Source organism: Pseudomonas sp. NPDC089741, from assembly GCF_044748825.1.
In the GTDB taxonomy this organism is placed as follows: Bacteria; Pseudomonadota; Gammaproteobacteria; order Pseudomonadales; family Pseudomonadaceae; genus Aquipseudomonas; species Aquipseudomonas helmanticensis.
Map to the genome: position 1 here is coordinate 1 of NZ_JBIVGT010000012.1, position 57,671 is coordinate 57,671.

A 57,671-nucleotide genomic window follows, 5' to 3' on the forward strand; every position below is an offset into this window, starting at 1 on the left:
CACCCGCCCCCCCCACCCCAAGCCACCCAAATCACGGGAATCCACGGTGCAAACCGCATTAAACCGGCGCGCCAACTCGAGCTGCCTCCAGGCGTTTTGCCCACGTATACGAAAAATTGACATTAAACTAGCACGACCAAAGACAACTTTACACCGTCTGTCTCATTGGCTTGCGCGAATATGTCGATTGGCCAGCAAGTCGAACGCGGTAAAAAAGTCCTACAACACCAAATTACCTTTCCGACACCACGCTGGCTCAGGCGTCCACCATCGCCATCGCCTCCTCGACATCCACGGCTACCAGTCGCGAACAACCCGGTTCATGCATCGTCACCCCCATCAACTGCTCGGCCATTTCCATGGCGATCTTGTTGTGGGTGATATAGATGAACTGTACGGTCTGCGACATCTCTTTGACCAAGCGTGCGTAGCGTCCAACGTTAGCGTCATCCAGTGGCGCGTCAACCTCATCGAGCATGCAGAACGGCGCCGGGTTCAACTTGAAGATGGCAAAAACCAGTGCCAGCGCGGTCAGGGCTTTTTCCCCGCCGGAGAGCAAATGGATGGTGCTGTTCTTCTTCCCTGGCGGCTGCGCCATGATCGTTACCCCTGTATCGAGTAGATCTTCGCCCGTCAGTTCCAAATACGCCCGTCCACCACCGAAAACTTTTGGAAAAAGTGCCTGTAAACCGCCATTGATCTGATCAAAGGTATCTTTGAAGCGGTTACGGGTTTCCTTGTCGATCTTGCGAATGACGTTCTCAAGGGTCTCCAGCGCTTCGACCAGGTCGGCATCCTGCGCATCCAGATAACGCTTGCGCTCGGACTGTTGCGTGTATTCGTCGATGGCCGCGAGGTTGATCGCGCCCAAGCGCTGAATCCGCGCATTGATGCGTTCGAGTTCTTCTTCGGCTTCGCGTTCACTGGCTTGCGCAGTTAATGTCGCGAGCACGCCGTTGAGATCGTAGCCGTCTTCCAGCAATTGATCCTGCAAGGCCTTGCGGCGCACGGTCAGGGCTTGCCATTCCATGCGCTGCTGTTCGAGCTGGCCGCGAATCAATTGCGATTGCTGTTCGGCCTGGGTCCGGCGTTTTTCTGCATCACGCAGTTCGCGATCAGCGTCTTCGAGAGCGATCTGTGCGGTCTTGAGTTCCTCGTCGACGGTCATGCGCTTGTCGAGCAGCTCTTCGAGTTTCAGGCGCAGCTCTTCCAGCGGCGCCTCGCCCTCTTCCAGATTCAGGCTCAACTGTTCGCGTTTTTCAGTCAGGCGCTCGGACTGCATTTCCAGACGCTCCAACGCCTGACGCGTAGAGTCATGCTGCGCACGCAGAGAGCCGAGACGCACGGCCAATTGATGTGCGTGATCCTTGTGCTGCCGCGCTTCCTGACGCACGCGATCAAGGCGTTCGCGCAGGCTGTCGCGCTGGGCCAGCAGCAACTCACGCTGCTCGGTGTCGAGCGCCATGGCATCCAGCGCTTCCTGCAAGTGCATGCGCGCTTCGCCGACTTGTTCGTGCTCAAGTTCGCGCTGTTCACCAAGCTCGACCAGCTCTTCATCGAGACGCGTGCGACGCAAGGTCAGCTGTTCGGCCTTGGCTTTACCGGCGGACAACTGCGCTTTCAATTCGCCTTGCTGACGCGCTTCGTCTTGCAGCAAACGACGCAAATGTTCGCGGCCGTTTTCCTGCTGACGCTGTTGCGCGCGCAGGGTTTGCAGACGGGCCTCCATGGCCTCGACCGTGGCTTCTTTCTCTTCGCGCTCAAGGTGCAGCGTTTCGATTTCCTGGCCACGGGCGAGCATGCCGCTTTCCGCTTCGCTGGCCCGTCGTACGCGTAAAAAATGCCGACCGATCCAGTAACCGTCGCGACTGATCAGGCTCTCGCCGGCGCTCAGCTGCCCGCGCAAGGCTAATGCCTGCTCAAGACTGTCGACCGGTTTGACCTGACCCAGCCACGGCGACAGATCGATCTGTGCCTCGACTTTATCGAGCAAGCTGCCCGCCGCCCGCACGCCATCATTGCCGGGGCTGAGCAGGCGCAGATCGCCCTGAGTGAAAGCGGATAAATCGAAACCGCTGAAATCGTCGACCAGCACCGCTTGCAGATCGGCGCCGAGCACGGTTTCCACCGCCAATTCCCAACCGGCCTCAACCTTCAAGCCTTCGGCCAGACGCGGACGCTCGGCGAGGTTGTGTTCCTTCAGCCATTCGGCGGTGCCGGTGCCCGGATCGAGCGCCGCTTGCTGCAAGGCTTCAAGGGATGCCAGGCGACCATTAAGACGCTGCAAATCGCCCTGCGCCTGTTGCTGCGCGGTCAGCGCCTGCTGCAATTCCTGACGCAGTTGTTCGAGCTTTTCGACCTGCGCTTCTTCGCTGGTCTGCAAATCTTCGAGAGTCGCTTCGGACTCGGCGAGCTGCTCGTTGAGCTGCATGATCGCCGCGTCTTCCGGGTCGGCCGAGAGCAGCGCGCGCTCTTCGCCAAGACGTTTTTGCCGATCAGCGAGACGCTCCATGCTGGTTTCCAACTGCTGGATGCGCGACTGCTGAACTTCCGCCTGACGACGCGGTTCGGCGGCGGTCAGGTTGAACGCATCCCACTGCTCCTGCCAGCCGTGCATGACCGATTCGGAATCTTCCAGCGCGGCAGCGGCCTCTTCGGCGGCGGCGCTGGTGACTTCCTGCTCGGGCACGAGCATGTCCAGCTCTTCACCGAGCGTCAGCAGCAAGGTGCGGTCGTGGCCCAGGTGCGACTCGGTTTCGAGGCGGGCGCGCTCGGCTTCCTTCAGATCGTCCTGCAACTGCCGCAGACGTTGCTGGCCGTGCTGGATGCTCTGCTCGACCCGGGCGATGTCGCCGCCGACCGAATAGAAGCGCCCTTGCACCAGATTGAAGCGCTCGGACAGGTCATGGTGACCGTCGCGCAGACGCTCAATGGCCGCGTCAGCATTACGCTGCTCGGCGACCAAGGCTTCGAAACTGATTTCCTGCGTGCCGATGATCGACTCGCGCTGACCGACCTGATCATTCAGATCCTGCCAGCGCAGCGCCGACAGCTGCGCCTTGAGTTGGCGTTCCTCGGCTTTGAATTCCTGATACTTCTTCGCCGCTTCGGCCTGGCGGTGCAGGCGTTCGAGCTGACGTTCCAGCTCGTCGCGCAGATCGGTCAGACGCGCGAGGTTTTCGTGGGTGCGACGGATGCGGTTTTCAGTCTCGCGGCGGCGCTCCTTGTATTTGGAGATGCCGGCGGCTTCTTCGATGAAGTTACGCAAGTCTTCCGGCTTGGATTCGATCAGCTTGGAGATCATCCCCTGCTCGATGATCGAATAGCTGCGCGGGCCGAGGCCGGTGCCGAGGAAGATATCGGTGATGTCGCGACGCCGGCATTTGGTGCCGTTGAGGTAATACGTGGTCTGGCTGTCGCGGGTGACTTTGCGGCGAATCGAAATCTCCGCGTACGCCGCGTATTCGCCCAGCAGCGTGCCGTCGGAGTTGTCGAAGACCAGTTCGATACTGGCCTGACTCACCGGTTTGCGGCTGGTCGAACCGTTGAAGATGACGTCGGTCATCGACTCGCCACGGAGGTTCTTCGCCGAACTTTCGCCCATCACCCAGCGTACGGCGTCGATGATGTTCGACTTGCCGCAACCGTTCGGCCCGACGACCGCCGCCATGTTACTGGGGAAGTTCACCGTGGTCGGGTCGACGAAGGATTTGAATCCCGCCAGTTTGATGCACTTGAGCCGCACGCTCAGGCAACCGTCAGCGCGGAGACCACCAGATCGCAGCTGCGCTGGGCGTAAGCCGTCAGCACGATGCGGATCTGCGGCAAATCACGGGCAAGCACGGCGGCCAGCAAGCGTTCGAACAGTTCGAGGAACTCGCTCATTGAAGCCTTGCGCTGTTCGAGGGCGAGGAAGTACGCGCGGCTCATCGCCGGTTGCAGGTTCTCGACCGTTTCTTGCAGGTAAGGATTGTTGGCGAACGGATAGGCGGCGCGCATCACGCTGAAGCTGTCGTCGACGAAGCTGCGGATGTCCTGACGCTCGAAGCTGGCGGTCAGGCGCTGCTGGATCTGCACGAATGGCGCCATGTCCGACTGCACTTGCCAGCCATTGGCGACCGAGTTGCCGAGCAGGATGTACAGCTCGCTCATCAGCGTGCACAGGCTCTGCACCTTGTGCGGCGTCAGCTCGGTGACGTGCGCGCCACGCCGCGGCAGGATCGCAATCAGGTGACGGCGCTCAAGGATCAGCAAGGCTTCACGGACCGAGCCGCGGCTGACATTCAGTGCCAGCGTGACCTTCTGTTCCTGGATGCGCTCTCCCGGCTTCATTTCGCCACGAATGATGCGTTCGGCGAGGTGGTGAGCAATTTGCTCGGCGAGGCTGTCCGGCGCCTTGAACGTCATGGTTGTCCTTCAAACTCTATCGATCTGCACAAGCGGCGCAGTGTAGCGCAAATGCAGGCTCATGGCGGAGTGCCCACGCAGCGGTTTTTGGCACGATTCCCGCAGTTTTCTTTAGAAAACCAAACAAAAAACCAGGGCGACCGATGAGGGTCAATACTGAATAGACACGTTGTTGATCGAAGAAATGGATTTTCCTGACCTTTAAGTCAGAAAACCATTGACCGAAAAGTCAGACCTGCTAAATTCGGCTCAAGTCGGTTAACAACAATAATGAGTCTGCGAGGCCTTCCGTGATCCAGTTTTTACTTAACCAGGAACTCCGTAGCGAGCACGCCCTGGACCCGAATCTGACTGTGCTCAATTACCTGCGTGAACACGTCGGTAAATCGGGCACCAAAGAAGGTTGCGCCAGCGGTGACTGCGGCGCCTGCACCGTGGTGGTCGGCGAGTTGCAGACGGATGACGATGGTCGCGAACACATTCGCTATCGCAGCCTCAATTCGTGCCTGACCTTTGTGTCGTCGCTGCACGGCAAGCAATTGATCAGTGTCGAAGACCTCAAGCACCAAGGCGAACTGCACAGCGTGCAGAAAGCCATGGTCGAGTGCCACGGTTCGCAGTGCGGTTTCTGCACCCCCGGTTTCGTCATGTCGCTGTTCGCTCTGCAAAAGAACAGCGATGCACCGGATCACGCCAAGGCCCACGAAGCGCTGGCCGGCAACCTCTGCCGCTGCACCGGCTACCGGCCGATTCTGGCGGCTGCCGAGCAATCCTGCTGCGGCAAGCAACCGGATCAGTTCGATGCCCGCGAAGCAGACACCATTACTCGTCTGAAAGCCATCGCTCCGACCGATATCGGCGAACTCAACAGCGGCGACAAGCGCTGCCTGGTGCCGCTGACCGTCGCTGATCTGGCCGATCTTTATGACGCTTACCCACAAGCACGTCTGCTCGCTGGCGGCACCGATCTGGCACTGGAAGTTACCCAGTTCCACCGCACCTTGCCGGTGATGATCTACGTCGGCAACGTCGCCGAGATGAAGCGCATCGACACCTTCGATGACCGCATCGAAATCGGCGCCGCCACCGCCCTCTCCGACTGCTACGAAGCGTTGAACGCCGAGTACCCGGACTTCGGCGAACTGCTGCACCGCTTCGCTTCCCTGCAAATCCGCAATCAGGGCACCCTCGGCGGCAACATCGGCAACGCCTCGCCGATCGGTGACTCGCCACCGCTGCTGATCGCCCTCGGCGCACAGGTTGTGCTGTGCAAAGGCGAAACCCGTCGCACCCTGAACCTCGACGATTACTTCATCGACTACAAAGTCACTGCCCGTCAGGAAAGTGAGTTCATCGAGAAGATCATCGTGCCGCGCGCCACGGCTGAACAGTTGTTCCGCGCCTACAAAGTCTCCAAGCGTCTGGACGATGACATCTCTGCCGTCTGCGCCGCGTTCAACCTGCGCGTCGAAAACGGCGTGATCACCGATGCGCGCATGGCGTTCGGCGGCATGGCCGCAATCCCGAAACGCGCCGCCCACTGTGAAGCCGTGTTGATCGGTGCGCCGTTCAACAATGCCGTGGTCGAACGTGCCTGCGCCGCACTTGCGGAAGATTTCACCCCGCTCTCGGACTTCCGCGCCAGCAAGGAATATCGCCTGCTCAGCGCGCAGAACCTGCTGCGCAAATACTTCATCGAACTGCAAACACCGCACATCGAGACTCGGGTGACCGCTTATGTCTAACCATCACGGCGTAGAAAAAACCCAAGCCGAACTGGCTGAACTGTTCGCCCAGGACCTGACCACCGGTGTCGGCCGCAGCGTCAAGCACGACAGCGCCGCCAAGCACGTGTCCGGTGAAGCGCAGTACATCGATGATCGCCTGGAATTTCCCAACCAGTTGCACCTGTATGCACGCATGTCGGACCGCGCCCACGCGAAAATCATCAGCATCGACACCTCGCCGTGCTACGCCTTCGAAGGCGTGCGCATCGCCATCACCCACGAAGACGTGCCGGGCCTGAAAGACATCGGCCCGTTGATGCCGGGCGACCCGCTGCTGGCCATCGATGACGTGCAATTCGTCGGTCAACCGGTGCTCGCCGTCGCGGCGAAAGACCTGGAAACCGCGCGCAAAGCGGCGATGGCCGCGATCATCGAATACGAAGATCTAGAACCCGTGCTCGACGTGGTCGAAGCCCTGCGCAAACGCCACTTCGTGCTCGACAGCCACACCCACCAGCGCGGCGATTCTGTCTCTGCACTGGCGACCGCTGAACATCGCATCCAGGGCACGCTGCACATCGGCGGCCAGGAACACTTCTACCTGGAGACGCAAATCTCCTCGGTGATGCCGACTGAAGACGGCGGCATGATCGTCTACTGCTCGACGCAGAACCCGACCGAAGTGCAGAAACTGGTCGCCGAAGTGCTCGACGTGTCGATGAACAAAATCGTCGTCGACATGCGCCGCATGGGCGGTGGTTTCGGCGGCAAGGAAACTCAGGCCGCCAGCCCGGCGTGCCTGTGCGCGGTAGTTGCGCACCTTACCGGGCAGCCGACCAAGATGCGCCTGCCGCGCGTCGAAGACATGCTGATGACCGGCAAGCGTCACCCGTTCTACGTCGAGTACGACGTCGGCTTCGACAGCACCGGGCGCCTGCACGGGATCAACATGGATCTGGCCGGCAACTGCGGCTGCTCGCCGGACTTGTCCGCGTCAATCGTTGACCGCGCGATGTTCCACTCGGACAACTCGTACTACTTGGGCGACGCAACCATCAACGGTCATCGCTGCAAAACCAACACTGCATCGAACACCGCTTACCGTGGTTTCGGTGGCCCGCAAGGCATGGTCGCGATCGAAGAAGTGATGGACGCGATTGCCCGTCACCTGCAACTCGATCCGCTGGCGGTGCGCAAGGCCAACTACTACGGCAAGACCGAGCGCAACGTCACCCATTACTACCAGACCGTCGAGCACAACATGCTCGAGGAAATGACCGCTGAACTGGAAGAAAGCAGCCAGTATCACGAACGCCGCGAAGCGATCCGTCGCTACAACGCCAACAGCCCGATCCTGAAAAAAGGCCTGGCGCTGACCCCGGTGAAATTCGGTATCTCCTTCACCGCGAGCTTCTTGAACCAGGCCGGCGCGTTGATCCATATTTACACTGACGGCAGCATCCACCTGAACCACGGCGGCACCGAAATGGGCCAGGGTTTGAACACCAAAGTCGCGCAGGTCGTGGCTGAGGTCTTCCAGGTTGAAATGGATCGCGTGCAGATCACCGCGACCAACACCGACAAGGTGCCAAACACCTCGCCGACTGCAGCGTCCAGCGGTGCGGACCTGAACGGTAAAGCGGCGCAGAACGCGGCGGAAATCATCAAGAAACGTCTGGTCGAATTCGCTGCTCGCCACTTCAAAGTCACTGAAGAAGATGTTGAATTCCACAACGGCCACGTGCGTGTTCGTGACCACATCCTGACCTTTGAAGCGCTGATCCAGCAGGCGTATTTCAACCAGGTGTCGCTGTCGAGCACCGGCTTCTACAAAACCCCGAAAATCTACTACGACCGCAGCCAGGCGCGTGGCCGTCCGTTCTACTACTTCGCCTTCGGCGCGGCGTGCTGCGAAGTGATCGTCGACACCCTGACCGGCGAATACAAGATGCTGCGTACCGACATTCTTCACGACGTCGGCGCCTCGCTGAACCCGTCCATCGACATCGGTCAGGTCGAGGGTGGTTTTATCCAGGGCATGGGCTGGCTGACCATGGAAGAGCTGGTCTGGAACAACAAAGGCAAGCTGATGACCAACGGCCCGGCCAGCTACAAGATCCCGGCCGTGGCGGACATGCCGCTGGATCTGCGGGTGAAACTGGTGGAAAACCGCAAGAACCCGGAAGACACGGTGTTCCATTCCAAGGCTGTCGGTGAGCCGCCGTTCATGCTCGGGATTGCGTCGTGGTGTGCGATCAAGGATGCGGTGGCGAGCCTCGGTGACTACAAGCATCAGCCGCAGATCGATGCGCCGGCGACACCGGAGCGGGTGTTGTGGGGTTGCGAGCAGATGCGGCAGTTGAAAGCGGTGAAGGCTGTCGAAGCTGAAACCGAGGTTGTTTGATGATCGTTCCCACCCTCTGCGTGGGAATGCAGCCCGCGACGCTCTGCGTCGCATCCTGAACAGCGGACGCGGAGCGTCCAGTGATGCATTCCCACGCAGAGCGTGGGAACGATCTGAGAGGTGTGTATGTACAACTGGATCGACGCCCTCGCCGACCTGCAGAACCAGGGCGAACCCTGCGTTCTGGTGACGATCATCGAAGAACTCGGCTCGACGCCACGCAACGCCGGCTCGAAAATGGTCATCAGCGCCAACCAGAGTTTCGACACTATCGGTGGCGGGCATCTGGAATACAAAGCCATGCAGATCGCCCGCGAAATGCTCGCCAGCGGTAAGCAGGACACCCATCTGGAGCGCTTCAGCCTCGGCGCCAGCCTTGGCCAGTGCTGCGGCGGCGCCACCGTGTTGCTGTTCGAACCGATGGGCCAGGTGCAGGCGCAAATCGCCGTGTTCGGTGCCGGCCACGTTGGCCGCGCTTTGGTGCCATTGCTCGCCAGCCTGCCCTGCCGGGTGCGCTGGATCGATTCGCGCGATGCCGAATTCCCCGAACACATCCCCCACGGCGTGCGTAAAATCGTTTCCGAAGAGCCTGTGGATGAAATCGATGAGCTGCCCGCTGGCAGTTATTGCATCGTCATGACCCACAACCATCAGCTCGACCTTGAACTCACTGCTGCGATCCTCAAGCGCAACGACTTCGCCTACTTCGGCCTGATCGGTTCGAAGACCAAACGTGCGAAGTTCGAACACCGCCTGCGTGATCGCGGTTTCGACAGCGGCGTCGTGCAACGCATGCGCTGCCCGATGGGCATCGGCGAAGTCAAAGGCAAACTGCCTGTGGAAATCGCCATCTCCATCGCTGGCGAAATCATCGCCACCTATAACGCCAACTTCGGCCAGCAGACTGCCAGCGCCGAACCGATTGCCAAACTGCTGCCGGTTTCGCGGCGCAATCAGGCCGCCAAACTCAAAGCCTCAAACTGATTAGAGAACCCTCATGCCTCTGACTCGTAAAGCCTACCGCGCCGCCATCCTGCACAGCATCGCCGACCCCGCCGAAGTCGGGATCGAAGCCTCCTACGAATATTTCGAGGATGGCCTGCTGGTGGTCGATGGCGGCAAGATCAGCGCCCTTGGCCACGCCAGTGATTTGCTGCCGACACTGCCGGCGGATATCGAAATCGAGCACTACAAGGACGCGCTGATCACCCCGGGCTTCATCGACACCCATATTCACTTGCCGCAAACCGGCATGGTCGGTGCCTACGGTGAGCAACTGCTCGACTGGTTGAACACCTACACCTTCCCTTGCGAAAGCCAGTTCGGCGACAAGGCCCACGCTGACGACGTTGCGGACATATTCATCAAGGAACTGCTGCGCAACGGCACCACCACCGCGCTGGTGTTCGGCAGCGTGCACCCGCAGTCGGTGAACTCGTTTTTCGAAAAGGCCGAGAAGCTCGATCTGCGGATGATCGCCGGCAAGGTGATGATGGACCGCAACGCGCCTGATTACCTGACTGACACCGCCGAATCGAGCTACGCCGAGAGCAAAGCGCTGATCGAGCGCTGGCACGGCAAGGGTCGTCTGCACTATGCGGTGACTCCGCGCTTCGCACCGACCAGCACCCCGGAACAACTGACCCTTGCCGGGCAACTGCTCACCGAATACCCGGATCTGTACATGCAGACCCACATCAGCGAGAACCTCAAGGAAATCGAGTGGGTCAAGGAGTTGTTCCCGGAGCGCAAGGGCTACCTCGACGTTTACGACCACTACAAGCTGCTCGGCGAGCGCTCGGTGTTCGCCCACGGCGTGCACCTGTGCGACGACGAATGCGCGCGTCTGGCGGAAACCGGCTCGGCGATCTCGTTCTGCCCGACCTCGAACTTCTTCCTCGGTAGCGGCCTGTTCAACTTGCCGATGGCCGAGAAGCACAAACTCAATGTCGGCCTCGGCACTGACGTTGGTGGCGGCACCAGTTTCTCGCTGCTGCAGACGCTCAACGAAGCGTACAAAGTGATGCAACTGCAAGGTGCGCGACTGAGTCCGTTCAAGTCGCTGTACCTGGCGACCCTCGGTGGCGCACGAGCGCTGCGTCTGGAAGACAAGATCGGCAACCTGCAACCCGGTTCCGACGCCGACTTCCTGGTGCTCGATTACAACGCTACGCCGCTGCTGAGCTACCGCTTGAAGCAGACCAATAACATTGCCGAAACGTTGTTTGTGTTGATGACGCTGGGGGATGACCGCACGGTGCAGCAAACGTATGCGGCGGGTGCGTTGGTGCATCAGCGCTGAGTTTTCCCCACCCCATGATCATTCCCACGCTCTGCGTGGGAATGCAGCCCGTGACGCTCCGCGTCGCTGGACGCGGAGCGTCCCTAGAGGCGTTCCCACGCAAAGCGTGGGAACGATCAAAGGCATAAAAAATCCCCCGGAGGTATTCACCTCCCCGAGGGATTTTTATTGCCTGTCAGGACGCCATCGCGAGCAGGCTCACTCCTACGGTTGATCTTTGTTGCTCACACATTATGTGGTCACTGAAGATCCACTGTAGGAGTGAGCCTGCTCGCGAAGGGGTCGACTCGGTATCACTTAGAGTTTGGCCGCAGAACGCCCTGGCTTCTTGGTCTGCAACAAATGCGAGAACACCGCATGCAAATCATCCGACGCGCCTTCCTCGTCGAGGTTGAGCTTGCTGTCGATGTGATCCATGTGGTGCATCATCAAATCCACTGCCAGCTCGCCGTTGCGCGCTTCGATCGCGTCGATCAATTGCGTGTGTTCGTCATACGAGCAGTGCGAACGGTTGCCGCTTTCATACTGGGCAATAATCAGCGAGGTCTGCGAGACCAGGCTGCGCTGGAAGCTCACCAGCGGCGCGTTTTTCGCCGCTTCAGCGAGTTTCAGGTGAAATTCACCCGACAGGCGAATGCCGGCGCCGCGATCACCACGGGAGAAGCTGTCGCGTTCGTCGTTGACCATCTGGCGCAGTTCGGCGATCTGTTCGGCGGTGGCGTGCAGCACGGCCAATTCAGTGATCGCACGTTCGACCAGACGGCGCGCCATGAACACCTGACGCGCTTCTTCAACGCTCGGGCTGGCAACGACGGCGCCACGGTTCGGCCGCAACAGCACGACGCCTTCATGGGCCAGACGCGACAGCGCGCGGCGAATGATGGTGCGGCTGACCCCGAAGATTTCCCCCAGCGCTTCTTCGCTCAATTTTGTGCCGGGCGCCAGACGCTGTTCGAGGATGGCCTCGAAGATATGCGCGTAGACAATATCGTCCTGGGTTCCGCTGCGGCCGGCTTTGCCTGCTCGCGGTTGTTTCTTGAGGGGTTGCAACTGTTCGTTCATGGGCACTCGAGTCGGGAGAACTGCGGCGAATAGACCGTGACTGTAATACGGCACAGTAGGTCGCTGGCAAGTATCGCGTAAAAAACACCGCGATTGTACACAATGGATGGTGGCAACACGACTGTATGGCTGTTTGTGACCTCGGCTGTATTGCAACGATCCGTTACGATTGAGTTTAGGCTTGATCGCAGAATCCGCCGCCCACCTCATGTAGGAGCTGCCGCAGGCTGCGATCTTTTGATCCTGTTTTTTAAAAGCAACATCAAAAGATCGCAGCCTGCGGCAGCTCCTACAGGGGAATATCATCTGTAGAAGGAACACCGCTGTCATGAACGACGCCACGCACACTCAACTGCGCCCGCTGGCCGACACGTCGCCGTCGGCCATCGTCGCCGGGTTCATCGCGATGATGACCGGTTACACCAGCTCGCTGGTGCTGATGTTCCAGGCCGGGCAAGCGGCGGGCCTGACCAGCGGGCAGATTTCCTCGTGGATCTGGGCGATTTCGATTGGCATGGCGGTGTGTTCGATCGGCCTGTCGCTGCGCTATCGCACGCCAATCACCATCGCCTGGTCGACACCCGGCGCAGCACTGCTGATCACCAGTCTGGGCGGTGTCAGTTATGGCGAGGCCATCGGCGCCTACATCACTTGCGCCGTGCTGGTGACGATTTGCGGCCTGACCGGCAGCTTCGAGCGGCTGGTGAAAAAGATCCCGGCGTCACTGGCGGCGGCATTGCTGGCGGGGATTCTGTTCAAGATCGGCAGCGAAATCTTCGTCGCCGCGCAGCACCGTACCGGGCTGGTGCTGGGCATGTTCTTCACCTATTTAGTGGTCAAGCGCCTGTCGCCGCGTTATGCCGTGCTGGCAGCGCTGCTGATCGGCACCGCGCTGTCGGGCTTCATGGGGTTGCTGGACTTCAGCGGTTTTCATCTGGAAGTGGCGACACCCGTTTGGACAACACCGCACTTCTCGCTGGCGGCGACCATCAGCATCGGCATTCCGCTGTTTGTCGTGGCCATGACCTCACAGAACATGCCCGGCATCGCCGTTTTGCGCGCCGATGGCTACACCGTACCGGCCTCGCCCTTGATCACCACCACCGGCATCGCCTCGCTGTTGCTGGCGCCGTTCGGCTCCCACGGCATCAACCTCGCGGCGATCAGCGCAGCGATCTGCACCGGGCCGCACGCCCATGAAGATCGCAACAAGCGCTACACCGCTGCAGTCTGGTGCGGGATTTTCTACGGAATTGCCGGGGTGTTTGGCGCGACATTGGCGGCGTTGTTCGCGGCATTGCCGAAGGAACTGGTGCTGTCGATTGCGGCGTTGGCGCTGTTTGGCTCGATCATCAATGGTTTGAGCATTGCCATGAGCGAGGTGAAGGAGCGTGAGGCGGCGCTGATTACCTTTATGGTCACGGCGTCGGGGCTGACGCTGTTTTCCATCGGGTCGGCGTTCTGGGGGATTGTGGCGGGGGTGTTGACGCTGGTGATTTTGAATTGGCGTAAGGCTTAAGGTCAAAAGCCCCTCACCCTAACCCTCTCCCCGGGGGAGAGGGGACTGACCGAGGTGCTTGGAAGAAATACGCCGACGTGGGATACCGAGTCGAACTCAGGTATTGAACAGCTCGCAAATCGGCTCCCTCTCCTCCGGGAGAGGGCTGGGGTGAGGGGCAGACTCACCACAAATCCCAAACCGAACACCCAAACACCCAAACACCAGACGAAAAAAAACGGCGACCCCAAGGCCGCCGTTTTTTCAGTATCACTTAGCCGCGTTGATCGGCTTTTCCGGATACCAAACGTCCAGCAACGGGCTGACTTCATACTTGGTCAGCTCGGAGCGGGTTTTCAGCCAGGCTTCAACGGCAGCACGCTGCTCTTCGTTGACCGAGCCACGCTTCTGCAGGCAAACCAGACCGAAGTCGTCGCCGCCAACATAACCCAGACCGTTGGCTTCCATGGCTTCTTTGATGAATGCTTCGAGGAAAGCGTCAATGGCTTCTTCGGACAAGTCTTCTTTGAAGTCCAGGTTCAGTTCGAAACCCAGCTCTTGAAATTCATCAACGCACAGTTTTTTGCGCAGACGCTGGGAACGGTTAGTCGCCATTGGAACAATCCTCTTAAGTAAATACGGCGGGCACTTTACCAGTTTAAGCCGTCGATTGCCCGCCTCTGTAGACACAGCGGCTGACCGCCTGTAAAAAAATCAGCGAATCGCCACCCCGAGGACGGCACAATCGGTTACACCTTGGGGCATAATGCCGACACTTTCGTGACCACTGAGGACCTTTTCATCCATGTCCTCGTCTTTTTCCCCTCGGCTGTAGGGTTTTATTTCATATGATCAAATCGTTGCGTCCACTGTTTCTCGCCGGCCTTCTTCTGCCTCTGGCCCTGCCTGTTTCTGCTGCCACCATCAATACTTCCCTGACCCCCAACGTCGAAAAGGCCCTCAAGGCGAGCAAGTTGCAGCCCACCGCCCTGTCGCTGGTAATGGTGCCGCTCGACGGTCCGGGCACGCCGACCGTGTTCAACGCCGACGTGTCGGTCAACCCGGCATCGACGATGAAACTGGTCACCACCTACGCGGCGCTGGAAATGCTCGGCCCCAACCATCAGTGGAAGACCGAGTTCTACACCGACGGTGATCTCAACGGCGGCATCCTCAACGGCAACCTCTACCTCAAGGGTGGCGGCGATCCGAAGCTGAACATGGAAAAACTCTGGCTGCTGATGCGCGACCTGCGCGCCAACGGCGTCACTCAGGTCACCGGTGACCTGATCCTCGACCGCAATTTCTTCGTGCAACCGGTGTTGCCGGAATTCAACGATGACGGCAACGACGAGAACAAGCCGTTTCTGGTCAAACCCGACTCCCTGCTGGTCAACCTCAAGGCCCTGCGCTTTGTTGCCCGCAACGACAATGGCCGGGTGCTGATCTCGGTTGAACCGCCGATTGCCACCGTACGCATCGAGAACACCGTCAAGGCACTGAACTCCAAGCAGTGCACCGGCGGCGTGCGCTACAACCCGGTGCCGCAGGCTGATGGCAGCGTCACCGTGACCGTTGCCGGCCAGTTGGGTGAGGGCTGCAGCTCGCAGACTTACCTGTCGCTGCTTGACCACGCGACCTACACCGCCGGCGCCGTGCGCGCGATCTGGAAAGAACTGGGTGGCAGCATCCAGGGCAAGGATCGTCTGGCTGCGACCCCGGGCAACGCCAAACTGCTCGCGCGCGCCTACTCGCCGGACCTGGCGGAAATCATCCGCGACATCAACAAATACAGCAACAACACCATGGCCCAGCAGCTGTTCCTGAGCCTTGGGCAGAAATTCCGCAACGACGCCGACGGTGACGACGCCAAGGCCGGGCAACGCGTGGTTCGGCAGTGGCTGGCGAAGAAAGGCATCACCGCGCCGCACCTGGTAATGGAGAACGGCTCCGGTTTGTCCCGCGCTGAACGCGTCAGCGCCCGTGAGATGGCGGCCATGCTGCAAGCCGCTTGGCACAGCCCGTATGCCGCCGAATACATCAGTTCGCTGCCGATCGCCGGCACCGACGGGACCATGCGTAAACGCCTGAAGACGACTGCCATGCGCGGTGAGGCGCACGTCAAGACCGGCACCCTCAACACTGTGCGGGCGATTGCCGGCTTCAGCCGTGATGTGAATGGCAATACCTGGGCGGTGGTAGCGATTCTGAACGACAAGGCACCGTTTGGGGCATCGTCGGTGCTCGATCAGGTGCTGCTGGACCTCTATAAGCAGCCGAAACTGGCGCAGACCGCTTCGGTCCTTTAACAGCAAAAGATCGCAGCCTTCGGCAGCTCCTACACATAACCCTGTAGGAGCTGCCGAAGGCTGCGATCCTTTGATCTTCTGTGGGAGCGAACAGGCTCGCTCCCACATTGATTTAGTGGCAGGGTCTAACTCATCTGTTCGACGCGATCACGGCCGCGCTGCTTTGCCATATACACGCCCGAATCCGCGCGCAACAGCAACGCATCCGCACCCTCCCCCGGTCGCCAGCTGGCGATGCCGAAACTCGCCGTGATCACGCCGACCACATCCACCGGCGCACTGCGCAAGCCTTGCCACAACTCAACCGCCAGCGTGTGCGCATGCTCACCGTCGATGTCCGGGCAGAGTACCATGAACTCCTCGCCGCCCAACCGGCAGAACACATCGGTACGCCGCAGGCGATGACCGATGCGCTCGCACACCGCTTGCAGCACCCGATCACCGACGGCATGTCCGTACTGGTCGTTGATGCGTTTGAAGTGGTCAATGTCGAGCATGATCACCGACAGCTCGCCACCGCCGCGCTCAACCCGGGCCATTTCGGTGGTCAGGCGTTCCTGGAAATAACGCCGGTTGTGAATCCCGGTCAACGAGTCGGTCACCGACAGTGCGCGCAGTTCTTCTTCCACGCGTTTCAGGTCGGAAATGTCCGAAATATAACCGTGCCACAACACGCCGCCACCCGGCAGTTCTTCCGGCGTCGCCTCGCCACGCACCCAGCGCAGGCCGCGCGCGGGCAATTGCACACGGTATTCCTCGCGCCATGGGCTGAGGTTGTCTGCCGACGCGCGAATCGACGAGCGTACGCGCGTGGTGTCCTGCGGATGGATGCGGGTGAAGATCGCCTCGGCGTTGAACAGCAACACGTCCGGCTCCAGCTCGTAGATCTCGCGGATGCCATCACTGGCGTAGATCACGCTGAAACGCCCGTCGAATTCCATCTTGAACTGGTAGATGCCGCCGGGAACGTGCGCGCTGAGTTTCTTCAGCAGCACATCGCGCGCCGCCAGCACTTCGTGCACGCGCTTGCGCTCAGTGATATCGATGCAGATCGCCAGATGCCCAACCCACAAACCTTGCTCATCCAGCACCGGCGTGGCCAGCATGTTCACCGGCAGATGGCTGCCATCGCTGCGCACCAGCGTCCATTCCCGCGCCTCGTGACCGCCGACTTCACCGCCCTCGACCAGCATCGCGTGGCAGGTCGGAATACTTTTGCCGTAACGCGCACTCAACTCGGCAGCACGCGCCGTCAACTCGCGCGGCAGGTGCAGGTTTTCCAAAGTCATGTGCCCGACCACATCGACGCTGCGGTAGCCAAGCATCTGCTCGGCGCCGGGGTTGAAAGTGTTGATCACCCCGCGCAGATCGGTGGCGATGATTGCCACCTGCGTCGCCGCATTCAGCACGCCGCGCAGTTGCCCGTGGGTGCCGCGCAGCTCTTGTTCCCGCTCGTGCAATTCCTGCGTGCGCTGTTCGACCAGGCGCAAGGCGCGCTGACGCTGGCTGACCAGCACATACAGCAGCGCGCTGAGCAGCAAGCTGAGCAAACCACCGAGAATGATCACGCTGCCGACCGACGAATGGTTGGCCTGAATGAACGCATCGCTCGGCAGGATATCGACCTGATAGTCGTGATCGGCCATGCGCAGCAACCGCGTGGCGGACAGATCGCTCGGCGCCGGTTCATTGGTCGATTCGAACAACACCTCGTGCTGATCATTGGTCGACAGATCGAGAATGCGCACCGACAGGTAATCATGGAAGGCATCCGGCAAGCCGTCGGCCAACAGCTGACGCATGCTGATCACCGCCATCACGTAGCCGAACGCGCGCTGCTGAGCTTCGCGAGTGACCGGCGCCACCAACAGCACGCCACGCGCGTACGACGGCTCGATACTGACCAGATGCATCGGTTGCGACACCGCCAGACCGCCGAGCTTGTCGGCGCGTTGCAGGGTGTCACGGCGCAACGGCTGCGCCAGCAAGTCATATCCCAGCGGCGAGCCGAGGCGGCTTTGGGTCTGGCTGTACAACACCGGCACATATTCATCACGCAGCGCCGCCAGTTGCAGTTCACCCTGGGCATTCAGTTCGCGGATGGTGAAGGTGCTCAGGCCTTCATCGCGTACGCGCCGCTCAAACGCCGCGCGCTCGGCAGCACTGACCCGTAGCGCAAACGAATAGGCCTGGGTACGCAGTAATAAAGGTTGGGTATAGCCGTCGAATTCGGCGCGGGACACCGATTCGGAGTTGGCGAAGAAGCGGCGCAGGCCGTCGAGTCGCTGCTCTTGATCCTGAAAACGTTCTTCGATGCGGCTGTAACGCTCGTTGGCCAGCAGCTGAAAACGCTGCCGCAATTGTTGCTGAAACTGATTGAGCGTGCCCCAGGCGAGCAGCCCCGTGAGAATCCCGCCGGCGAGCAATACCAGCAGCGCGACCAGCCAGGCCGAGACTTCTTCGCTGATAAAACCCAGGATCTTTGGGCGCACGGGGTGCAACGACATAAGGGCAGCTCACTACGCCAGTGTTCCGGGGAAGCCCCATTGGCCATGAGTGAGTTATAGCTATTAGCCATTAATTTGGCTAGCACTGATCGGATCCAAGAGCCTTTAAGAATCAAGGCTCTGTGGATCCAATAGTGTCAAGCGTCAACGAGCCGTGATTTTCCAGGCGCGATGGATCTTGGTGTTGCGGGCGAAATCCGGATCGATGGTCTGTGCGCTGATTTCCTCGACCGCGTAACGCTCGGTGAGGTTCTCCTCCAACTGGAACTTGCGGAAGTTGTTGGAGAAATACAACACGCCACCCGGCGCCAGACGCGCCATGGCCAGGTCGATCAGCTGCACCTGGTCACGCTGCACGTCGAAGATGCCTTCCATGCGCTTGGAGTTGGAGAAGGTCGGCGGATCGATGAAGATCAGGTCGTACTCGTCGCGGCTGCTTTCCAGCCACGCCATCACATCGCCCTGCTCCAGACGGTTCTTGTCCGAGAAGCCGTTCAGCGACAGGTTGCGGCGCGCCCAGTCGAGGTAGGTTTTCGACAGGTCGACGCTGGTGGTGCTGCGCGCGCCGCCCTTGGCCGCGTGCACGCTGGCGGTCGCGGTGTAGCAATACAGATTGAGGAAGCGCTTGCCGGCCGCCTCTTTCTGGATACGCATGCGCATTGGCCGGTGATCGAGGAACAGGCCGGTATCAAGGTAGTCGGTGAGGTTGACCAGCAACTTCACGCCGCCCTCGCTGACTTCATTGAACTTGCCCTGCGCAGCCTGACGCTCGTACTGCTTGGTGCCGCTCTGGCGCTCGCGGCGCTTGACCACGACGCGGCTCTTGTCGACGTTGAGTGCCTGCGGAATCGCTGCCAGTGCATCGAACATGCGAGCCGAAGCTTTTTCCGGGTCGATCGACTTCGGCGCGGCGTATTCCTGGACGTGCACCCAATCGTGGTACAGATCGATTGCCATCGCGTACTCAGGCATGTCGGCATCGTAAACGCGGTAGCAATCGATGCCTTCGCGCTTGACCCACTTGCCCATCGCCTTGAGGTTCTTTTGCAGACGGTTGGCAAACATCTGCCCGCCTTCGCTCAAGCGCGGTTGCTCGATCACCGGCGCCGGGGCTGGCGTCGGTTTGATCGGGTTACCGTTCTTGTTGAACTTGCGCTCTTGCGGCTCGTCCGGGGTCATGTCGTAGGCTGCTTGCTCGCGCTCGGCCTGACGCTGTTCCGGGGTACGGCGCTCACCAGTGACGAACTGATCCGGCAGCACTTTGATCAACAGCAGTTTGCACGGCAGCGCGCCGTTCCAGAACGAATACTGTTTGTGGCTGCGAATCCCCATGCGCTTGCCCAGGTCCGGCGCGCCGGTGAACACCGCCGCTTCCCAGTTCAGGCAGGCCTGACGCAGACGCTCGCCAAGGTTCTGGTAGAGATACAGCAGGCTGGCTTCGTCACCGAGACGCTCGCCGTACGGCGGGTTGCAGATCACCAGACCTTTCTGGTTCTGATCCGGACGCGGCTCGAAGGTCGCAACTTCGCCCTGGTAGATCTTGATCCACTCGCTCAGGCCGGCGCGCTCAACGTTGTTGCGGCCCGGCTGAATCAGGCGTGGGTCAGCTTCGTAGCCACGAATCCACAGCGGTGGCTTGGCCAGACCGGCAGCGGCGCGTTCAGCGGCTTCTTCGTGAAGTTTTTTCCACAGCGCCGGGACGTGACCGAGCCACGCAGTGAAGCCCCACTGCTCACGGCGCAGGTTCGGCGCCATATCGGCGGCGATCATTGCCGCTTCGACGAGGAACGTACCCACACCGCACATCGGGTCAGCCAGCGCGCCGCCTTCGGCAGCGATGCGCGGCCAGCCGGAACGGATCAGGATCGCCGCCGCGAGGTTTTCCTTCAGCGGTGCCGCGCCCTGCTGCAAGCGATAGCCGCGCTGGTGCAGGCTGTGTCCGGAAAGGTCGAGGGAGAGGATCGCTTCGCCGCGATCCAGGCGCAGGTGGATGCGCAGGTCAGGGTTGAGCTTGTCGATCGACGGACGGTCGCCCTGCGGGGTGCGCAATTTGTCGACGATGGCATCTTTGACTTTCAAAGCGCCGAAGTGAGTGTTGTCGATGCCCGAGCCGTGGCCGCTGAATTCAACGGCGAGGGTGCCGTCGTTGAGCATGTGATCCTGCCATTCGATGTCGAGGACACCGTGGTAGAGGTCTTCAGCGTCTTTCATCGGGAAACGCTTGAGCACCAGCAGCACACGGTTGGCCAGACGCGACCAGAGGCACAGGCGATAAGCGGTTTCCATGGTCGCCATGCCACGCACGGCGGAAGTGTGCTCGCGCGCTTCTTCAAGGCCAAGCCCGACGGCTTCCTCGATAAGCAGGCCTTCAAGGCCTTTAGGGCAAGTGAGGAAGAGTTCGAAACGGTCGGACATGGTATTTCCAGAGCCTTTGGCTAGTGAATCGGCAACGCATTGCCGATCCGGTTTTCAATCAGGCGCTTTTCTAAAAGAGCGCCCGCGTGGCACGAAGGTGTGCCGTTCCATCCCCGCTGCTCGGGTTAAAAGAGCTTAGATGCCGGGACAGATAAAAAAGTTGATGAAACAAAAAGTCTTAAAGCGACCCTTCGTCGCTTAGTACCCCAGCGCAAACGTGGGTCATTCTCACTAAAGAATTAAGCCCATCATCCAGCGCGGGGCCGATCATACCGGGGTTTGCTCAATAAACGTTCAATAAATACGCGGTTACTTATCGCTATAGCACCCTTTTCGTTACGTGCTTATGACAAAACGGTCATTCCATCGGTGTGACTCATTGGTTAGAACTGATCACAGGTTGACGTCGCAACGGCGTCAACACCTTGGCTCGCCACGCCGGCAGCGAGCCGCACCATGGCAGGTTGTTTTCTGCCCGACCTCGGTTGAGGTCAACGCGACACAAACAGTCAACAAGTGAGGGAAACACCCTATGAGAAGACTTAAGCGTGATCCGTTGGAAAGAGCATTTTTGCGCGGATATCAATATGGCGTTGGTGGCAAATCCCGTGAGCTTTGCCCATTTACTCTACCGTCGGTACGTCAAGCCTGGATTAACGGCTGGCGAGAAGGACGCGGCGACAACTGGGACGGTATGACCGGCACTGCGGGAATCCACAGACTCAACGAACTTCACGCCGTCGGCTGACACAGGGCATTAATTCCGACACGACAATCTGAATTTGTAACGACTTACCATGCACGTCCTTCCCGGACGGCGGGCTGCGGCCCAGGGGCTCCTTCGCGGAGCCCTTTTTTATGCCCGAAAACTGATGCACATCTCATGTAGGAGCTGCCGCAGGCTGCGATCTTTTGATCCTGTTTTTTAAAATCAAAATCAAGATCAAAAGATCGCAGCCTTCGGCAGCTCCTACATTGATCAGGTCAGCCTGGGTTATTTGCGTAGGGTGGCGATGGCGTCTACCGACTCGCGGATCAGTGCAGGGCCTTTATAGATGAAGCCGGAGTAGATCTGCACCAGGCTCGCACCCGCGAGAATTTTCTCCGCTGCATGCTTGCCTTCAGTGATGCCGCCAGCGGCAATGATCGGCAAACGCCCAGCCAACTCACCCGCCAGCACCTTCACGGTATTCGTACTCTTCTCACGCACCGGCGCGCCGGACAAACCGCCCGCCTCGTCGCCATGCTCCATGCCTTCAACGCCGACACGGCTCAGGGTGGTGTTGGTCGCGATCACCGCGTCCATGCCGGTTTCGATCAGCGCTTGCGCGACCTGCGCGGTTTCTTCATCAGTCATGTCCGGCGCGATCTTGATTGCCAGCGGTACATGCTTGCCATGACGCAAGGCCAGTTCGGCGCGGCGCGTGGCCAGATCAGCCAACAATTGCTTGAGCGAATCGCCAAACTGCAGGCTGCGCAGGCCCGGGGTGTTGGGCGAACTGACGTTGACCGTCACGTAGCTGGCGTGGGCATAAACCTTGTCCAGGCAGATCAGGTAATCGTCGACCGCGCGTTCAACCGGTGTGTCGAAGTTCTTGCCGATGTTGATGCCCAGCACGCCTTTGTACTTAGCCGCAACCACGCGCGCCAGCAGGTTATCGACACCGAGGTTGTTGAAACCCATGCGGTTGATGATCGCCTCGGCTTCCGGCAGGCGGAAAATCCGTGGTTTCGGGTTACCCGGCTGCGGACGCGGGGTCACGGTGCCGATTTCGACAAAACCGAAACCCAACTGTGCGAAGCCGTCGATGGCCGCGCCGTTTTTGTCCAGACCGGCCGCCAGCCCCACCGGGTTCGGAAAGTCGATACCCATGACGGTCACCGGCACGTTCGCCGGCGCCTTGCACAGCAAGCCATTGAGGCCCAAACGCCCACCCGCGCCGATCAGATCCAGCGACAGATCGTGGGAAGTTTCCGGGGAAAGTTTGAACAACAGCTGACGGGCCAGGGTGTACATGGGCGGCGATGACTCGGGCGGCGAAAAGAGGCGGCGATTATAGCCGGGCATGGGCCTGCGGCGCGAGGCGCACGCGTAAATCGCTGACGCTGGCATATGCCTTGCACTTTCTTCGTTATCAGCTCGCAGGCCAATGGCGGCAAACGGGCAAGGACAATGGCGTCGTCCCTGGGTTTTGCCTGCGCAAAGTCCAGGACGGCGTTTTTTTTGAGGTGGCGTTGGATGAATGAACCATCAGTGGGGCCGCTGGCCTGGGTCAACGGCAGCGATGCGCCGGAAAAAAGCGCGATCAACCTTGGTTTCATGGCCCTGAGCGATTGCGCTTCGGTCGTCGTCGCTGCCACTCAGGGCTTTGCTCAGCCCTATGGGCTGACCCTGAACCTCAAGCGCCAGGCTTCCTGGGCGAATCTGCGCGACAAGCTGGTCAGCGGTGAACTCGATGCCGCCCACAGCCTTTACGGCCTGATATACGCGGTGCATCTGGGCATCGGCGGCGTTGCCCCGACCGACATGGCGGTACTGATGGGCCTGAATCAGAACGGCCAGAGCCTGAATCTTTCACACGACCTGCAAAACCTCGGCGTGACCAGTCCTGAAGCGCTGGACCGGCACGTGCACCAAAGCCGCGCAAAACTCACCTTCGCGCAGACCTTCCCAACCGGCACCCACGCGATGTGGCTGTATTACTGGCTGGCGAGCCAAGGCATTCATCCGTTGCAGGATGTCGACAGCGTGGTTGTGCCGCCGCCGCAAATGGTCGCGCACTTGCAGGCCGGGCGCATCGACGGTTTCTGCGTCGGCGAACCGTGGGCTGCCAGCGCGGTGCAGCAGGATCTCGGCTTCACCCTCGCCACCAGCCAGACCATCTGGCCCGATCACCCGGAAAAAGTCCTCGGCTGCACCCGCGAATTCGTCGAGCAATACCCCAACACTGCGCGGGCGTTGGTGATGGCGATCCTTGAAGCCAGCCGCTTCATCGAAGCAAGCCCGGAAAACCGTCGCAGCAGCGCGCAATTGCTCAGCGCACAGGAATACCTCGACGCGCCCGTGGCCTGCATCGAACCGCGCTTTCTCGGTGACTACGCCGATGGCCTCGGCAATCGCTGGCAAGATCCGCACGCGCTGCGCTTTCACGGCAAAGGCGAAGTCAATCTGCCGTATCTGTCCGATGGCATGTGGTTCATGACCCAATTCCGGCGCTGGGGTTTGCTGCGCGAAGATCCGGATTACCTCGCCGTCGCCCGCCAGGTTCAGCAACTCGATCTCTACCGCGAGGCAGCCACGGCGGTCGGCGTTGCAGCGTGGGGAGCCGAGATGCGCAGCAGCCAGTTGCTCGACGGCAAACTCTGGGACGGTAGCGACCCGGCCGGTTACGCGCGCAGTTTCAAGCTGCACGCGTTGAACGACGACACCGCCCTTCTCGCCCATCGCTGACAGGAGACCGCGAACATGTTGCGCATTCTGCTGATCAACGACACGGCAAAAAAAGTCGGCCGCCTGAAAGCGGCGCTGACCGAGGCCGGTTTTGAGGTCATCGACGAATCCGGCCTGACCATCGACCTGCCCGCGCGCGTCGAAACGGTGCGCCCGGACGTGATCCTGATCGATACCGAGTCACCGAGCCGCGATGTCATGGAGCAAGTGGTGCTGGTCAGCCGCGACCAGCCTCGACCGATCGTGATGTTCACCGACGAACATGACCCGGGGGTGATGCGTCAGGCAATCAAGTCTGGGGTCAGTGCCTACATCGTCGAGGGCATTCACGCGCAGCGTTTGCAGCCGATTCTTGATGTCGCGATGGCGCGCTTCGAGAGCGATCAGGCGTTGCGCGCGCAGTTGCAGGCCCGTGATCAGCAGTTGGCCGAGCGCAAGCGCATCGAACTGGCCAAAGGGTTGCTGATGAAGATGAAGGACTGCAATGAGGAAGAGGCTTACACCCTGATGCGGCGCCAGGCGATGAGCCGGCAGCAGAAATTGATTCAGGTGGCGGAGCAGATTATTGCCATGAGTGAGTTGCTTGGCTGAGGTGTTCTAACCACTGAACGCCCCTCACCCTAGCCCTCTCCCAGAGGGAGAGGGGACTGATTGGGGGATGCTCGGGAAATAGGCCGGCCTGTAGCTTTCTGCTGTGAATCCGTAATCGACTCGGTTTCCCAAGTCGATGTCTGGCGCCAGACACCTCGGTCAGTCCCCTCGCGAAGTACGCCGGCCTGTAGCTTTCTGCTGTGAATCCGTAATCGACTCGGTTTCTCAGGTCGATGTTTGGCGCCAGACACCTCGGTCAGTCCCCTCTCCCTCCGGGAGAGGGCTAGGGTGAGGGGCTTTTGATTTTCCGGCTGTTGGCACAAATCTCGCTAAGCATCCCCTCAGGTAACCAACGGCGGTTGCCCCACCCACGACAAAGACGTCGCTCACCCCGTTCGCCCCTCCGGCGAATCAGGTAGCGGCGTTTTTGCGTTTTGGCCCCACAGACCGGGGCCGGTGGTGCGGCCGTGGCGGCGCCCCACCTGCTGTTGCATGACTCCTTTCGAGACTCTTTTCAGCTGAGGTGCGCGATGAATTCAAGCTTCTGGAAATCCGGCCACACCCCGACCCTGTTCGCGGCCTTCCTCTATTTCGACCTGAGCTTCATGGTCTGGTATCTGCTCGGCCCGTTGGCGGTGCAGATTGCCGCTGATTTGCACCTGACCACGCAACAACGCGGCCTCGTCGTCGCCACGCCGATCCTCGCCGGTGCGGTACTGCGCTTCATCATGGGCATGCTCGCCGATCGGCTGTCGCCGAAAACCGCCGGGCTGATCGGTCAGGTCATTGTGATTTGCGCGCTGTTCGGCGCCTGGAAAATCGGCATTCATAGCTACGAGCAGGCGTTGATACTCGGCCTGTTCCTCGGCATGGCTGGCGCGTCGTTCGCCGTGGCCCTGCCGCTGGCCTCGCAATGGTATCCGCCGCAGCATCAGGGCAAAGCCATGGGCATCGCTGGTGCGGGCAACTCCGGCACCGTATTCGCCGCGCTGCTGGCGCCTGTGCTGGCCGCCTCGTTCGGCTGGAGCAACGTCTTCGGCTTCGCTTTGATTCCGCTGGTCCTGACGTTGGTGCTGTTCGCCTGGCTGGCGAAAAACGCGCCGGAGCGGCCAAAAGCCAAAGCCATGACCGACTACTTGAAAGCCTTGGGCGACCGTGACAGTTGGTGGTTCATGTTTTTCTACAGCGTCACGTTCGGCGGCTTCATCGGTCTGGCCAGCGCCCTGCCCGGCTACTTCAACGATCAATACGGTTTGAGCCCGGTGACCGCCGGTTACTACACCGCGGCCTGCGTGTTCGGTGGCAGTTTGATGCGTCCGTTGGGCGGCGCGCTGGCTGACCGTTTTGGTGGCATCCGCACCCTGTTGGCGATGTACACCGTGGCCGCGATCTGCATCGCCGCCGTCGGTTTCAACCTGCCAAGTTCCTACGCCGCGTTGGCACTTTTCGTCTGCACCATGCTCGGTTTAGGGGCAGGCAACGGTGCGGTTTTCCAACTGGTGCCGCAGCGTTTTCGTCTGGAAATCGGCGTGATGACCGGACTGATCGGCATGGCCGGCGGCATTGGCGGTTTCGCGTTAGCAGCCGGCATGGGCGCAATCAAACAGAGCACCGGCAGTTATCAACTGGCGCTGTGGTTGTTCGCCAGCCTCGGCGTGTTGGCATGGTTTGGCCTGCACGGCGTCAAGCGTCGCTGGAGAACCACCTGGGGTTCGGCAGCGGTGACGGCGGCGCGGGTCTGAGCCGTCGATGGCCCTGCAACTGAGTTTCGCCGAAGCCAGCGCCACCGGTCCGCGTGCAGAGAATCAGGATGCTTTGCGTTCGGTAACACCGGCGCCGGCGCTGGCGGCGAGCAAAGGTTATCTGTTCGCCATTGCCGACGGCGTCAGCCAGTGCGCCGATGGTGGCCTCGCCGCACGTTCGACCTTGCAGGCCCTGGCGCTCGACTATTACGCCACGTCGGAAACCTGGAGCGTGGCGCAGGCACTCGATCGCCTGCTGCTCGCGCAAAATCGTTGGTTACAGGCCAATGGCGGTGGGCAACCGTTGCTCACCACTGTCAGTGCTTTGGTCATGCGTGGTCGGCGCTTTACCTTGGCGCACGTAGGAGATTGCCGGGTGTATCGCTGGCACGCCGACGGCTTGCAGCGAGTCACCGAGGACCACGTCTGGGAGCAGCCGGGCATGCAGCACGTGCTCAAGCGTGCGCTCGGGCTGGATCAGCATCTGGTGCTGGATTTTCTCGACGGTGAATTGCGCGAGGGCGAGCGTTTCGTAATGCTCAGCGACGGAATCTGGTCGACGCTCGGAGATACCGCGATTGCGGCGATTCTGCGTGATCAGCCGGATCTCGACAGCGCCGCACATACCTTGGTCAACGCCGCGCATCTGGCCGGCAGTCAGGACAACGCCAGTGCTTTGCTGGTGCGCGTCGATGCGGTCGGCGAGGCGGCCATTGGCGACGCGCTGATTCATCTGAAGCAATGGCCCTTGCCGCCACCACTGAAACCTGGGCAGTCGTTCGAAGGCTGGCAGGTGCAAGGCATCGTCGCGCAGAGCCAGCAATCATTGCTGTATCGAGTGCTGGATGGACAAGGTCAGACCTGGCTTCTGAAAACCCTGCCCACGCGCTCCGTCGATGATTCCTACGCCGGGCAAGCATTGCTGTCCGAGGAATGGTTTCTGAAACGGGTGGCCGGGCGGCATTTTCCTGAAGTCCACCCGTGCACTCAGCGTCAGCATTTGTACTACGTGATGCGCGAATATTCCGGGACGACGCTGGCACAGCTTGGGCCTCTATCTTTGGCGCAATGGCAGGACATCGCCGAACGGCTGCTGCGTGCGGTCGGGTTGCTGCATCGACGGCAGATCCTGCATCGCGACATCAAACCGGAAAACCTGCATCTAGGTGACGACGGCGAACTGCGTTTGCTGGATTTTGGCCTGGCGTATTGTCCTGGGTTGTCCGAAGACGCGCCGTCGACGTTGCCGGGAACGCCGAGTTATATCGCGCCGGAAGCGTTTCGCGGTGATGCGCCGAGTGCGCAGCAAGATTTGTATGCGGTAGGCGTCACGCTGTATTCCTTGCTGACGGGGCATTATCCCTATGGCGAAATCGAAGCGTTTCAGCGACCGCGCTTTGGCCTGCCGGTGAGTGCCAGCTGTTATCGACCTGACTTGCCGGAATGGCTGGCGCAGAGCCTGGAACGCGGGGTGGCGGCTGATCCGCAGCAGCGATTTGAAACGGCTGAAGAATGGTTGTTGGTGCTGGAACAGGGTGAGCGGCGCAGTTTGAGTGTGCGGCCTCTGCCGTTATTGGAGCGTGAGCCATTGAAGGTCTGGCGGACGATGGCGTTGCTGGCCTTGCTCGGGAATCTGGTGCTGCTGGTTTTGTTGTTTCATCACTGAACCGCGTCGCGGCCATCGCGAGCAGGCTCACTCCTACATTTTGAAATGCATTCCCCTGTAGGAGTGAGCCTGCTCGCGATGACGCCCACCCAGTCACCAAAAATCCATCTATCTGAATGCCCCACGAACGAGCAACCCGCTTCGAATCAGTGCAAAAAATCCACGCTCAAAATCCATCTCTCCCAATAAACGCGCCGCCGTCCCCACTTGGCACAACCACTGCATTACCCCATTCAACATACACATAAAGCCCAACCTTCAACGACGAAGGCTGCGCTTCCCGAGAGAACGGGACCAGGACAAAGGCGTCCTCGCTAGGCAACTAGCGGGACGCCTTTTTTTGTTTGTGCAAAATTTCTCGAGCAAGGCCTGATTGCCCACAAGAGGCCAGCCGCAGCTCCCCGGAGAACCTGATGAAAAAACTCAAACTGGTGATGATCGGCAATGGCATGGCCGGGGTCCGCACCCTCGAAGAGCTGCTCAAACTGAGCAACGAGCTGTACGACATCACGGTTTTCGGCGCCGAGCCGCACACCAATTACAACCGCATCCTGCTCTCGCCGGTATTGGCCGGCGAGCAGACTTTCGAAGAGATCGTGCTCAACGACCTCGACTGGTATCTGCAAAACAACATCAAGTTGCTGCTCAACCGCAAAGTGGTGGAGATCGACCGGGTCAAACGCCGGGTGATCGCCGAGGACGGCACCGAGGCCGAATACGATCGCCTGCTGATCGCCACCGGTTCGACGCCGTTTATTCTGCCAATCCCCGGCAACACCCTGCACGGCGTGATCGGTTACCGCGACATCGCCGACACCCAGGCGATGATCGACACCGCCAAAACCCACAAGCACGCGGTGGTCATCGGCGGCGGCCTGCTCGGTCTCGAAGCCGCCAACGGTCTGATGCTGCGCGGCATGCACGTCACCGTGGTGCACATCGGCGAATGGCTGCTGGAGCGGCAACTGGACAAAACCAGTGGCCAGTTGCTGCAAAGCGCCCTCGAATCCCGTGGCCTGCATTTCCGTTTGTGCGAACAAACCCAAGCCCTGCACGACGCCGGCAATGGCCGGGTCGGCTCGGTGCAATTCAAGAACGGCGACATCATCCCCGCCGATCTGGTGGTGATGGCAGCCGGCATTCGTCCCAACACCGAACTGGCGGAAAAGGCCGGCATCCCGTGCAATCGCGGGATTCTGGTCAATGACACCCTGCAAACCTACGATCCGCGCGTCTACGCCATCGGCGAGTGCGCCAGCCATCGCGGCATTGCCTACGGTCTGGTCGCGCCACTGTTCGAACAGGCCAAGGTCTGCGCCAACCATCTCGCACAACTGGGTTTCGCCCGTTATCAGGGTTCGGTGACGTCGACCAAACTCAAAGTCACTGGCATTGACCTGTTTTCCGCCGGCGACTTCATGGGCGGCGAAGGCACCGAGACCATCACCCTCTCCGATCCGATTGGCGGCGTGTACAAAAAACTGGTGATCAAGGATGACGTGCTGGTCGGCGCCTGTCTGTACGGCGATACGGCAGATGGCGGTTGGTATTTCCGACAAATTCGTGAGAATCACGCCATCGGCGAGATCCGTGATCACCTGATGTTTGGAGAAAACGCACTCGGGGATGTAGGACATCAGGGCCAGGACAAAGCCATGGTCATGGCCGACACTGCCGAAGTCTGCGGCTGCAACGGCGTGTGCAAAGGCACCATCGTCAAAGCGATTCAGGAACACGGCCTGTTCAGCGTCGATGAGGTGAAGAAACACACCAAGGCTGCCAGCTCCTGTGGCTCGTGCGCCGGGCTGGTCGAGCAGATCCTGATCAACACCGTCGGTGGTGCGGCCGACGTCAAACCGAAAAGCGAAAAAGCCATCTGCGGTTGCAGCGATCTCAACCACGGGCAGATCCGTCAGGCCATCCGCGAACAACATCTGCTGACCATCGCCGGCACCATGAGCTACCTCAACTGGCGCACCCCGAACGGTTGCGCAACGTGCCGTCCGGCGCTCAACTATTACCTGATTTCCACCTGGCCCGGCGAAGCCAAGGACGACCCGCAATCGCGCCTGATCAACGAACGCGCTCACGCCAATATCCAGAAGGACGGCACTTATTCGGTGGTACCAAGGATGTGGGGCGGCGTGACCAACCCCTCGGAACTGCGGCGGATTGCCGATGTGGCCGACAAGTACAACGTGCCCATGGTCAAGGTCACCGGCGGCCAGCGTATCGATTTGCTCGGCATCAAGAAGCAGGATTTGCCCGGCGTCTGGAAAGACCTCGACATGCCGTCCGGCCATGCCTACGGCAAATCCATCCGCACCGTTAAAACCTGCGTCGGCAGTGAGTTCTGCCGTTTCGGCACGCAGAACTCGACGCAACTGGGCATCGAGCTCGAGCACGATCTGTTCAACATGTGGTCGCCGCACAAAGTGAAGCTTGCTGTCTCCGGATGCCCACGCAACTGCTCGGAAGCGGGCATCAAGGACGTAGGAATAATCGGCGTCGACTCCGGTTGGGAGATGTACATCGGTGGCAACGGCGGGATCAAAACCGAAGTTGCCGAATTCTTCGTCAAGCTGAAAACCGCCGAGGAAGTGCGCGAATACAACGGCGCCTTCCTGCAGCTGTATCGCGAAGAAGCCTTCTACCTCGAACGCACCGTGCACTACCTGCAACGGGTCGGCATGGAGCACATCAAGAAAGCCGTGCTGGAAGACCCGGAGCGCCGCAAGGCCCTGAACGAGCGCCTGCAATTCTCCCTGTCATTCGAACAGGATCCGTGGAAAGAACGCCTGGCCCAGCCGCAACTGAAGAAAGAATTTGACGTGATCCCGGTGAAAAACCTGGAGGTGCCGGCATGAACTGGCTCGATATCTGTGCTCTCGAAGAGATCAACGCCCTCGGCTCGCGGATCATTGCCGGGCCAAAAGGTGACATCGCGATTTTTCGTACAAGTGACGATGAGGTTTTCGCCCTCGACGACCGCTGCCCGCACAAGGGCGGGCCGTTATCGCAAGGCCTGATCTACGGTAAACGCGTCGCTTGCCCGCTCCACAACTGGCAGATCGACCTGCAATCCGGTGAAGCCCAGGCGCCGGACATCGGTTGCGCGCATCACCATCCGGCGCGGGTCGAAAACGGTCGGGTGCAGTTGGCCCTGCGGGAAGCCATCTGATGAACCGCCAGACGACCGCCTCGACCTGCTGTTATTGCGGGGTCGGCTGCGGCGTGCTGATCGAGCATGACGGCGAACGTATTTTCGGCGTCAGCGGCGATCCGGCGCATCCGGCCAACTTCGGCAAACTCTGCAGCAAAGGCTCGACGCTGCACCTGACCGGCGACCTCGCGGCCCGCGCGCTATACCCGGAATTACGTTTGGGAAAAAACCTGGCGCGCAGTCGCACGGATTGGGACACCGCGCTGGAACATGCTGCCAACGTGTTCGCCGAGACCATCGCCGAACACGGCCCGGACAGCGTAGCGTTCTATATCTCCGGGCAACTGCTGACCGAGGACTACTACGCCTTCAACAAACTGGCGCGGGCGCTGGTCGGCACCAACAACATCGACAGCAATTCACGCTTGTGCATGTCGTCGGCGGTGGTCGGCTACAAGCGCAGCCTTGGCGCCGATGCGCCGCCGTGCAGCTATGAAGATCTGGAGCTCAGCGATTGCGTGATGATCGTCGGCAGCAACATGGCCTACGCCCATCCGGTACTTTTCCGTCGACTGGAAGAGGCAAAATCGCGCCGCCCACAGATGAAAGTCATCGTCATTGATCCACGCCGCACCGACACCTGTGACCTCGCCGATCTGCATCTGGCGATTCTTCCCGGCACCGATGTCGCTTTGTTCCATGGGATTTTGCACCTGCTGTTGTGGGAAGACTGGATCGACCGTGAATTCATCAAGGCGCACACCGAAGGCCTCGCCGAACTGAAGAGTCTGGTACGCGATTACACCCCGCAGATGGTGTCGCAACTGTGCGGGATCAGCGTCGAGCAATTGCAGCAATGTGCCGAATGGGTCGGCACGTCACCGAGTTTCCTGTCGCTGTGGTGCATGGGCTTGAACCAGTCCACCGCCGGCAGCGCGAAAAACAGCGCATTGATCAATCTGCACCTCGCCACCGGGCAAATCGGTCGGCCCGGTGCAGGACCTTTCTCTTTGACCGGTCAGCCGAATGCCATGGGTGGCCGCGAAACCGGCAGCCTGTCGAATCTGTTACCGGGCCATCGCGACGCGGCCAACCCTGAGCACCGCGCGGAAGTGGCGGCTTATTGGGGTGTCGATCGGTTGCCGGAAAACACCGGACTGAGTGCCATCGAACTGTTCGAACAGGTGCGCAACGGCAAGATCAAGGCGTTGTGGATCGCCTGCACCAACCCTGCGCAATCGATGCCCGATCAACACTCGGTGCGGGCAGCGCTTGAGGCCTGCCCGTTTGTGGTCCTGCAAGAAGCCTTTCGCACCACCGAAACCGCGGCGTTCGCCGATCTGCTGCTACCCGCCGCCAGTTGGGGCGAGAAAGAAGGTTCGGTGACCAATTCCGAGCGGCGAATTTCCCACGTGCGCAAAGCCATTCTCCCACCTGGCGAAGCGCGTCCGGATTGGGCGATCACGGTGGATTTCGCACAACGGCTGGAGAAACGTCTGCGTCCCGCTGAATCGAGCCTGTTCAAATTCGATCAGCCGTGGCAGTTGTTCGATGAATTCATAGAGCTGACACGCGGGCGCGATCTGGATATGTCCGGGATCAGCCACGCCTTGCTCGACCAGATCGGGCCGCAACAGTGGCCCTTCCCCACCGGCGCCCGGCAGGGAACCGTGCGCCTCTATGAAGACGGCGTTTTTCCTACGGCCAACGGACGCGCGCAGTTCATTGCCGAGCCGTATCGCGCGGCCAAAGAGCAGCGTGACGCGCGCTTCCCGTTGACGCTGATCACCGGCCGCCTGCGCGATCAATGGCACGGTATGAGCCGCACCGGCACCGCTGCGCAGTTGTTCGGGCATGTCAGCGAAGCGGTGCTGAGCCTGCACCCGGACGAATTGCGTCGGCAGCGTTTGCAGCCGGGCGATCTGGTCAATCTGAAAAGTCGTCGCGGCGCGGTGATCGTCGCGGTCGGCAGCGATGACGGTGTAAGGCCGGGCCAGGCCTTTTTACCGATGCACTGGGGCGACCGGTTTCTCAAGGGCGGCGTCAACAGCCTGACCCTGTCGGCCTTCGATCCGTTGTCGAAGCAGCCGGAACTCAAACACAGCGGCGTGCGCCTGGAACCGGTGAATTTGCCTTGGCAGCTTTTCGCACTGATCGAGGGTGATGTTCAACGGCATTTCGAGACGCTACGACCGCTCTGTGAGGCGTTTTCCTACGTAAGTCTCAGCCTTGTCGGACGTGAACGATCGGCATTGCTGATACGTGCTGCCAGCAGCGAGGCGCCGAATCCGCAATTGCTCGGTGCTATCGACCAGTGCCTGTCACTGATCGACGGGCCGGTATTGGCCTATGACGATCCGCGTCGGGCGATCGGTAAACGGGTGCGCATCGAAAACGGCCGGATTACGGCGATTCGACTGGCCGGCGAAACCCTCGCGCAACATTGGTTGCAAAGCCTGTGGCTGGAGGGCCGTGCCGACGAGCAGTTGCGGCGTTGGCTGCTGGCGCCCATGAGTGCGCCACCGGGGAGCGTCGGCGGGCAGGTCGCCGTGGATAAAACCCTGTGCAATTGCAGGAACGTCAGCTTCAACGCGGTCTGTGCCGGCATTCGCCAAGGCCTGGATTTGCAGGGTTTGAAAAACAATTTGGGCTGCGGCACGCAATGCGGCTCGTGCGTCCCGGAAATAAAGCGCTTGCTGGCTGCCGAGTTGCAGCCGGTCGCCGTCATCTGATGAGGAACACTGCATGAATGCAAAAGTCTGGCTGGTGGGCGCAGGCCCCGGCGACCCGGAACTGTTGACCCTCAAGGCCGTGCGCGCATTGCGCGAGGCGGCGGTGGTGCTGATCGATGACCTGGTCAACGACGCGGTGCTTGCGCACTGCCCTGGCGCGCGAATCATTGCCGTGGGTAAACGCGGTGGCTGCCGCTCGACACCGCAGGCGTTTATCCATCGGTTGATGCTGCGTTATGCCCGCCAGGGAAAGTGCGTGGTACGCCTCAAGGGTGGTGATCCGTGCATTTTCGGCCGTGGCGGTGAAGAAGCGCAGTGGATGCGTGAACGCGGGGTTGAAGTGGAATTGGTCAATGGCATTACCGCCGGACTGGCCGGGGCGACGCAGTGCGATATTCCGCTGACGCTGCGCGGTGTGGCGCGCGGCGTGACGCTGGTGACGGCGCACACCCAGGACGACAGCCAGTTGAACTGGCAGGCGTTGGCGCAGGGCGGCACGACGCTGGTGATTTACATGGGCGTGGCCAAGCTGGGCGAGATTCGCGATCAGCTGTTGGCGGGCGGGATGGCGGCGGATACGCCGGTGGCGATGATCGAGAATGCTTCGTTGCCGGAGCAGCGGGAATGCCGCAGTGATCTGCGGGGCATGGGAGAGGATGCGTGTGCGTTTGGACTGAAAAGCCCGGCGATTCTGGTGATTGGTGCGGTGGCGGCTGTTGCTGAAGAGCAAAAGATCGCAGCCTGCAGCAGCTCCTACAGCACGTGTGCAGATTTCATGCAGGAGCTGCCGCAGGCTGCGATCTTTTAAAGCTTCAAAGCCAAATCGCAGGCAAAGAAAAGCCCGGCCTAAGCCGGGCTTTCCTCAGAGCGGCAGCTAATTACTTAGCTTGAGCTTCAACCTGCGCTTCTACGCGACGGTTTACAGCGCGGCCAGCTTCAGTTTTGTTGTCAGCAACTGGGCGGGATTCGCCGTAGCCAACAGACTGAACGCGGGACGATTCAACACCGTACTGGTTGGTCAGAACTTGCTTAACGGCGTTTGCACGACGCTCGGACAGTTTCTGGTTGTAAGCGTCAGGACCGACGGAGTCAGTGTGACCTTCAACAGTAGTGGTGGTGGATGGGTACTGCTTCATGAAGTCAGCCAGGTTCTTGATGTCGCCGTAGCTGTTGGTTTTAACAACAGACTTGTCGAAATCGAACTTAACGTCCAGCTCAACACGAACAACTTCAGCAACTGCTGGGCAGCCATCAGCGTCAACAGTTACGTTGGCTGGGGTGTCCGGGCACTTGTCAACGTTGTCGCAAACGCCGTCGTTGTCGCTGTCGGAGCAGACTTCAGCTGGTGCTGGAACTGGAGCAGCAGCAGGCTTGGAGCCGCCACCGAAGTTCACACCGATACCAACGCTAGGAGCCCACTCGGTGTCGCCCTGGTCGATATTGTATTGAGCTTCAACGCCAGCACGGGCGTAGAAGTTCTCGGTGAAGTACAGCTTGGCACCAGCGCCAACGTTGGCGAAGGTGGAGCGGTTACGACCGGACTCGTTCTGACCGATGCTCTGATCGGAGAAACCAGCCGAAACGTATGGACGGACCATGTCGCCTGGGTTGTTGAAGTGGTACAGAGCGTCCAGAGCGGTGTTGGCGCCCTTGATGTTACGGCCGTTGTCGGCACGTACGTTGTGCACTTCGTCGTAGCCCAGACGCAGTTCAACGTCGTCGGTCAGGAAGTAACCAACCGAACCACCGAAGAGGTTGCCGTTGTTCTTGAAGTTACGAGCGCTGTCGAATTGTTCTTTCTTTGCGAAGCCTTCGATTTCAACTGCGCCTTGGCCTTGTGCCAGAGCGCCGAACGAAGTGGCGGCAATCAGAGAACCAATGGCCAAGCCAAAGGTGTTTTTCAGTTTCATACGTTAAATCCCCATCTGGTGATTGTGAAGCAGTCCCGCAAACCGGGGGACAACTCGGCGGCAAGTCTATCAGAACTTGCCTACACGTAAGAGATATTTGCGCTGAACTAAGTTTCAGCAATGCCTGCAAATTTCTCACGCAATTTATCTAGAGCACGTTTGTATCGCATTTTTGTCGCACTCAAACCCATGTGCATGATGTCTGCGATCTCCTGAAATTCCAGCTCTGCGACAAATCGTAGCACCAGAATTTCGCGGTCGATCGGGTTCACATACACCAGCCAGCGATCGAGTCCGCCCTTCTCCTCGGCTTTAGGCGTCTTTTCTTCAGACGCTTCCTCGAGGGGGTCAAGACTCAATGCGTCCATCAAGCGACGCTTTCGCCGTTCCTTCCGATACTGCGTAATACATTCGTTGTACGTGATGCTATATAGCCATGTCTTGAACTTCGATTTCCCCTCGAAGTTCTTCAGGCCATACAGCACCTTCAACATGACTTCCTGACAGACATCGTCCGCGTCGCGATCGTTCCCAAGATATCTCGCACAGACGTTAAATAATGTTCGCTGGTAACGCCGCATCAGTTCTTCATAAGCGCGCGTTACGTGAAAAAGCTCGGTATGCGAGCGCGCGACCAACTCCTCATCAGAGAGCTCGCGGGGGTCGTAGCGCGTAGATAGCGTTTGGGCTTTATTCAAAACAAGTCGTGCCGACAGTCAGGTCAATGTCCACCGCAACCAGCATCAGCTGGCATTTTGCGGCGGCATACATTAGCAGGGTTTGCCGGATTAGCGGCTACTCACATGCTGTTCCAGCAGGATCCGATTGGAGAGTGAGACTAGCTCACCTTCATCGGTCAGCAATGTGGTTTTAACCGTGCCGATCTCTTCGATCTGGCCTTCGACCTCGCCAACACGCACTTGTTGCCCAACCTGATCCACCTCACGCACATAGATTCCCGCAAGAATCTGACCGGCAATTTCCCGGCTTCCCAAACCCATGGCCAGCGCAACCGCCAGACCAACGGTAATCAATACAATGACAATCACATGGTTCAGCAGGTCGGTCTTGACCTCAAGCTGACTGATCGCGACCGAGATGCTGATGATGATTACCAGCCCCTGAGCAATTCGCCCAAGCCCTGAAGCGTAGTCGAGCCCTACGCCTTCTGCCGCCCCGCGCACCAGCCCGTTGGCCAGTTGCGCGAGCAAAACACCTACCAGCAACACCAGGGCCGCACCGAATACTTTCGGCAAATACAGCGCCAACATATCCAGCGTAGCTGAAACTCGCTCAAGTCCAAGGGATTCTGCTGCAGAAACCAGGAAAATCAGCAGAACGAACCAATAGACGATTTTGCCGATGAGCGTCGAGATCGGCACTTGCAGCCCCGCGCGCGACATCAACTTGGTCAAACCGGTGCCGCCCATCAGGCGATCGAGACCCAGTTTGGCGAGCAATTTGGACAGCAAGGTATCGAGCAGCTTGGCCACAACGAAACCCAACAGCAGCACGACCAGTGCGCCGAACAGGTTCGGAATGAAGTTGGCTACTTTGGTCCACAACGCAGTCATTGCAGTGACGAGGCTCTGAGTCCAGAGGTCGAGTTCCATATTCAATCAGCCTTATCAGCAGTGCGAGCGGTAGGTTTACGAAGACGGGAAACCGGCGAGACATGCGCCGATCCATTATTCAGGGCAATCATCAGCGCGGGCAGCCAGCGGCCCAGCAGGCTGAACAGATCACCGGCGCCGACCTGGCGGTTGGCGGTTTTGAGTACGCGGCCCAGACAGGCATCGTCGTCGCGGCTGGACGGCGAAGCGTTGAGCATGTCACGCAAAGACTGTTCAAACGGATCGTGCATACGCACCTCTCGTGATGTCTGTGAAAGACGCGGGCAGATTTGCTCGGGTCACATGCGCCATCTTCAGACCCAGCGCAAACGACGAAATAACCACCACTGACCGAAGGCCAGGGCGAGCACCGTCAAACAGGCGATCAGGAAACCATAAGGGCTGCTGGAGAAGGGAATTCCGCCAACATTTATACCCAGCAGACCGGTGATGAAACTCATCGGCAAAAAGATGCAGGTGATGATCCCGAAGCGATACATCGTGCGGTTCATGCGCTCGCTCAAGCGCCGGTCTTCCGCCTCCAGCACAAGCCCCACGCGCTCTCGGGTCAATTCGAGCTCTTCGAGGTAGCGCGTCAGGCTGTTGTTCAATTCGTTCCAGTAGTCGGCATCGTCATCGACGAACCACGGCATTTTTATCCGCGTCAGTTGGCCGAAAATATCCCGCTGCGGTGCCAGGAAACGCTTCAGTCCGGCAGCCCTGCGCCGGATGTGCAAAATGGCCCCATGCTCGGGGGTGTACCGTTCGTCGGCATCCATCTTTTCTTCTTCCTCATCGGCGATTTCCGAGAGGCAAGTGACCAGATCCTGCACCTTGTTGGTGAGGAACTGGGCCAGATAAAGAATCAGTTCCGACGCGGTTTTCGGGCCTTTGTCGTCGGCCAGTTCCGACAACAGTTCATCGGTGGCGCGCAATGGCCGTAACCGCAGGGAAATCACCCGTTGCGCGGAGGCGAAAATCCGCACCGAGACCATGTCTTCCGGCTCGGCACCCGGATTGAGGTTGACCCCTCGCAGAAACAACAGCAGCTCGGAGTCCGGCAGCGGCAACAAACGCGGTCGGGTGTTCTCTTCCAACAGCAGATCGCAGGTGAATTCGTTGAGACCGCTGGATTTGCGCAGCCAGGTCTGGGTCTGCGGATGGCTGCGATCCCAATGCAGCCACAGGCTTTCGTGAGCCTGCAACTGCAAATCGTCGAGCTCAGTCCGGGCTATCGAACGCGCACCGCCTTTACCGTCCAGCACCAGGGCATGCACCAGCCCCCATTGCGCGTTTTCTTCCTCGAACATCCGCATCCCTTTGTCGAAATCTTATTCAGGCATTTTCAGCGGACTCGGCGAGATGATCACGCCGTTGTTGTCCGCATAAATGTATTGGCCCGGGTGGAACGTCACGCCGGCAAACGTTACCGGGACGTTAAGGTCGCCGATGCCGCGCTTGTCGGTTTTCATCGGGTGGCTGGCCAATGCCTGCACGCCCAGATCGGTCTGCGCGATAACGTCGACGTCACGGATGCAGCCGTAGATCACCAGCCCTTCCCAGCCGTTTTTGGCGGCCTTCTCGGCGAGCATGTCACCCAGCAATGCACGGCGCAGTGAACCGCCGCCGTCGACCACCAGCACCTTGCCATTGCCCTTGAGATCGACTTGTTCCTTGACCAGCGAGTTATCTTCGAAACATTTGATGGTCACGATTTCGCCGCCGAAGGAATCACGGCCGCCGAAATTGCTGAACATCGGTTCCAGCACCTGCACCAGCTCCGGATAGGCGTCGCACAGGTCAGGCGTGAGGTAATGGTTCATCGAAAAACTCCTGTAACAAGGAAGACGATCAGGGATGACGCACTCTTTTGAGACGAGTTCCGGTGGTCGCTGTTTACCTTAGTTCATGCAATGGTCGCTGAACCAACCTGAACAAACGCTGAAACGTAATCGCTAAACAGCCACCCAATATGACCAGAACCAAACAATCCGTCATATCTTAGCCGCAAGCCGACTCGAACGAAATGGCCTTTTCCGAGCCTTCAGCTCAGACCGCCGCGGCCAGATCGGGCTTCTCGCCGAGCAATGGCGACGTTTGATCGCTCAGCCAGCGCGCCACCAACGGCCAGACTTCAGCTTGCGCCGCTTTGCTCACCAACATCTCGACATGGCCGAAATTATCGTGGAAGCCCTGCTCGCGCCCCAGATTGATGAATTGCTTATGCTCGGAACCAACCTGCTCGAACAGTTTGCGACACGCCCACGTCGGATCCTGATGATCGCCCGCCGCACTCACCGCCAGCACCGGCACCTGAACGTCGGCCAGCCCTGCCCACCAATCCTTGTCCTTATCGCCAAAACGCCCGAACAAGCCGTACCAGCGCATGCTTTCGATGGCCAGCCCGATCGGCTCGTCTTCCGGGCCGCGCTTGAGACGCGAACCGGACAATTGCGCAAAGCGCTTGAGAATAAAGCGCCCGCTCCACTCCAGCGGCGGGATTTTCAGCGGCCAGTAAGTGCGGCTGACCTGCGTGCCAAAAAACGCCGCCGAGGCTACGGCGGGCTCGCCAAGGTATTCGCCACCCAGCGCCGCCGCCAGCGTGATGCCACCCAGCGAATGACCGATCCAGTGTGGCACTTGCCCGCTCTGCTCACGCACGAACGCGGCAATTGCCGGCAGATCGTAGCGCGCGTAGTCCGCGACACGGTTGCGCCGATATTCCTCGTTGCGTTGCGACAAGCCGTGGCCACGCATCTCCGGAATCCACACGTCGAAGCCCAGCCGCGTCAGGTACGCGCCCAATCCCAGGCCTTTGGGAGAAAACCAGAAGCGTCGATTGGAAAAACTGCCATGCAACAGAATCACCGGCACACCGCGTGGCGCCGAGTCATCGGCCATGCCCAGACGGGTGACGGCGATCTCCACGGACCAGTCCGGGCTGTTGCCGGGTTTCAAACGATAGACGTCTTCGCTCAGATCACCGCGCCGTTCGGCGCTGATCAGGGCGACAGGAAATAGGTTGCTGCTGCTTTGCATAATGCTCTTGCACAAAAAAGGGCGGCATCTACAGGAGCCCGCCCTACTTGAATCTCAAAGCCCTGCCCTTTGTAGGAGTGAGCCTGCTCGCGATTTCGGTGTATCAGCCAACATTTATGGCGATGGTGTGCCGTCTTCGCGAGCAAGCCCGCTCCCACAGGGGGAGTGGGCCGCTTACATACTCATTAAGCCTGCGCTTGGCCTTCGGCAAGGAAGAACCAGGTTTCCAGCACGGAGTCCGGGTTCAGCGACACGCTTTCGATGCCCTGCTCCATCAGCCATTTGGCCAGATCCGGGTGATCCGAAGGACCCTGACCGCAGATACCGATGTACTTGCCAGCCTTGTTGCACGCGGCAATCGCGTTGGCCAACAGCTTCTTGACCGCCGGATTACGCTCGTCGAACAGGTGCGCGATGATACCGGAGTCGCGGTCCAGGCCCAGGGTCAGCTGAGTCAGGTCGTTGGAACCGATCGAGAAACCGTCGAAGAATTCGAGGAATTCTTCAGCAAGGATCGCGTTGGACGGCAGTTCGCACATCATGATGATGCGCAGACCGTTTTCGCCGCGCTTCAAGCCGTTTTCGGCGAGCAGATCGATGACCTGGCTGGCTTCGCCCAAGGTGCGCACGAACGGCACCATGATTTCGACGTTGGTCAGGCCCATCTCGTTGCGTACACGCTTCAGCGCGCGGCATTCGAGTTCGAAGCAGTCACGGAACGATTCGCTGATGTAACGCGAAGCGCCACGGAAGCCCAGCATCGGGTTTTCTTCTTCCGGCTCGTAGAGCTTGCCGCCGATCAGGTTGGCGTATTCGTTGGACTTGAAGTCCGACAGACGCACGATGACTTTTTTCGGCGTGAACGCTGCAGCGAGGGTACTGATGCCTTCCACCAGTTTGTCGACATAGAAACCGACCGGATCGTCGTAACCGGCGATGCGCTTGTCGACGCTGTCCTTGATTTCCTGTGGCAGACCGTCGTAGTTCAACAGCGCTTTCGGGTGCACCCCGATCATGCGGTTGATGATGAATTCCAGACGGGCCAGGCCGACACCGGCGTTCGGCAGCTGCGCGAAGTCGAAGGCGCGATCCGGGTTGCCGACGTTCATCATGATCTTGAACGGCAGCTCCGGCATGGCATCCACGGAGTTTTTCTTGATGTCGAAGCCCAGTTCGCCTTCGAAGATGTAACCGGTGTCGCCTTCGGCGCACGAAACGGTCACGCCCTGGCCATCCTTCAGCAGTTGGGTGGCGTTGCCACAACCAACCACTGCCGGAATGCCCAGTTCACGGGCGATGATCGCCGCGTGGCAAGTACGGCCGCCACGGTTGGTGACGATGGCACTGGCGCGCTTCATCACCGGTTCCCAGTCCGGGTCGGTCATGTCGGAAACCAGTACGTCGCCCGGCTGGACTTTGTCCATCTCGGAGACGTCCTTGATGATCCGCACTTTGCCGGCGCCGATGCGCTGGCCAATCGCGCGACCTTCAACCAGCACGGTGCCGGTTTCCTTCAACAGGTAACGTTCCATGACGTTGGCCTGGGTGCGGCTCTTCACGGTTTCCGGACGGGCCTGCACGATGTACAGCTTGCCGTCGTCACCGTCCTTGGCCCACTCGATGTCCATCGGGCACTGATAGTGCTTCTCGATGATCATCGCTTGCTTGGCCAGCTCGCTGACTTCAGCGTCGGACAGGCAGAAACGTGCACGCTCAGCCTTGTCGACATCGACAGTCTTGACCGAACGACCGGCCTTGGCCTCGTCGCCGTAGATCATCTTGATCGCTTTGCTGCCCAGGTTGCGACGCAGGATCGCCGGACGACCGGCTTCCAGCGTGCCCTTGTGGACATAGAATTCGTCCGGGTTCACCGCGCCTTGTACGACGGTTTCACCCAGGCCGTAGGCGCCGGTGATGAACACGACGTCACGGAAACCGGATTCGGTGTCGAGGGTGAACATCACGCCGGCAGTACCGGTTTCCGAACGCACCATGCGCTGCACGCCAGCCGACAGGGCGACCAGTTTGTGGTCGAAGCCCTGGTGCACGCGGTAGGAAATCGCACGGTCGTTGAACAGCGACGCGAACACCTCTTTGGCGGCGCGGATAACGTTTTCCACACCACGGATGTTCAGGAAGGTTTCCTGCTGACCGGCGAACGAAGCGTCCGGCAAGTCTTCGGCGGTGGCGGAAGAACGCACGGCCACGGCCACATCAGGGTTGCCGGCCGACAGCGCGGCGAACGCGGTGCGGATCTCGGCATTGAGTTTTTCAGGGAATTCGGCGTCCATGATCCATTGACGGATCTGCGCGCCGGTCTTGGCCAGGGCGTTGACGTCGTCGACGTCGAGCGCGTCGAGGGCCGCGTGGATCTGGTCGTTGAGGCCACTCAGTTCGAGGAAATCACGATAAGCCTGAGCCGTCGTGGCGAAGCCGCCGGGGACCGAAACACCGGCGCCTGCCAGGTTACTGATCATCTCGCCCAGGGATGCGTTCTTGCCCCCCACATGCTCAACATCGTGTTTGCCGAGCTTATCGAGGGAAACTACGTACTCTACCAAGGTGATCTCTCCACTAACTGTGTTGGAAAAGCTCAGAAACCGGCTGCTCGGGGGAGCGTTGGCCGGTTGTATGGCCTGGACCTGGAAAATAAGTGAGAATGCGGGCCAGTCGCGGCCGACAAATCGCGCCTATCATATCCAAGATTGATGACTAGCTTAAGGCCCAAGGTGCAAATGAAACGATCTGCTTTCTTCATCTCCGATGGCACCGGCATCACTGCCGAAACCCTGGGTCAAAGCCTTCTGGCGCAGTTCGAAAACATTACCGTCAGCAAATTCACGCGACCGTACATCGACAGCGTTGAAAAAGCGCGGGCCATGGTACAACAAATCAACAAAGCCGCTGAAACCGACGGCTTTCGTCCGATCATCTTCGACACCATCGTCAATCAGGACATCCGTGAGATTCTCGCAACGTCCAATGGTTTCATGATCGACATTTTCTCGACCTTCCTCGCCCCGCTGGAGCAGGAACTGACCGAGCATTCTTCCTACACCGTCGGCAAATCCCATTCCATCGGGCACAACTCCAATTACATGGAGCGCATCGAGGCGGTGAACTTCGCCCTCGACAACGATGACGGCGCGCGCACGCACTATTACGACAAAGCCGACCTGATACTAGTGGGCGTGTCGCGTTGCGGTAAGACACCGACGTGCCTGTACATGGCCATGCAGTTCGGCATCCGCGCGGCCAACTATCCGCTGACCGAAGACGACATGGAGCGCCTGACCCTGCCAGCCGCCCTGCGCGCGCATCAGCACAAGCTGTTCGGCCTGACCATCGACCCGGATCGCCTCACCGCAATCCGCAACGAGCGCAAGCCCAACAGCCGCTATTCGAGTTATGCGCAGTGCGAATTTGAAGTGCGCGAAGTGGAGAACCTGTTCCGCCGCGAGAACATTCCGCACATCAATTCGACGCATTTTTCGGTGGAAGAGATTTCGGCGAAGATTTTGGTGGAGAAAGGCGTCGAACGACGCTTCAAATAACCCCGCAAACCTCCTGTAGGAGCTACCGCAGGCTGCGTTTTTTTGATCTTGTCTTTTAAAAACAGAATCAAAAGATCGCAGCCTGCGGCAGCTCCTACAGGGGATTGTGTTGTGTCAGGGCATTTGCCAGAGCTTCAAACCCCGCCAGCAACAAACGGTCATCCCCCACCGCATTGCACACACTCACCCGAATGAATTGCGGCACCGCGCCATGCCCGACCGCAAATGATTCGGCAGTCGCCACCAGATAATTGTTCTCCTTCAACTCGGCCGCAATCTGCGACGCCCGCCACAACTCAGGCACTTCTATCCAGAAATGCGGGCTGTAGGTGTGAGTCTTGTAATTCAGGCCCTTGAGCACCGGCGCGACCAACGTCTTGCGCCGGCCGATCTCGCTAATCTGTTCATCCAGCAAATGCTCGGCCATGCCGTTTTCGATCCACAGGCTCGCCACTTCCATCGATAACGGATTGGCCATCCAGCAGGTGCTGCGAATGGCTGAACTGATCCGCCCGATCAACGCTTGCGGTGCATGCAGATAACCCACGCGCAATCCGGCGGAAACCGCCTTGCTCAGGCTGCCGATCAACACCGCGCGCTCCGGCGCGAAGTAACTCAGTGGCAGCGGACGCTGGCGGTCGAGTACGGCGTGGGCTTCGTCTTCCACAATCAGCAGATTGTGCTGGCGGCAGACGTCGGCAATCGCCTCGCGCCGTAGGACCGACATCATCGCCGCTGTGGGATTCTGGATGGTCGGCGTGCAATACAGCGCCGATACCCGATGCTGACGGCAAATATCTTCCAGCGCTGAGGGCAACAGTCCTTCGTCGTCCATTGCAGCACCGATAAGTTTTATCCCGAGCTGGCGTGCGACGCTGATCAATCCCGGGTAGGACAAATGCTCGGTGACAACGCTGTCGCCGGCCTTGAGCAGCCCCATCAGCGCGCAGAGCAAACCATGCTGACCGCCGTTGACGCACAGCACCTGATCGGCGTGCGGCACGAAGTCGCCATGGCTGAGCCAGACCGCCCCCGCCACCCGATGCCGCGCCATGCCGCCCTCGGCGGTGTACCCGGTCAATTGGCGCAACACGCCCGGCTCATTGGCGAGATCCTGCAGGCTCTGGCTCAGGAAGGTGGTTTCCTGCCCCGGAATCGGCTGATTCCGACTCATGTCGAAGCAGGTTGGCGGCTCATCGCTGACGTTGCGAAAGCCTTTGTCCTGCGCCCGCTCCATCCCACGCTGGGACACATAAGTGCCATCGCCGACGCGAGCGACGACCAGGCCGACACGTTCCAGCTCACCGTATGCACGACTGATGGTGCCAATGGTCACGCCCAGGCTGTCGGCCAACAGCCGGTGCGGCGGCAACTTGCAGCCAACCTCGATCACGCCTTCATCAATCGCCTGCGCGACGCCGTCGGCGAGGCGCTTGTACTTCACACCGACGCCGTTGACGAGACCGTCACGGAGGATTGACACCATGGCAATACTTACTTTGACAGTCATTGTCACCCCGAATAGCGTGCTGAAAACAGGTTTAATCAGCAATAAACCTTTTCATTGATCAGGTCAATTCCACCGTTCGGAGCTTGCCGCCATGTCGACCGCCATCAGCACCCCCATCAACATCAGCAAACCCTGGCTCGCCGGATTGCTCACCAGCGTGCTGTTCCTGATCGTCTGCCTGAGTTGGGGCACGACGTGGCTGGGGATCAAGATTGCTGTTGAAAGCGTGCCGCCACTGACCGCCGCCGGCCTGCGTTTTCTGATCGCGTTTCCGCTGTTCCTCAGCTTCGCCCTTTTGCGCAAGGAACCGCTGCTGTTTCCGCGCCAAAGCCGCTGGTTTTTTGTCTTCGTCACGCTGAGCTACTTCAGTCTGCCGTATTACCTGCTCAACTACGGCGAGATGCACGTGTCGTCCGGCCTGACGGCGCTGCTGTTCAGTTGCATGCCGGTGTTCATCCTGCTGTTTTCCGCGCTGTTTCTGCGCGAAAAAATCTACCCGTCGCAAATGCTCGGCATCGCCATCGGTTTCGGCAGTCTGTTCATGATCATTCGCAGCCAGGGCCTGCATCTGGATCAGGCGGAATGGCTGGGCGTACTGGCGATTCTGTGTGCGGCGGTGATGCATGCGCTGTGCTACGTGGTGACGAAAAAACACGGCAGCGCGATCAGCGTGATCACCTACAACACGCTGCCGATCGGCATTGCCGGGGCGATGTTATTTATTGGCGGCTTGAGTGTTGAAGCGCCGGTGTTTAGCGACGTGACCACACGTTCGTGGGGTGCCCTGCTCTACCTGGGACTGGTGGCGTCGGTGGGCGGATTCATCGTTTATTTTTTGCTGCTGAAACGCCTGAGCCCGATCATTCTGTCGTTCGTGTTTATCATCTTCCCGGTGTTCGCCGTGATCATCGGCGCCTGGTATGAAGGGCAGACATTGTCGCGGGAATTGATGATCTATTCGGCGATCCTGTTGAGCGGGTTTGCCATCACCAAATTGCCCATCGAAAAATGGCGGACACGGTCCGTGTAGGAGCTGCCGAAGGCTGCGATCTTTTGATCTGGATTGTAAAAAACAAGATCAAAAGATCGCAGCCTGCGGCAGCTCCTACATGGGCGTGGTTGTAACTTCAGAGGGCGAACAGGTCGACGAAGCGGTTGACCGGGGTGGACTCGAGTCGGGTTTGATCCTTGCACAGTGTGAAAATTTCGCCACTGCGCTGCCCGGTAAAACGCGTCGTGAGATTGGCTTTGAACTTGTCCTCCAGCAATGGAATGCCCTCGGCACGGCGACGGCGGTGACCAATCGGGTATTCCACCACAACGTTTTCAGTGCTGCTGCCATCCTTGAAAAACACCTGCACGGCGTTGGCAATCGAGCGCTTGTCGGGCTCGAGATATTCGCGAGTGAAACGCGGTTCTTCGACGATGACCATTTTTTCGCGCAGCACATCGATGATCGGATGCGCACGGTGGAAATCGTCTTCGTATTGCTCAGCGACCAGATTGCCGAACGCCAATGGCACTGCGGTCATGTACTGGATGCAATGATCGCGGTCGGCGGCGTTGGCCAGCGGCCCGACTTTGGAAATGATGCGGATCGCCGATTCGTGGGTGGTGATGACGATCCGGTCAATTTCGTGCAGGCGATTGCGCACTTGTGGGTGCAACGTCACCGCTGCTTCGCAGGCGGTTTGCGCATGGAACTCTGCGGGGAAGCTGATCTTGAACAGGACGTTTTCCATCACGTAACTGCCGAACGCGCGCGCGAAAGTGAACGCGCGTTTGTCCTGCGGTTTCAGCGCCAGATCGTTGTTGGTGTGGCTGAACAGCACGTCATAAAAGCCCCACTGTTTTGCCGTCAGCACCCCGGGAATGCCCATCTCGCCGCGCATGGCGATGTCGGCCAGGCGCACGCCACGACTCGACGCATCCCCGGCCGCCCAGGATTTGCGCGAACCGGCGTTCGGTGCATGACGATAAGTGCGCAACGCCTGCCCGTCAGCAAACGCATGGGACAACGCCGACAGCAGTTGCTCGCGATTGGCGCCCATCAGTTTCGCGGTGACCGCCGTTGAGGCGACTTTCACCAGGATGACGTGATCGAGTCCTACACGGTTGAAGGAGTTTTCCAGGGCGATTACCCCTTGAATCTCGTGCGCCATGATCATCGCTTCGAGCACATCGCGAACCGTCAGCGGTGCTTCAGCGTTGGCCACGCGTTTCTGCGACAGATGATCGGCCACCGCGAGAATTCCGCCGAGGTTGTCGGAGGGATGGCCCCATTCGGCGGCGAGCCAAGTGTCGTTGTAGTCGAGCCAGCGGACGATGCAGCCGATGTCCCACGCGGCTTTGACCGGGTCGAGGCGATAGGACGTGCCGGGAACGCGTGCGCCAAACGGCACGATGGTGCCCTCGACGATTGGCCCAAGATGCTTGGTGCATTCGGGGAAACGCAGCGCCAGCAGGCCGCAACCCAGCGTGTCCATCAGGCAGTTGCGGGCGGTGTCGAGGGCTTCGGCAGAGGTGACTTTGAAGGTGAGGACGTAATCGGCGATGTCCTGCAGGACAGGGTCGTAGTCGGGGCGGTTGTTCAGGTCGACGTTGGCGCTCATTGCGGTTCTCCTGTGCGGGAATGATGAGTGGTGCGGTCTTCCTCAGGGCTTGGCTGGGTTGGTCTGGTTGATTGCAGGTCTGGGGTGCCTGCTTGTTTTGGGTTTCTTCAGTGGGTGGCCCCTCACCCTAGCCCTCTCCCGAGGGAGAGGAAACTGATTGGGGGATGTTGTAGAGGTTCGCCGACGTGATCGATCTGCGCTGAATCCGTAATCGATCTGGTCAATGAACAACTTCAAACACCTCGATGCCCTCTTGAATCCATAATCGACTCGATCTTTCAGGTCGCTATACAACCTCAGACACCTCGGTCGGCCCCTGAATCCATAATCGCCTCAATCTTTCAGGTCGATGTACAACCCCAGACACCTCGGTCGGCCCCCTCTCCCTTTGGGAGAGGGCTGGGCGGGCGGCGTTCCGATGAGGGTAAAACTTTCGAATCAGAAGGAATCTCCGGGGACGCGGACGTAGCCTTCCATGAGGACGCGCGCGCTGCGGCTCATGATCGCTTTTTTGACGACCCATTCGCCGTTTTCCAGACTGGCTTCAGCACCGACGCGCAACGTTCCGGACGGATGCCCGAAGCGCACGGCATTGCGTTCAACGCCACCCGCCGCGAGGTTCACCAACGTGCCGGAAATGGCTGCGGCGGTGCCGATCGCCACAGCCGCCGTGCCCATCATTGCGTGGTGCAACTTGCCCATCGACAACGCACGCACCAGCAAATCCACATCCCCGGCAGCAATCGCTTTGCCACTGGACGCCAGGTAATCCGCAGGCTTGGCAACGAACGCAACTTTCGGCGTGTGCTGCCGTTTCGCCGCTTCATCCAGATTGGCAATCAGGCCCATGCGCAGCGCGCCGTAAGCACGAATCGTCTCGAACATCTGCAGCGCTTGCGGATCGCTGTTGATCGCGCCTTGCAGTTCGGTGCCGGTGTAACCGATGTCTGCGGCGTTGACGAAAATCGTCGGGATGCCGGCGTTGATCATCGTCACCTTGAACGTGCCGACACCCGGCACTTCCAGCTCATCGATCAGGTTGCCGGTGGGGAACATCGAGCCACCGCCGCCCTCTTCGTCCGCCGCCGGGTCCATGAATTCGACTTGCACTTCAGCGGCCGGAAAAGTCACGCCGTCGAGTTCGAAATCACCGGTTTCCTGCACCTCGCCATTGGTGATCGGCACATGGGCGATGATGGTTTTGCCGATGTTGGCCTGCCACACGCGCACCACCGCAACACCGTTGTGCGGAATGCGGTTGGCGTCGACCAAGCCATTGCTGATGGCGAACGAACCGACCGCTGCCGAGAGGTTGCCGCAGTTGCCGCTCCAATCCACGAATGGCTTGTCGATAGAGACCTGGCCGAACAGGTAATCGACGTCGTGATCAGCCTTGAGGCTTTTCGACAGGATCACGGTTTTGCTGGTGCTCGAAGTCGCGCCGCCCATGCCGTCGATCTGCTTGTCGTACGGGTCAGGGCTGCCGATCACGCGCAGCAAAAAAGCGTCGCGAACCGGGCCGGGAATCTGCGCCGCTTCGGGCAAATCCTTGAGGCTGAAAAACACGCCTTTGCTGGTGCCGCCGCGCATGTAGGTGGCGGGGATTTTGATCTGCGGTGCGAAAGTAGCTGCGTGAGCCATGGTGCTCCTTAACCACAGGCGTGAGACCGAAATCTCACGCCTGCATCAGTAGATTTAAACGGCAACCGCCGACTCTTCGAGGAAGTCCTGGGCGAAGCGTTGCAACACGCCGCCGGCCTCGTAGATCGACACTTCTTCGGCGGTATCCAGACGGCAGGTCACCGGCACATCAACGCGCTCACCGTTCTGGCGATGGATCACCAGCGTCAGATCCGCACGCGGTTTGCGCTCGCCGATCACGTCGTAGGTTTCGCTGCCGTCGATGGCAAGCGTGTGCCGGTCGGTGCCCGGCTTGAACTCCAGCGGCAACACGCCCATGCCCACCAGGTTGGTGCGGTGAATGCGTTCGAAACCTTCGGCGGCAATCGCTTCGACACCGGCCAGACGCACACCTTTCGCCGCCCAGTCGCGGGACGAGCCCTGACCGTAATCGGCGCCGGCGATGATGATCAGCGGCTGCTTGCGTTCCATGTAGGTTTCGATGGCTTCCCACATGCGCATCACTTTGCCTTCCGGCTCGACGCGCGCCAGCGAACCCTGTTTGACCTTGCCGTTTTCCACGACCATTTCATTGAACAGTTTTGGGTTGGCGAAGGTTGCGCGTTGTGCGGTCAAGTGGTCGCCACGGTGGGTGGCGTAAGAGTTGAAGTCCTCTTCCGGCAGGCCCATTTTCGCCAGGTATTCGCCGGCGGCGCTGTCGAGCATGATTGCGTTCGATGGCGACAGGTGATCGGTGGTGATGTTGTCCGGAAGCACCGCCAGCGGGCGCATGCCCTTCAACGGACGGGCGCCAGCCAGTGCGCCTTCCCAGTACGGCGGACGGCGGATGTAGGTGCTCATTTCGCGCCACTCGTACAGCGGCGTGACTTTCGGGCCGGTGTCTTCGTGGACGGCGAACATCGGAATATAGACCTGACGGAACTGCTCAGGCTTGACCGACGATTTCACCACGGCGTCGATTTCTTCGTCGCTCGGCCAAATGTCCTTCAGGCGGATTTCCTTGCCGTCGACCACGCCCAACACGTCTTTCTCGATATCGAAACGGATGGTCCCGGCGATGGCGTACGCGACCACCAGTGGCGGCGAAGCGAGGAACGCTTGCTTGGCGTACGGGTGGATGCGGCCGTCGAAGTTGCGGTTACCGGAAAGCACGGCGGTGGCGTACAGATCGCGGTCAATGATCTCTTGCTGGATCACTGGATCGAGCGCGCCGGACATGCCGTTGCAGGTGGTGCAGGCAAAGGCGACGACGCCGAAACCGAGCTGTTCCAGCTCAGTGGTCAGCCCCGCTTCGTCGAGGTACAGCGCGACGGTTTTCGAACCCGGCGCCAGCGAGGATTTCACCCACGGCTTGCGGGTCAGGCCAAGCCTGTTAGCGTTGCGCGCGAGCAGGCCAGCGGCGATCACGTTGCGCGGGTTGCTGGTGTTGGTGCAACTGGTGATGGCGGCGATGATCACGGCGCCGTCAGGCATTTGCCCGGGGATTTCTTCCCACTGACCGGAGATGCCTTTGGCCGCCAGATCCGAGGTCGCGACGCGGGCGTGCGGGTTGCTCGGGCCGGCCATGTTGCGCACCACCGAGGACAGATCGAAGCTCAAACCACGCTCGTATTGCGCGCCTTTCAGGCTGTCCGCCCACAGGCCAGTCAACTTGGCGTATTGCTCGACCAACTGCACTTGCTGGTCTTCACGACCGGTGAGTTTCAAGTAATCGATGGTCTGCTGGTCGATATAGAACATCGCCGCCGTGGCGCCGTATTCCGGGGCCATGTTGGAGATGGTTGCGCGGTCGCCGAGGGTCAGCGCAGCAGCGCCTTCGCCGAAGAACTCCAGCCACGCGCCGACGACTTTCTGTTTGCGCAGGTATTCGGTGAGCGCCAGCACCATGTCGGTGGCAGTGATGCCCGGTTGCAGCTTGCCGGTCAGTTCGACGCCGACGCTTTCTGGCAGGCGCATCCACGAGGCGCGGCCGAGCATCACGCTCTCGGCTTCGAGGCCGCCGACACCAATGGCGATCACGCCCAAGGCGTCGACGTGCGGCGTGTGGCTATCGGTACCGACGCAGGTGTCGGGGAACGCGACGCCCTCACGAACCTGAATCACCGGAGACATTTTCTCCAGGTTGATCTGGTGCATGATGCCGTTGCCTGGCGGGATCACATCAACGTTCTTGAAGGCCTTCTTCGTCCAGTTGATGAAGTGAAAACGGTCTTCGTTGCGACGGTCTTCGATGGCGCGGTTTTTCTCGAACGCCTGTTTGTCGAAACCGCCCGCTTCCACCGCTAGCGAATGGTCGACGATCAATTGCGTCGGCACCACCGGGTTGACTTGCGCCGGGTCGCCACCTTGCAACGCGATCGCGTCGCGCAGGCCAGCGAGGTCGACCAGCGCGGTCTGGCCGAGGATGTCGTGGCAGACCACGCGCGCAGGGAACCACGGGAAATCGAGGTCGCGTTTGCGCTCGATCAGTTGCTTGAGGGAATCGGTGAGCGTTGCCGGGTCGCAGCGACGCACAAGGTTTTCCGCCAGCACGCGGGAGGTGTACGGCAGGGTGTCGTAACTGCCGGGCTGAATCGCTTCGACAGCTGCGCGAGCGTCGAAATAATCCAGAGGACTGCCGGGCAGGGTTTTGCGGAATTCTGTGTTCATCGGGTCAGGACTCGGGTCACGGTAGTTGCAAAGGGTGATGCCGTCTCGCCGCCCCCCTGTAGGAGCTGCCGAAGGCTGCGATCTTTTGATCTTTTTTTCAGGATCAAGATCAAGGGATCGCAGCCTTCGGCAGCTCCTACAGGGATTGCGCTCAGGCGTTGGCACTCACCATTCAGCGACGTTCGATTGGCACGAACTTGCGCTGTTCGACGCCGATGTACTCGGCGCTTGGGCGGATGATGCGGTTGTTGGCGCGCTGTTCGAACACGTGCGCAGCCCAGCCGGTCAAGCGCGAGCAAACGAAGATCGGCGTGAACAGCTTGGTCGGGATACCCATGAAGTGGTACGCCGAGGCATGGTAGAAATCGGCGTTCGGGAAGAGTTTTTTCTGTTCCCACATGGTCTTGTCGATGGCTTCCGAGACCGGAAACAGCACCTTGTCACCGACTTCGTCAGCAAGCTGTTTCGCCCAGCCCTTGATCACTTCGTTGCGCGGATCGCTGTCCTTATAGATCGCGTGGCCGAAGCCCATGATCTTGTCCTTGCGCTCAAGCATGCCGAGGGTGCCTTTAATCGCCTCTTCCGGCGACGAGAAGCGTTCGATCATTTCCATCGCCGCTTCGTTGGCGCCGCCATGCAACGGGCCGCGCAGCGAACCGATGGCGGCGGTTACGCAGGAATACAGATCGGACAGGGTCGAGGCGCAAACGCGTGCGGTGAAGGTCGAGGCGTTGAATTCGTGTTCGGCGTAAAGGATCAGCGAGACGTTCATCACTTTCACGTGCAGTTCGCTCGGCTTCTTGTCGTGCAGCAAGTGCAGGAAGTGGCCGCCGATGGTTGGCTCGTCACTGACGCAATTGATGCGTTTGCCGTCGTGGCTGAAGCGATACCAGTAGCACATGATCGCCGGGAACGCGGCGAGCAGACGGTCAGTCTTGTCGCGCTGTTCGGAAAAATCTTTCTCCGGTTCTATGTTGCCAAGGAACGAGCAACCGGTGCGCATCACGTCCATCGGGTGGGCGTCGGCGGGGATGCGTTCGAGCACTTCTTTCAGCGCTGGCGGCAGGTCGCGCAGCTTGCTCAGCTTGCCTTGGTATTCATCGAGTTGCGCTTTGGTCGGCAGCTCGCCGTAGAGCAGCAGGTACGCGACTTCTTCAAATTGTGCATCGGCTGCCAGTTCGCGCACGTCGTAGCCGCGATAGGTCAGCCCGGCACCGGCCTGGCCTACGGTGGACAGTGCGGTTTGCCCGGCAACCTGGCCACGGAGCCCGGCGCCACTGAGTACTTTTGCTTCGGCCATTGTGTTCTCCAATCTTTTTGAATTTGTATGGGGAAAACTTGTGGGAGCGAGCCTGCTCGCGAAGGTGGCTGGAACACCTCGGTGCGTCAGGGACACCGCGTTATCGTTGGCGTCCTTCGCGAGCAGGCTCGCTCCCACAGGGGTCTTGTTCAGCCTTTCTTTTGTGCAAACAACGCATCGAGCTTCTGCTCGAACGTGTGGTAATCGATGCGATCGTAAAGCTCCATGCGAGTCTGCATGGTGTCGATGACATTCTGCTGCGTGCCGTCGCGGCGGATCGCGGTGTAAACGTTTTCGGCAGCCTTGTTCATCGCGCGGAACGCCGACAGTGGATACAGCACCAGCGACACGTCGGCGCCGGCCAGTTGTTCGGTGGTGTACAGCGGCGTCGAGCCGAACTCGGTGATGTTGGCCAGAATCGGCGCTTTCACACGGCTGGCGAACAGCTTGTACATCTCCAGTTCGGTGATAGCTTCCGGGAAGATCATGTCGGCGCCGGCCTCGATGCACGCGGCAGCGCGATCGAGTGCCGATTCCAGACCTTCCACCGCCAGCGCATCGGTGCGCGCCATGATCACGAAGCTGTCATCGGTCCGCGCATCGACCGCAGCCTTGATGCGGTCGACCATTTCCTGCTGGCTGACGATTTCTTTATTAGGACGGTGGCCGCAGCGCTTGGCGCCGACCTGATCCTCGATGTGAATCGCCGCCGCGCCGAACTTGATCATCGACTTGACCGTGCGCGCCACGTTGAACGCCGACGAACCGAAACCGGTGTCGACGTCGACCAGCAACGGCAGATCGCAAACGTCAGTGATACGGCGTACGTCGGTGAGCACGTCATCCAGACCGGTGATGCCCAGATCCGGCACGCCGAGCGAGCCTGCGGCCACCCCGCCACCGGACAGGTAGATCGCCTTGAAACCGGCGCGCTTGGCCAACAGCGCGTGGTTGGCGTTGATCGCGCCAACCACTTGCAATGGATGCTCGCTGGCGACCGCATCGCGGAAACGCTGGCCTGGAGTGCTGTGCTTGGAACTCATGACTCACCTCGTTCAGTGGCTGTCTTATTGTGGGCGCCGTCCTGGTAATGACGAGCGATGTTGCGTTTCGAGGCGCCGATGTGGCGGCGCATCAACAATTCCGCGAGCTCGCCGTCACGGTCGGCGATGGCATCGAGAATCCGGTGGTGTTCGGCGAAGGCCTGGCGGGGGCGATTCGGCGTGGTGGAAAACTGGATGCGGTACATGCGCACCAGTTGATACAGCTCGCCGCAGAGCATCTGGGTCAGCGTGCGGTTGCCGCTGCCCTGGATGATCCGGTAATGAAAGTCGAAATCGCCTTCCTGCTGGTAGTAGCCGACGCCGGCCTGAAACGCGGCATCGCGTTCGTGGGTTTCCAGCACGCGGCGCAGTTCGTCGATTTCTTCGACGCTCATGCGCTCGGCCGCCAGACGGCAGGCCATGCCTTCGAGGGATTCGCGGATTTCGTAGAGTTCGATCAGCTCGGCATGATTGAGCGACACCACCCGCGCGCCGACGTGCGGAACGCGCACCAGCAGGCGCTGGCCTTCGAGTCGGTGAATCGCCTCACGCAGCGGCCCGCGACTGATGCCGTAAGTGCGCGCCAGTTCCGGCTCGGAGATCTTGCTGCCCGGGGCGATCTCGCCTTTGACGATGGCCGCCTGAATACGCCGGAAGACGTTTTCCGAGAGCGTCTCGGAATCGTCGCCGCTGATGACCGGGGGATCGAGTTGATCCAGCATGATTGTCGACACCTTTAAATCCAATGCGGCAAAAACTAGCTAATTCAACCGAATCAGTCAAAGGATAAATGGGTATTGTCGACAATCGTCTAATAACCTTAAAAGATCGCAGCCTGCGGCAGCTCCTACAGGGTTCAGTGCAGGAACTGCCGCAGGCTGCGATCTTTTGATCTTCTATAGACCACCCCCAGCGCTGGCGCCATAAAACCACCGTGCTAGAATGCCGCCCGCATTTGCTGGCCATTTGTACGGCTTGTCATAAAAAGCTGATAGGCACACGAAGGGCCTTGCGCAAGTTTTGCCAAGGACCTGAACCGACAACGGAACGCTGCGCACCAGGATTTATGAGACTCAAGCCTTTTCCCACATTCTTTGCCCTGTTTTGCCTGCCCGGCCTCGCCGCCGCGGGGGAAAAAACCGTGTACGGCCTCAACGAATACGCTTCGCTTGACGGCATCAATCTCGAAGTCGCGGCCAAACTCGACACCGGCGCGAAAACCGCCTCACTGAGTGCCCGCGACATCAAACGCTTCAAACGCAACGGTGAATCCTGGGTGCGCTTCTACCTGGCCATCGACGCTGCGCATTCGCACCCGATCGAACGGCCGCTGGCCCGCGTCAGCAAGATCAAGCGTCGCGCCGGCGATTACGACCCGGAAGAAGGCAAAAAGTACACCGCCCGTCCGGTGATCGAGCTGGATATCTGCATGGGTACCGCGCTGCGCAGCATCGAAGTGAACCTGACCGACCGAAGTGCGTTCCAATACCCGCTTTTGATTGGCTCCGAGGCGCTGAAACGCTTCGACGCGCTGGTCGATCCCAGTCTTAAATACGCTGCCGGCAAACCCGCCTGCACCATCGCCGCTCATACCGCCGAGTACTTTCCATGCGTTCTCTAACCTTCCACCTGAAAATCCTGATCACCATTCTGGTGTTGCTGGGCGTTTCGGTTACGGCTTATCAGATTTTCGTGCTCGGCATCCCGGTGACCGAAGATGCGACCGACGACTTGTGGAACATCGACGCCAAAGTCGAGTTCGTCGCCAGCACCAAGGATCCGGTGAAGATCCAGATGTTCGTGCCGCCGCTGAGCCGCGATTACGTCAGCCTCAACGAAAGCTTCATCTCGAATAACTACGGCGTCGCCGTGAACCGCGTCGACGGCAACCGCAAGGTCACTTGGTCGGCACGCCGCGCCAAGGGCAACCAGACCCTTTATTACCGTCTGGTGCTGACCAAGCGCTACACCGCAGAAAAAACCAAGATCAAAGGCCCGACCTTCCGCGACAGCATCGCCATCGAAGGCCCGGAGAAAATCGCCGCTGAAGCCCTGCTCGCGCCGATTCGCCAACATTCGGCCGACGTTGAAACCTTCATCGGCGAAGCGATCAAACGCGTCAACAACCTCAACGATGACAACGTCAAACTGCTGCTGGCTGGCGACCCGTCGACCGCGCACAAAGCCAAAATCGTCGAGCTGCTGCTGTCCATCGCCCACGTCCCGGTAGAAAAAGTCCACACCATCCGTCTCGTCGCCGACCAGCCGCAAACGCCTGAACTGTGGCTGCGCAGCTTCAACGGCAACGACTGGCTGTACTTCAACCCGGAAACCGGTGAGCAAGGCCTGCCGACCGACCGACTGCTGTGGTGGACCGGCGATGAAAACCTGATCACCGTCGACGGCGGCAAGAAAGCCAACGTGACCTTCAGCCTGAACAACAGCGAGATGAACGCGATTCGTCTGGCCAAGCTGACCGACGAGAACACCGACGCCAACTTCCTCGAATATTCGCTGTACGGCCTGCCGCTGCAGACCCAGCAGACGTTCATGATCATGGTGATGATCCCGATCGGCGTGCTGGTGATCCTGATCCTGCGCAACCTGATCGGCCTGCAGACCCTCGGCACGTTCACCCCGGTGCTGATCGCCCTCGCCTTCCGGGAAACGCAGCTGGGCTTCGGCATTCTGCTGTTTACCGTGATCACGGCGCTGGGCCTGTCATTACGGTCGTATCTGGAACACCTGAAACTGCAAATGCTGCCGCGACTCTCGGTGGTGCTGACCTTTGTCGTGGTTTTGATCGCGGCGATCAGCCTGTTCA

Annotated in this window: 41 protein-coding genes (1 of these 41 running past the window's edge); 19 read left to right on the plus strand and 22 right to left on the minus strand. The window is 59.8% G+C overall.

What is annotated here, in order from left to right; all coding sequences use genetic code 11:
• Positions 1 to 256: 256 nt before the first annotated feature.
• Together smc and ACIPZE_RS14005 are read right to left on the minus strand one after the other, a co-directional pair.
• Positions 257 to 3,745, minus strand: coding sequence for a chromosome segregation protein SMC (smc, locus tag ACIPZE_RS14000; RefSeq protein ID WP_400773332.1), 3,489 nt, complete (start codon positions 3,743 to 3,745; stop codon positions 257 to 259).
• 2 nt (positions 3,746 to 3,747) lie between these two features.
• Positions 3,748 to 4,407, minus strand: a complete 660-nt coding sequence (locus ACIPZE_RS14005; protein WP_008082296.1) for a GntR family transcriptional regulator — start codon at positions 4,405 to 4,407, stop codon at positions 3,748 to 3,750.
• Between the two features lie 290 nt (positions 4,408 to 4,697).
• On the opposite strand from ACIPZE_RS14005, the gene xdhA reads away from it, so the two are divergent.
• The 4 genes from xdhA to guaD all read left to right on the plus strand — a co-directional run bounded on the left by xdhA (position 4,698) and on the right by guaD (position 10,840).
• Positions 4,698 to 6,152: a xanthine dehydrogenase small subunit gene (xdhA, locus tag ACIPZE_RS14010; RefSeq protein WP_400773334.1), complete on the plus strand. Its 1,455-nt coding sequence runs from the start codon at positions 4,698 to 4,700 to the stop codon at positions 6,150 to 6,152.
• Positions 6,145 to 8,538: a xanthine dehydrogenase molybdopterin binding subunit gene (xdhB, locus tag ACIPZE_RS14015; protein ID WP_400773336.1), complete on the plus strand. Its 2,394-nt coding sequence runs from the start codon at positions 6,145 to 6,147 to the stop codon at positions 8,536 to 8,538. Before xdhA ends, xdhB begins: the two co-directional genes overlap by 8 nt.
• A gap of 126 nt (positions 8,539 to 8,664) precedes the next feature.
• Positions 8,665 to 9,522 carry a xanthine dehydrogenase accessory protein XdhC gene (gene xdhC / locus ACIPZE_RS14020; RefSeq protein ID WP_400773338.1) on the plus strand — a complete coding sequence of 286 codons (858 nt, stop codon included), beginning with the start codon at positions 8,665 to 8,667 and terminating at the stop codon, positions 9,520 to 9,522.
• Between the two features lie 13 nt (positions 9,523 to 9,535).
• A complete protein-coding gene (gene guaD, locus ACIPZE_RS14025) occupies positions 9,536 to 10,840 on the plus strand; it encodes a guanine deaminase (protein ID WP_400773340.1) in 1,305 nt (434 codons plus the stop codon).
• Between the two features lie 297 nt (positions 10,841 to 11,137).
• Here the strand turns inward: guaD and ACIPZE_RS14030 are convergent, their stop codons facing one another.
• The gene (locus ACIPZE_RS14030; RefSeq protein ID WP_283437115.1) at positions 11,138 to 11,902 is read right to left on the minus strand and encodes a GntR family transcriptional regulator; all 765 of its coding nucleotides are present in this window, start codon (positions 11,900 to 11,902) and stop codon (positions 11,138 to 11,140) included.
• A gap of 328 nt (positions 11,903 to 12,230) precedes the next feature.
• On the opposite strand from ACIPZE_RS14030, the gene ACIPZE_RS14035 reads away from it, so the two are divergent.
• Positions 12,231 to 13,421 (plus strand): benzoate/H(+) symporter BenE family transporter, encoded by a 1,191-nt coding sequence (locus tag ACIPZE_RS14035; protein WP_400773342.1) that lies wholly within the window; start codon positions 12,231 to 12,233, stop codon positions 13,419 to 13,421.
• Between the two features lie 249 nt (positions 13,422 to 13,670).
• Here the strand turns inward: ACIPZE_RS14035 and ACIPZE_RS14040 are convergent, their stop codons facing one another.
• Positions 13,671 to 14,015, minus strand: a complete 345-nt coding sequence (locus ACIPZE_RS14040) for a YggL family protein (RefSeq protein ID WP_007916365.1) — start codon at positions 14,013 to 14,015, stop codon at positions 13,671 to 13,673.
• Between the two features lie 233 nt (positions 14,016 to 14,248).
• Between ACIPZE_RS14040 and dacB the strand changes: the two genes are divergently transcribed.
• The gene (gene dacB, locus ACIPZE_RS14045) at positions 14,249 to 15,709 is read left to right on the plus strand and encodes a D-alanyl-D-alanine carboxypeptidase/D-alanyl-D-alanine-endopeptidase (protein ID WP_283437117.1); all 1,461 of its coding nucleotides are present in this window, start codon (positions 14,249 to 14,251) and stop codon (positions 15,707 to 15,709) included.
• A gap of 125 nt (positions 15,710 to 15,834) precedes the next feature.
• Here the strand turns inward: dacB and ACIPZE_RS14050 are convergent, their stop codons facing one another.
• Together ACIPZE_RS14050 and rlmKL are read right to left on the minus strand one after the other, a co-directional pair.
• Positions 15,835 to 18,216: a GGDEF domain-containing protein gene (locus tag ACIPZE_RS14050; RefSeq protein ID WP_283437118.1), complete on the minus strand. Its 2,382-nt coding sequence runs from the start codon at positions 18,214 to 18,216 to the stop codon at positions 15,835 to 15,837.
• A gap of 144 nt (positions 18,217 to 18,360) precedes the next feature.
• Complete coding sequence (gene rlmKL, locus ACIPZE_RS14055; protein ID WP_400773344.1) at positions 18,361 to 20,631, minus strand: bifunctional 23S rRNA (guanine(2069)-N(7))-methyltransferase RlmK/23S rRNA (guanine(2445)-N(2))-methyltransferase RlmL; 2,271 nt, start codon at positions 20,629 to 20,631, stop codon at positions 18,361 to 18,363.
• Between the two features lie 532 nt (positions 20,632 to 21,163).
• Between rlmKL and rmf the strand changes: the two genes are divergently transcribed.
• Positions 21,164 to 21,379: a ribosome modulation factor gene (gene rmf, locus ACIPZE_RS14060; RefSeq protein ID WP_003223300.1), complete on the plus strand. Its 216-nt coding sequence runs from the start codon at positions 21,164 to 21,166 to the stop codon at positions 21,377 to 21,379.
• A gap of 246 nt (positions 21,380 to 21,625) precedes the next feature.
• On the opposite strand, the gene ACIPZE_RS14065 is transcribed toward rmf, so the two are convergent.
• Positions 21,626 to 22,648, minus strand: coding sequence for a quinone-dependent dihydroorotate dehydrogenase (locus ACIPZE_RS14065; protein WP_400773346.1), 1,023 nt, complete (start codon positions 22,646 to 22,648; stop codon positions 21,626 to 21,628).
• 222 nt (positions 22,649 to 22,870) lie between these two features.
• Here ACIPZE_RS14065 and ACIPZE_RS14070 point away from each other — a divergent pair, with 222 nt between their 5' ends.
• The 8 genes from ACIPZE_RS14070 to cobA all read left to right on the plus strand — a co-directional run bounded on the left by ACIPZE_RS14070 (position 22,871) and on the right by cobA (position 34,784).
• Positions 22,871 to 24,082 carry a CmpA/NrtA family ABC transporter substrate-binding protein gene (locus tag ACIPZE_RS14070; RefSeq protein ID WP_283437120.1) on the plus strand — a complete coding sequence of 404 codons (1,212 nt, stop codon included), beginning with the start codon at positions 22,871 to 22,873 and terminating at the stop codon, positions 24,080 to 24,082.
• Between the two features lie 15 nt (positions 24,083 to 24,097).
• Positions 24,098 to 24,673, plus strand: coding sequence for an ANTAR domain-containing response regulator (locus ACIPZE_RS14075; protein ID WP_007916390.1), 576 nt, complete (start codon positions 24,098 to 24,100; stop codon positions 24,671 to 24,673).
• Between the two features lie 530 nt (positions 24,674 to 25,203).
• Positions 25,204 to 26,415 carry a nitrate/nitrite transporter gene (locus ACIPZE_RS14080; RefSeq protein WP_400773348.1) on the plus strand — a complete coding sequence of 404 codons (1,212 nt, stop codon included), beginning with the start codon at positions 25,204 to 25,206 and terminating at the stop codon, positions 26,413 to 26,415.
• Positions 26,416 to 26,422: 7 nt separating this feature from the next.
• A complete protein-coding gene (locus ACIPZE_RS14085) occupies positions 26,423 to 28,081 on the plus strand; it encodes a protein kinase (protein WP_400773349.1) in 1,659 nt (552 codons plus the stop codon).
• A gap of 413 nt (positions 28,082 to 28,494) precedes the next feature.
• Complete coding sequence (nirB, locus tag ACIPZE_RS14090) at positions 28,495 to 30,948, plus strand: nitrite reductase large subunit NirB (RefSeq protein ID WP_283437123.1); 2,454 nt, start codon at positions 28,495 to 28,497, stop codon at positions 30,946 to 30,948.
• On the plus strand, positions 30,945 to 31,262 hold the full coding sequence (nirD, locus tag ACIPZE_RS14095; RefSeq protein ID WP_129391445.1) for a nitrite reductase small subunit NirD: 318 nt from the start codon (positions 30,945 to 30,947) through the stop codon (positions 31,260 to 31,262). The genes nirB and nirD overlap by 4 nt, the downstream gene beginning before the upstream one ends.
• Complete coding sequence (locus ACIPZE_RS14100; RefSeq protein WP_283437124.1) at positions 31,262 to 33,976, plus strand: nitrate reductase; 2,715 nt, start codon at positions 31,262 to 31,264, stop codon at positions 33,974 to 33,976. The genes nirD and ACIPZE_RS14100 overlap by 1 nt, the downstream gene beginning before the upstream one ends.
• A 13-nt stretch (positions 33,977 to 33,989) precedes the next feature.
• Complete coding sequence (cobA, locus tag ACIPZE_RS14105) at positions 33,990 to 34,784, plus strand: uroporphyrinogen-III C-methyltransferase (RefSeq protein ID WP_283437125.1); 795 nt, start codon at positions 33,990 to 33,992, stop codon at positions 34,782 to 34,784.
• Positions 34,785 to 34,854: 70 nt separating this feature from the next.
• Here the strand turns inward: cobA and ACIPZE_RS14110 are convergent, their stop codons facing one another.
• From ACIPZE_RS14110 to ppsA, 8 genes are all read right to left on the minus strand, one after another.
• The gene (locus tag ACIPZE_RS14110; protein WP_400773351.1) at positions 34,855 to 35,886 is read right to left on the minus strand and encodes an OmpA family protein; all 1,032 of its coding nucleotides are present in this window, start codon (positions 35,884 to 35,886) and stop codon (positions 34,855 to 34,857) included.
• 107 nt (positions 35,887 to 35,993) lie between these two features.
• Positions 35,994 to 36,584 carry an RNA polymerase sigma factor SigX gene (gene sigX, locus ACIPZE_RS14115; protein ID WP_129391433.1) on the minus strand — a complete coding sequence of 197 codons (591 nt, stop codon included), beginning with the start codon at positions 36,582 to 36,584 and terminating at the stop codon, positions 35,994 to 35,996.
• 90 nt (positions 36,585 to 36,674) lie between these two features.
• Positions 36,675 to 37,499: a mechanosensitive ion channel domain-containing protein gene (locus ACIPZE_RS14120; RefSeq protein WP_400773353.1), complete on the minus strand. Its 825-nt coding sequence runs from the start codon at positions 37,497 to 37,499 to the stop codon at positions 36,675 to 36,677.
• A 2-nt stretch (positions 37,500 to 37,501) separates the two neighbouring features.
• The gene (locus ACIPZE_RS14125; protein ID WP_008076827.1) at positions 37,502 to 37,750 is read right to left on the minus strand and encodes a hypothetical protein; all 249 of its coding nucleotides are present in this window, start codon (positions 37,748 to 37,750) and stop codon (positions 37,502 to 37,504) included.
• 63 nt (positions 37,751 to 37,813) lie between these two features.
• Entirely contained in the window at positions 37,814 to 38,809 is a 996-nt protein-coding gene (locus ACIPZE_RS14130) for a zinc transporter ZntB (protein ID WP_400773354.1), read from the minus strand.
• A 21-nt stretch (positions 38,810 to 38,830) separates the two neighbouring features.
• Positions 38,831 to 39,322, minus strand: a complete 492-nt coding sequence (gene rraA / locus ACIPZE_RS14135; RefSeq protein WP_129391426.1) for a ribonuclease E activity regulator RraA — start codon at positions 39,320 to 39,322, stop codon at positions 38,831 to 38,833.
• 226 nt (positions 39,323 to 39,548) lie between these two features.
• Positions 39,549 to 40,538: an alpha/beta fold hydrolase gene (locus ACIPZE_RS14140; protein WP_400773356.1), complete on the minus strand. Its 990-nt coding sequence runs from the start codon at positions 40,536 to 40,538 to the stop codon at positions 39,549 to 39,551.
• Positions 40,539 to 40,723: 185 nt separating this feature from the next.
• Complete coding sequence (gene ppsA / locus ACIPZE_RS14145) at positions 40,724 to 43,099, minus strand: phosphoenolpyruvate synthase (RefSeq protein WP_129391420.1); 2,376 nt, start codon at positions 43,097 to 43,099, stop codon at positions 40,724 to 40,726.
• 174 nt (positions 43,100 to 43,273) lie between these two features.
• On the opposite strand from ppsA, the gene ACIPZE_RS14150 reads away from it, so the two are divergent.
• The gene (locus ACIPZE_RS14150) at positions 43,274 to 44,092 is read left to right on the plus strand and encodes a pyruvate, water dikinase regulatory protein (RefSeq protein WP_400773358.1); all 819 of its coding nucleotides are present in this window, start codon (positions 43,274 to 43,276) and stop codon (positions 44,090 to 44,092) included.
• Positions 44,093 to 44,186: 94 nt separating this feature from the next.
• Here the strand turns inward: ACIPZE_RS14150 and ACIPZE_RS14155 are convergent, their stop codons facing one another.
• Positions 44,187 to 45,602, minus strand: coding sequence for a PLP-dependent aminotransferase family protein (locus ACIPZE_RS14155; RefSeq protein ID WP_283437129.1), 1,416 nt, complete (start codon positions 45,600 to 45,602; stop codon positions 44,187 to 44,189).
• 91 nt (positions 45,603 to 45,693) lie between these two features.
• Between ACIPZE_RS14155 and ACIPZE_RS14160 the strand changes: the two genes are divergently transcribed.
• On the plus strand, positions 45,694 to 46,632 hold the full coding sequence (locus ACIPZE_RS14160) for a DMT family transporter (RefSeq protein ID WP_400773360.1): 939 nt from the start codon (positions 45,694 to 45,696) through the stop codon (positions 46,630 to 46,632).
• Between the two features lie 97 nt (positions 46,633 to 46,729).
• Here ACIPZE_RS14160 and prpD read toward each other — a convergent pair whose 3' ends face one another.
• The 6 genes from prpD to ACIPZE_RS14190 all read right to left on the minus strand — a co-directional run bounded on the left by prpD (position 46,730) and on the right by ACIPZE_RS14190 (position 55,566).
• The gene (gene prpD, locus ACIPZE_RS14165) at positions 46,730 to 48,214 is read right to left on the minus strand and encodes a 2-methylcitrate dehydratase (protein ID WP_283437131.1); all 1,485 of its coding nucleotides are present in this window, start codon (positions 48,212 to 48,214) and stop codon (positions 46,730 to 46,732) included.
• A 438-nt stretch (positions 48,215 to 48,652) separates the two neighbouring features.
• Positions 48,653 to 49,855 (minus strand): 2-methylaconitate cis-trans isomerase PrpF, encoded by a 1,203-nt coding sequence (gene prpF / locus ACIPZE_RS14170; protein ID WP_400773362.1) that lies wholly within the window; start codon positions 49,853 to 49,855, stop codon positions 48,653 to 48,655.
• 54 nt (positions 49,856 to 49,909) lie between these two features.
• On the minus strand, positions 49,910 to 52,504 hold the full coding sequence (gene acnD / locus ACIPZE_RS14175) for a Fe/S-dependent 2-methylisocitrate dehydratase AcnD (protein WP_400773364.1): 2,595 nt from the start codon (positions 52,502 to 52,504) through the stop codon (positions 49,910 to 49,912).
• 172 nt (positions 52,505 to 52,676) lie between these two features.
• On the minus strand, positions 52,677 to 53,804 hold the full coding sequence (gene prpC / locus ACIPZE_RS14180) for a 2-methylcitrate synthase (RefSeq protein WP_400773366.1): 1,128 nt from the start codon (positions 53,802 to 53,804) through the stop codon (positions 52,677 to 52,679).
• Positions 53,805 to 53,953: 149 nt separating this feature from the next.
• Positions 53,954 to 54,847, minus strand: a complete 894-nt coding sequence (prpB, locus tag ACIPZE_RS14185; RefSeq protein ID WP_283437135.1) for a methylisocitrate lyase — start codon at positions 54,845 to 54,847, stop codon at positions 53,954 to 53,956.
• Entirely contained in the window at positions 54,844 to 55,566 is a 723-nt protein-coding gene (locus ACIPZE_RS14190) for a GntR family transcriptional regulator (RefSeq protein ID WP_171057355.1), read from the minus strand. The genes prpB and ACIPZE_RS14190 overlap by 4 nt, the downstream gene beginning before the upstream one ends.
• 347 nt (positions 55,567 to 55,913) lie before the next feature.
• Between ACIPZE_RS14190 and ACIPZE_RS14195 the strand changes: the two genes are divergently transcribed.
• Together ACIPZE_RS14195 and ACIPZE_RS14200 are read left to right on the plus strand one after the other, a co-directional pair.
• Positions 55,914 to 56,468 carry an ATP-dependent zinc protease gene (locus ACIPZE_RS14195; RefSeq protein ID WP_400773368.1) on the plus strand — a complete coding sequence of 185 codons (555 nt, stop codon included), beginning with the start codon at positions 55,914 to 55,916 and terminating at the stop codon, positions 56,466 to 56,468.
• Positions 56,456 to 57,671, plus strand: the 5' portion of a protein-coding gene (locus tag ACIPZE_RS14200) for an inactive transglutaminase family protein (RefSeq protein WP_129391393.1). It continues 320 nt past the right edge of the window; only the first 1,216 of its 1,536 coding nucleotides appear in the window; the start codon lies at positions 56,456 to 56,458; its stop codon lies off the right edge, out of view. The genes ACIPZE_RS14195 and ACIPZE_RS14200 overlap by 13 nt, the downstream gene beginning before the upstream one ends.

Coding starts and splice junctions, on each gene's coding strand:
- nirD (WP_129391445.1), top strand. CDS start 30,945: ATGAACTGGCTCGATATCTGTGCTCTCGAAGAGATCAACGCCCTCGGC.
- ACIPZE_RS14040 (WP_007916365.1), bottom strand. CDS start 14,015: ATGGCGACTAACCGTTCCCAGCGTCTGCGCAAAAAACTGTGCGTTGAT.
- nirB (WP_283437123.1), top strand. CDS start 28,495: ATGAAAAAACTCAAACTGGTGATGATCGGCAATGGCATGGCCGGGGTC.
- ACIPZE_RS14120 (WP_400773353.1), bottom strand. CDS start 37,499: ATGGAACTCGACCTCTGGACTCAGAGCCTCGTCACTGCAATGACTGCG.
- xdhB (WP_400773336.1), top strand. CDS start 6,145: ATGTCTAACCATCACGGCGTAGAAAAAACCCAAGCCGAACTGGCTGAA.
- prpC (WP_400773366.1), bottom strand. CDS start 53,804: ATGGCCGAAGCAAAAGTACTCAGTGGCGCCGGGCTCCGTGGCCAGGTT.
- ACIPZE_RS14100 (WP_283437124.1), top strand. CDS start 31,262: ATGAACCGCCAGACGACCGCCTCGACCTGCTGTTATTGCGGGGTCGGC.
- rmf (WP_003223300.1), top strand. CDS start 21,164: ATGAGAAGACTTAAGCGTGATCCGTTGGAAAGAGCATTTTTGCGCGGA.
- prpB (WP_283437135.1), bottom strand. CDS start 54,847: ATGAGTTCCAAGCACAGCACTCCAGGCCAGCGTTTCCGCGATGCGGTC.
- dacB (WP_283437117.1), top strand. CDS start 14,249: ATGATCAAATCGTTGCGTCCACTGTTTCTCGCCGGCCTTCTTCTGCCT.
- ACIPZE_RS14155 (WP_283437129.1), bottom strand. CDS start 45,602: ATGACTGTCAAAGTAAGTATTGCCATGGTGTCAATCCTCCGTGACGGT.
- rraA (WP_129391426.1), bottom strand. CDS start 39,322: ATGAACCATTACCTCACGCCTGACCTGTGCGACGCCTATCCGGAGCTG.
- prpD (WP_283437131.1), bottom strand. CDS start 48,214: ATGAGCGCCAACGTCGACCTGAACAACCGCCCCGACTACGACCCTGTC.
- ACIPZE_RS14080 (WP_400773348.1), top strand. CDS start 25,204: ATGAATTCAAGCTTCTGGAAATCCGGCCACACCCCGACCCTGTTCGCG.
- ACIPZE_RS14160 (WP_400773360.1), top strand. CDS start 45,694: ATGTCGACCGCCATCAGCACCCCCATCAACATCAGCAAACCCTGGCTC.
- ACIPZE_RS14085 (WP_400773349.1), top strand. CDS start 26,423: ATGGCCCTGCAACTGAGTTTCGCCGAAGCCAGCGCCACCGGTCCGCGT.
- ACIPZE_RS14140 (WP_400773356.1), bottom strand. CDS start 40,538: ATGCAAAGCAGCAGCAACCTATTTCCTGTCGCCCTGATCAGCGCCGAA.
- ACIPZE_RS14050 (WP_283437118.1), bottom strand. CDS start 18,216: ATGTCGTTGCACCCCGTGCGCCCAAAGATCCTGGGTTTTATCAGCGAA.
- rlmKL (WP_400773344.1), bottom strand. CDS start 20,631: ATGTCCGACCGTTTCGAACTCTTCCTCACTTGCCCTAAAGGCCTTGAA.
- cobA (WP_283437125.1), top strand. CDS start 33,990: ATGAATGCAAAAGTCTGGCTGGTGGGCGCAGGCCCCGGCGACCCGGAA.
- acnD (WP_400773364.1), bottom strand. CDS start 52,504: ATGAACACAGAATTCCGCAAAACCCTGCCCGGCAGTCCTCTGGATTAT.
- ACIPZE_RS14070 (WP_283437120.1), top strand. CDS start 22,871: ATGAATGAACCATCAGTGGGGCCGCTGGCCTGGGTCAACGGCAGCGAT.
- guaD (WP_400773340.1), top strand. CDS start 9,536: ATGCCTCTGACTCGTAAAGCCTACCGCGCCGCCATCCTGCACAGCATC.
- ACIPZE_RS14075 (WP_007916390.1), top strand. CDS start 24,098: ATGTTGCGCATTCTGCTGATCAACGACACGGCAAAAAAAGTCGGCCGC.
- ACIPZE_RS14065 (WP_400773346.1), bottom strand. CDS start 22,648: ATGTACACCCTGGCCCGTCAGCTGTTGTTCAAACTTTCCCCGGAAACT.
- ACIPZE_RS14005 (WP_008082296.1), bottom strand. CDS start 4,407: ATGACGTTCAAGGCGCCGGACAGCCTCGCCGAGCAAATTGCTCACCAC.
- xdhC (WP_400773338.1), top strand. CDS start 8,665: ATGTACAACTGGATCGACGCCCTCGCCGACCTGCAGAACCAGGGCGAA.
- ACIPZE_RS14130 (WP_400773354.1), bottom strand. CDS start 38,809: ATGTTCGAGGAAGAAAACGCGCAATGGGGGCTGGTGCATGCCCTGGTG.
- ACIPZE_RS14195 (WP_400773368.1), top strand. CDS start 55,914: ATGAGACTCAAGCCTTTTCCCACATTCTTTGCCCTGTTTTGCCTGCCC.
- ACIPZE_RS14150 (WP_400773358.1), top strand. CDS start 43,274: ATGAAACGATCTGCTTTCTTCATCTCCGATGGCACCGGCATCACTGCC.
- ACIPZE_RS14030 (WP_283437115.1), bottom strand. CDS start 11,902: ATGAACGAACAGTTGCAACCCCTCAAGAAACAACCGCGAGCAGGCAAA.
- ACIPZE_RS14125 (WP_008076827.1), bottom strand. CDS start 37,750: ATGCACGATCCGTTTGAACAGTCTTTGCGTGACATGCTCAACGCTTCG.
- ACIPZE_RS14110 (WP_400773351.1), bottom strand. CDS start 35,886: ATGAAACTGAAAAACACCTTTGGCTTGGCCATTGGTTCTCTGATTGCC.
- prpF (WP_400773362.1), bottom strand. CDS start 49,855: ATGGCTCACGCAGCTACTTTCGCACCGCAGATCAAAATCCCCGCCACC.
- ACIPZE_RS14035 (WP_400773342.1), top strand. CDS start 12,231: ATGAACGACGCCACGCACACTCAACTGCGCCCGCTGGCCGACACGTCG.